This window comes from Archangium gephyra (assembly GCF_049060025.1).
In the GTDB taxonomy this organism is placed as follows: Bacteria; Myxococcota; Myxococcia; order Myxococcales; family Myxococcaceae; genus Archangium; species Archangium gephyra_A.
Genome location: NZ_JBMEQQ010000002.1, coordinates 4,743,882 through 4,801,405, shown reverse-complemented (window position 1 = coordinate 4,801,405; position 57,524 = coordinate 4,743,882). Strand labels below are relative to the sequence as shown.

Annotated in this window: 46 protein-coding genes and 4 pseudogenes (2 of these 50 cut by a window edge); 18 read left to right on the top strand and 32 right to left on the bottom strand. The window is 70.4% G+C overall.

From position 1 onward, the window contains the following. The 4 genes from bioF to ACN28I_RS20850 form a co-directional block, all read left to right on the top strand. On the top strand, positions 1-609 hold the 3' portion of the coding sequence (gene bioF / locus ACN28I_RS20865; protein ID WP_420943722.1) for an 8-amino-7-oxononanoate synthase. The gene continues 516 nt to the left of window position 1, outside the view; the window shows 609 of its 1,125 coding nt (coding positions 517-1,125); its start codon lies off the left edge, out of view; its stop codon occupies positions 607-609. Positions 610-629: 20 nt separating this feature from the next. Then, on the top strand, positions 630-1,373 hold the full coding sequence (bioD, locus tag ACN28I_RS20860) for a dethiobiotin synthase (protein ID WP_420943721.1): 744 nt from the start codon (positions 630-632) through the stop codon (positions 1,371-1,373). A gap of 103 nt (positions 1,374-1,476) precedes the next feature. Beyond that, positions 1,477-1,755 (top strand): hypothetical protein, encoded by a 279-nt coding sequence (locus ACN28I_RS20855; RefSeq protein WP_420943720.1) that lies wholly within the window; start codon positions 1,477-1,479, stop codon positions 1,753-1,755. Continuing rightward, complete coding sequence (locus ACN28I_RS20850; protein ID WP_420943719.1) at positions 1,752-2,924, top strand: pyridoxal phosphate-dependent aminotransferase; 1,173 nt, start codon at positions 1,752-1,754, stop codon at positions 2,922-2,924. Before ACN28I_RS20855 ends, ACN28I_RS20850 begins: the two co-directional genes overlap by 4 nt. Positions 2,925-2,936: 12 nt before the next feature. On the opposite strand, the gene ACN28I_RS20845 is transcribed toward ACN28I_RS20850, so the two are convergent. From ACN28I_RS20845 to ACN28I_RS20830, 4 genes are all read right to left on the bottom strand, one after another. Continuing rightward, positions 2,937-3,374, bottom strand: coding sequence for a citrate lyase holo-[acyl-carrier protein] synthase (locus ACN28I_RS20845; protein ID WP_420943718.1), 438 nt, complete (start codon positions 3,372-3,374; stop codon positions 2,937-2,939). A 194-nt stretch (positions 3,375-3,568) separates the two neighbouring features. Beyond that, positions 3,569-4,036: a response regulator gene (locus tag ACN28I_RS20840; protein ID WP_420943717.1), complete on the bottom strand. Its 468-nt coding sequence runs from the start codon at positions 4,034-4,036 to the stop codon at positions 3,569-3,571. Positions 4,037-4,212: 176 nt separating this feature from the next. Beyond that, positions 4,213-6,351, bottom strand: coding sequence for an OPT family oligopeptide transporter (locus ACN28I_RS20835; RefSeq protein ID WP_420943716.1), 2,139 nt, complete (start codon positions 6,349-6,351; stop codon positions 4,213-4,215). Between the two features lie 109 nt (positions 6,352-6,460). Next, a complete protein-coding gene (locus ACN28I_RS20830; protein ID WP_420943715.1) occupies positions 6,461-7,918 on the bottom strand; it encodes an NAD(P)/FAD-dependent oxidoreductase in 1,458 nt (485 codons plus the stop codon). Between the two features lie 256 nt (positions 7,919-8,174). On the opposite strand from ACN28I_RS20830, the gene ACN28I_RS20825 reads away from it, so the two are divergent. After that, on the top strand, positions 8,175-10,052 hold the full coding sequence (locus tag ACN28I_RS20825) for a methyl-accepting chemotaxis protein (RefSeq protein ID WP_420943714.1): 1,878 nt from the start codon (positions 8,175-8,177) through the stop codon (positions 10,050-10,052). Here the strand turns inward: ACN28I_RS20825 and ACN28I_RS20820 are convergent. Genes ACN28I_RS20820 through ACN28I_RS20805 form a run of 4 tightly spaced genes read right to left on the bottom strand, consistent with a single transcriptional unit; the run spans position 10,049 to position 22,351 of the window. Further along, entirely contained in the window at positions 10,049-10,738 is a 690-nt protein-coding gene (locus tag ACN28I_RS20820; RefSeq protein ID WP_420943713.1) for a 4'-phosphopantetheinyl transferase family protein, read from the bottom strand. The two genes, ACN28I_RS20825 and ACN28I_RS20820, sit on opposite strands and share 4 nt — an antisense overlap. Next, positions 10,725-16,115: an SDR family NAD(P)-dependent oxidoreductase gene (locus ACN28I_RS20815; protein ID WP_420943712.1), complete on the bottom strand. Its 5,391-nt coding sequence runs from the start codon at positions 16,113-16,115 to the stop codon at positions 10,725-10,727. The genes ACN28I_RS20820 and ACN28I_RS20815 overlap by 14 nt, the downstream gene beginning before the upstream one ends. After that, entirely contained in the window at positions 16,112-17,062 is a 951-nt protein-coding gene (locus ACN28I_RS20810) for a hypothetical protein (RefSeq protein WP_420943711.1), read from the bottom strand. The genes ACN28I_RS20815 and ACN28I_RS20810 overlap by 4 nt, the downstream gene beginning before the upstream one ends. A gap of 3 nt (positions 17,063-17,065) precedes the next feature. Next, positions 17,066-22,351 (bottom strand): beta-ketoacyl synthase N-terminal-like domain-containing protein, encoded by a 5,286-nt coding sequence (locus ACN28I_RS20805; RefSeq protein WP_420943710.1) that lies wholly within the window; start codon positions 22,349-22,351, stop codon positions 17,066-17,068. A 393-nt stretch (positions 22,352-22,744) separates the two neighbouring features. On the opposite strand from ACN28I_RS20805, the gene gspG reads away from it, so the two are divergent. Then, a complete protein-coding gene (gene gspG / locus ACN28I_RS20800; protein WP_420943709.1) occupies positions 22,745-23,176 on the top strand; it encodes a type II secretion system major pseudopilin GspG in 432 nt (143 codons plus the stop codon). A gap of 49 nt (positions 23,177-23,225) precedes the next feature. Here the strand turns inward: gspG and ACN28I_RS20795 are convergent, their stop codons facing one another. The 4 genes from ACN28I_RS20795 to ACN28I_RS20780 form a co-directional block, all read right to left on the bottom strand. Next, positions 23,226-24,101: an ABC transporter substrate-binding protein gene (locus ACN28I_RS20795; protein ID WP_420943708.1), complete on the bottom strand. Its 876-nt coding sequence runs from the start codon at positions 24,099-24,101 to the stop codon at positions 23,226-23,228. Continuing rightward, on the bottom strand, positions 24,098-24,625 hold the full coding sequence (locus ACN28I_RS20790; protein WP_420943707.1) for an ABC transporter substrate-binding protein: 528 nt from the start codon (positions 24,623-24,625) through the stop codon (positions 24,098-24,100). The genes ACN28I_RS20795 and ACN28I_RS20790 overlap by 4 nt, the downstream gene beginning before the upstream one ends. Beyond that, positions 24,625-25,443 carry a hypothetical protein gene (locus tag ACN28I_RS20785; protein WP_420943706.1) on the bottom strand — a complete coding sequence of 273 codons (819 nt, stop codon included), beginning with the start codon at positions 25,441-25,443 and terminating at the stop codon, positions 24,625-24,627. Before ACN28I_RS20785 ends, ACN28I_RS20790 begins: the two co-directional genes overlap by 1 nt. Before the next feature lie 117 nt (positions 25,444-25,560). Next, positions 25,561-27,354 carry a phosphoenolpyruvate carboxykinase (GTP) gene (locus tag ACN28I_RS20780; RefSeq protein WP_420943705.1) on the bottom strand — a complete coding sequence of 598 codons (1,794 nt, stop codon included), beginning with the start codon at positions 27,352-27,354 and terminating at the stop codon, positions 25,561-25,563. A 229-nt stretch (positions 27,355-27,583) separates the two neighbouring features. Here ACN28I_RS20780 and ACN28I_RS20775 point away from each other — a divergent pair, with 229 nt between their 5' ends. After that, complete coding sequence (locus ACN28I_RS20775) at positions 27,584-29,440, top strand: SLC13 family permease (protein ID WP_420943704.1); 1,857 nt, start codon at positions 27,584-27,586, stop codon at positions 29,438-29,440. Positions 29,441-29,443: 3 nt separating this feature from the next. Here ACN28I_RS20775 and ACN28I_RS20770 read toward each other — a convergent pair whose 3' ends face one another. The 4 genes from ACN28I_RS20770 to gluQRS are packed head-to-tail and all read right to left on the bottom strand — an operon-like array spanning position 29,444 to position 32,520. Beyond that, the gene (locus ACN28I_RS20770) at positions 29,444-30,067 is read right to left on the bottom strand and encodes a tRNA-(ms[2]io[6]A)-hydroxylase (RefSeq protein WP_420943703.1); all 624 of its coding nucleotides are present in this window, start codon (positions 30,065-30,067) and stop codon (positions 29,444-29,446) included. Positions 30,068-30,116: 49 nt separating this feature from the next. After that, entirely contained in the window at positions 30,117-30,953 is an 837-nt protein-coding gene (locus ACN28I_RS20765; RefSeq protein ID WP_420943702.1) for a GNAT family N-acetyltransferase, read from the bottom strand. A 47-nt stretch (positions 30,954-31,000) separates the two neighbouring features. After that, a complete protein-coding gene (locus tag ACN28I_RS20760) occupies positions 31,001-31,564 on the bottom strand; it encodes an AgmX/PglI C-terminal domain-containing protein (protein WP_420943701.1) in 564 nt (187 codons plus the stop codon). An 8-nt stretch (positions 31,565-31,572) separates the two neighbouring features. Next, a complete protein-coding gene (gluQRS, locus tag ACN28I_RS20755; protein WP_420943700.1) occupies positions 31,573-32,520 on the bottom strand; it encodes a tRNA glutamyl-Q(34) synthetase GluQRS in 948 nt (315 codons plus the stop codon). A 173-nt stretch (positions 32,521-32,693) separates the two neighbouring features. On the opposite strand from gluQRS, the gene ACN28I_RS20750 reads away from it, so the two are divergent. After that, a complete protein-coding gene (locus ACN28I_RS20750) occupies positions 32,694-33,557 on the top strand; it encodes a metallophosphoesterase family protein (protein ID WP_420948683.1) in 864 nt (287 codons plus the stop codon). Positions 33,558-33,573: 16 nt separating this feature from the next. Here the strand turns inward: ACN28I_RS20750 and ACN28I_RS20745 are convergent, their stop codons facing one another. From ACN28I_RS20745 to rlmN, 6 genes and pseudogenes are all read right to left on the bottom strand, one after another. Further along, on the bottom strand, positions 33,574-33,954 hold the full coding sequence (locus ACN28I_RS20745) for a hypothetical protein (protein WP_420943699.1): 381 nt from the start codon (positions 33,952-33,954) through the stop codon (positions 33,574-33,576). A gap of 130 nt (positions 33,955-34,084) precedes the next feature. Further along, complete coding sequence (locus ACN28I_RS20740) at positions 34,085-35,281, bottom strand: NAD(P)/FAD-dependent oxidoreductase (RefSeq protein WP_420943698.1); 1,197 nt, start codon at positions 35,279-35,281, stop codon at positions 34,085-34,087. Between the two features lie 47 nt (positions 35,282-35,328). Then, complete coding sequence (locus ACN28I_RS20735; protein ID WP_420948682.1) at positions 35,329-36,480, bottom strand: GAF domain-containing sensor histidine kinase; 1,152 nt, start codon at positions 36,478-36,480, stop codon at positions 35,329-35,331. A gap of 212 nt (positions 36,481-36,692) precedes the next feature. Then, a pseudogene (locus tag ACN28I_RS20730) lies at positions 36,693-37,061 on the bottom strand (PAS domain-containing protein); the annotation flags it as partial. An 801-nt stretch (positions 37,062-37,862) separates the two neighbouring features. Continuing rightward, positions 37,863-38,828, bottom strand: coding sequence for an ABC transporter substrate-binding protein (locus tag ACN28I_RS20725; protein ID WP_420943697.1), 966 nt, complete (start codon positions 38,826-38,828; stop codon positions 37,863-37,865). Between the two features lie 125 nt (positions 38,829-38,953). After that, positions 38,954-40,042: a 23S rRNA (adenine(2503)-C(2))-methyltransferase RlmN gene (rlmN, locus tag ACN28I_RS20720; RefSeq protein ID WP_420948681.1), complete on the bottom strand. Its 1,089-nt coding sequence runs from the start codon at positions 40,040-40,042 to the stop codon at positions 38,954-38,956. A gap of 214 nt (positions 40,043-40,256) precedes the next feature. Here rlmN and ACN28I_RS20715 point away from each other — a divergent pair. From ACN28I_RS20715 to ACN28I_RS20695, 5 genes and pseudogenes are all read left to right on the top strand, one after another. Beyond that, positions 40,257-40,556, top strand: a pseudogene (locus ACN28I_RS20715) (FAD/NAD(P)-binding protein); the annotation flags it as partial. A 76-nt stretch (positions 40,557-40,632) separates the two neighbouring features. Next, positions 40,633-41,685: an FAD/NAD(P)-binding protein gene (locus ACN28I_RS20710; protein ID WP_420943696.1), complete on the top strand. Its 1,053-nt coding sequence runs from the start codon at positions 40,633-40,635 to the stop codon at positions 41,683-41,685. A 17-nt stretch (positions 41,686-41,702) separates the two neighbouring features. Beyond that, positions 41,703-43,190, top strand: coding sequence for a glutamate--cysteine ligase (locus ACN28I_RS20705; RefSeq protein ID WP_420943695.1), 1,488 nt, complete (start codon positions 41,703-41,705; stop codon positions 43,188-43,190). 96 nt (positions 43,191-43,286) lie between these two features. Next, complete coding sequence (locus tag ACN28I_RS20700) at positions 43,287-44,402, top strand: diguanylate cyclase domain-containing protein (protein ID WP_420943694.1); 1,116 nt, start codon at positions 43,287-43,289, stop codon at positions 44,400-44,402. Positions 44,403-44,511: 109 nt separating this feature from the next. After that, positions 44,512-45,414: a dienelactone hydrolase family protein gene (locus tag ACN28I_RS20695; protein WP_420943693.1), complete on the top strand. Its 903-nt coding sequence runs from the start codon at positions 44,512-44,514 to the stop codon at positions 45,412-45,414. 3 nt (positions 45,415-45,417) lie between these two features. Here ACN28I_RS20695 and ACN28I_RS20690 read toward each other — a convergent pair whose 3' ends face one another. The 6 genes from ACN28I_RS20690 to ACN28I_RS20665 form a co-directional block, all read right to left on the bottom strand. After that, positions 45,418-46,035, bottom strand: coding sequence for an RDD family protein (locus tag ACN28I_RS20690; protein ID WP_420943692.1), 618 nt, complete (start codon positions 46,033-46,035; stop codon positions 45,418-45,420). Positions 46,036-46,039: 4 nt separating this feature from the next. Further along, a complete protein-coding gene (locus ACN28I_RS20685; RefSeq protein WP_420943691.1) occupies positions 46,040-46,816 on the bottom strand; it encodes a LytR/AlgR family response regulator transcription factor in 777 nt (258 codons plus the stop codon). Between the two features lie 230 nt (positions 46,817-47,046). Continuing rightward, a complete protein-coding gene (locus ACN28I_RS20680; protein WP_420948680.1) occupies positions 47,047-49,041 on the bottom strand; it encodes an alpha/beta fold hydrolase in 1,995 nt (664 codons plus the stop codon). Next, positions 48,944-50,527: a GMC family oxidoreductase N-terminal domain-containing protein gene (locus ACN28I_RS20675; protein ID WP_420943690.1), complete on the bottom strand. Its 1,584-nt coding sequence runs from the start codon at positions 50,525-50,527 to the stop codon at positions 48,944-48,946. Before ACN28I_RS20675 ends, ACN28I_RS20680 begins: the two co-directional genes overlap by 98 nt. Before the next feature lie 44 nt (positions 50,528-50,571). Further along, positions 50,572-50,694 carry a hypothetical protein gene (locus ACN28I_RS20670; RefSeq protein WP_420943689.1) on the bottom strand — a complete coding sequence of 41 codons (123 nt, stop codon included), beginning with the start codon at positions 50,692-50,694 and terminating at the stop codon, positions 50,572-50,574. Between the two features lie 111 nt (positions 50,695-50,805). Further along, the gene (locus ACN28I_RS20665; protein ID WP_420943688.1) at positions 50,806-51,297 is read right to left on the bottom strand and encodes a hypothetical protein; all 492 of its coding nucleotides are present in this window, start codon (positions 51,295-51,297) and stop codon (positions 50,806-50,808) included. A gap of 98 nt (positions 51,298-51,395) precedes the next feature. Between ACN28I_RS20665 and ACN28I_RS20660 the strand changes: the two genes are divergently transcribed. The 5 genes from ACN28I_RS20660 to ACN28I_RS20640 all read left to right on the top strand — a co-directional run bounded on the left by ACN28I_RS20660 (position 51,396) and on the right by ACN28I_RS20640 (position 54,739). Next, on the top strand, positions 51,396-52,064 hold the full coding sequence (locus ACN28I_RS20660; protein WP_420943687.1) for a hypothetical protein: 669 nt from the start codon (positions 51,396-51,398) through the stop codon (positions 52,062-52,064). Between the two features lie 14 nt (positions 52,065-52,078). Then, positions 52,079-52,594 (top strand): hypothetical protein, encoded by a 516-nt coding sequence (locus ACN28I_RS20655; RefSeq protein WP_420943686.1) that lies wholly within the window; start codon positions 52,079-52,081, stop codon positions 52,592-52,594. Positions 52,595-52,598: 4 nt separating this feature from the next. Continuing rightward, positions 52,599-53,705, top strand: a complete 1,107-nt coding sequence (locus ACN28I_RS20650; protein ID WP_420943685.1) for a hypothetical protein — start codon at positions 52,599-52,601, stop codon at positions 53,703-53,705. A gap of 18 nt (positions 53,706-53,723) precedes the next feature. Then, positions 53,724-53,990, top strand: coding sequence for a hypothetical protein (locus ACN28I_RS20645; RefSeq protein WP_420943684.1), 267 nt, complete (start codon positions 53,724-53,726; stop codon positions 53,988-53,990). A 146-nt stretch (positions 53,991-54,136) separates the two neighbouring features. Further along, complete coding sequence (locus ACN28I_RS20640; RefSeq protein WP_420943683.1) at positions 54,137-54,739, top strand: hypothetical protein; 603 nt, start codon at positions 54,137-54,139, stop codon at positions 54,737-54,739. 15 nt (positions 54,740-54,754) lie between these two features. Here ACN28I_RS20640 and pdeM read toward each other — a convergent pair whose 3' ends face one another. The 4 genes and pseudogenes from pdeM to ACN28I_RS20620 all read right to left on the bottom strand — a co-directional run. Beyond that, complete coding sequence (pdeM, locus tag ACN28I_RS20635; RefSeq protein WP_420943682.1) at positions 54,755-55,441, bottom strand: ligase-associated DNA damage response endonuclease PdeM; 687 nt, start codon at positions 55,439-55,441, stop codon at positions 54,755-54,757. Further along, positions 55,411-56,112, bottom strand: coding sequence for a hypothetical protein (locus ACN28I_RS20630; RefSeq protein ID WP_420943681.1), 702 nt, complete (start codon positions 56,110-56,112; stop codon positions 55,411-55,413). Before ACN28I_RS20630 ends, pdeM begins: the two co-directional genes overlap by 31 nt. A gap of 187 nt (positions 56,113-56,299) precedes the next feature. Next, positions 56,300-56,680, bottom strand: a pseudogene (locus ACN28I_RS20625) (hypothetical protein); the annotation flags it as partial. After that, positions 56,658-57,524 (bottom strand): annotated as a pseudogene (locus ACN28I_RS20620) (DEAD/DEAH box helicase); its annotated part runs 450 nt beyond the window's last position; the annotation flags it as partial. The pseudogenes ACN28I_RS20625 and ACN28I_RS20620, both read right to left, overlap by 23 nt.

The following is a 57,524-nucleotide window of genomic DNA, read 5'->3' as shown; positions in this document are numbered from 1 at the left end:
GACCATGCGCCCCTGCGGGAGATCGTCGACGTCTGCCGGACCCATGGGGCCGCGCTGCTCGTGGACGAGGCGCATGCCACCGGCGTGCTCGGCTCCCGCGGCGCCGGGCTGTGCGAGGAGCTGGGGCTCTCCGGGGCCGTGGATGTCCGCATGGGCACCTTGAGCAAGGCCTTCGGCGTGCTGGGCGCGTACATCTGCGCCTCCCGCCCCGTGGTGGAGCTCGTCCTCAACCGCGCCCGGCCCCTCGTCTTCTCCACGGCGCTGCCCGCCGCCCTCTGCGCCGCCGCCGGGGCCGCCGTGGACATCGTCGAGCACGACGAGGACCTGCGCGCCCGCCTGTGGCGCAACATCCGCCGCTTCTCCCAGGGCCTGCGCTCGCTCGGCTTCGCCGCCGAGCCCCGCAGCGCCATCTTCCCCGTCATCGTGGGCGAGCCCGGCCTCGCTGTTTCCGCGGCCAATGCCCTGCGCTCCAAGGGGTTGCTGGTGAAGGCCATCCGCCCTCCCACCGTCCCCGAGGGCACCAGCCGGCTTCGCTTCTGTCTCTCCGCCGCCCATACCGAGGGCCATGTGGACCTCGCCCTCGAGGGGCTGCGCTCGCTGCGACTCTGAATCTCCAAGTGGGAGGTCGTGTGGCAACCCGAGGTTCTCGACACCCTCACCCCGTCCCTCTCCCGGAGGGCGAGGGGAAATGGCCGCGGTTTTTCGTCACGGGGACGGATACCGGAGTGGGGAAGACGCAGGCCTCACGGGCCCTGCTCTCCCTGCTCGCCGATGCCGGGCTGTCTCCCCAGGGCTTCAAGCCCTACGAGAGCGGGTGTGCCTCGCTCTCCGCCCCCGCGGACGCGCTCTCCCTGCGCGAGGCCGCCCGGAGTGAGCTGCCCCTCGACGTCGTCTGCCCCCACCGCTTCCGCGCGCCCCTGGCTCCCGGCATCGCCGCGCGCCGCCTCGGCCGCGAGCCGGATTGGAACAAGACCCTCGCCGCCTGGGAGCGGGTGCGCCACGGGTCCGTCGTCGTCGAGGGTGCCGGTGGACTCTTCGTCCCCCTCGACTCCTCCCACGACGTCATCGATCTCATCTCCACCCTCGGGCTTCCCGTCCTGCTCGTCGCCCGCGCGGGCCTGGGCACGCTCAACCACACCGCCCTGTCCCTCGAGGCCCTCGCCGCGCGCAACATCCCTGTCGCGGCCGTGCTCCTCTCCCGCGGCACTCCCTCGCGCGACCCCTCCGAGCGCGACAATCCCGCTCTCATCTCCGAGCGCCATCACATCCAGGTCCTCGGTCCAGTTCCCTACCTGGAGGATCCGCGGCGCCGCCACGCGGCGTTCCGCAAGGCACTCGCGCCACTCGTGGCCAAACGCGCGCGAGGCCGGTAAATCGGCCTCCGCGGCGATCCAAACGCGCGTGCGAGTGCAAGTTTTCGTGTTGCACGGCCGCGAAATGGACGCATGTTTCGATCTGCGCGAGAACGCAACGCGAATGGCGGACATCATCGACCTCTCGCTCCTCGCCGATGCCAGGCGCTACCTCTCCAAGTTGCTCGATGCGCGCGGTATCTCCTACTTCCTCCAGAAGGATGGCCAGCGGCTGTTCCACATCGAGCCGGCCAAGGTCGAGCTCGTGGTCCGTACCGCCATCCGCTCGCGCGCCGACTCGCTGCCGACGCCCCACCCCAAGGCCGTCGAGCATTGCCGCAAGGAGGTCCGCCGCGAGCTGATCCGCCACGTGGCCTCCGCGATGCTGCAGACGGGGCTGTGAGCGGTTTCTCCGCCCGCACCGGCTTCCCCCGCACCTGGAACCCCCTGGCCCGGGCGCTCACCGAGCGCCGGCAGCGCGGGCTCCCCCTTCTGGATCTCACCGAGACCAACCCCACCCACGTGGGCCTGCCCGCGCCCGAGCCGGCCCTGCTGGCCACTCCCGGGGCTCTCGGCTACGAGCCCGAGCCCCAGGGGCTCCTCCCGGCCCGCGAGGCGGTGGCCGCGCACCTGGCCTCGCGCGGCGCCGACGTCTCGCCCGCACACCTCGTCCTCTCGGCGAGCACCAGCGAGTCCTACGGCTGGCTCTTCAAGCTGCTGTGCGAGCCCGGGGACAACGTCCTCATCCCCGCGCCCAGCTACCCCCTCTTCGAGTACCTCACGCGCCTGGAAGGCGTGGAGGCGCGTCCCTACCGGCTGCCCCGCGCGCACGGCTTCGGCCTGGACGTGGAGGCGGTGGCCGCCGCGCGGGACGCCCGCACCCGCGCCGTGCTGGTGGTGAACCCCGGCAACCCCACCGGCCACTACCTCCACGAGGGCGAGTTGGAGGCCCTGGGCCGGCTGTGCGCGGAGGCCGGGCTGGCGCTCCTCTCCGACGAGGTGTTCTCCGACTTCGCCTGGGACGAGGCGCCGGGCCGGGTGCCCACGGTGGCCGGGCGCGAGCTGCCCATGCTCACCTTCTCCCTCTCCGGCCTGTCCAAGGTGGCGGGGCTGCCCGGCCTCAAGCTGGGCTGGACGCACGTGGGCGGGCCCGGCGCGGCGCGTGAGGAGGCCCTGGCCCGGTTGGAGCTGGTGGCGGACACGTACCTGCCGGTGAATACGCCCGTGCAGCTCGCCCTGCCCGCGTTGCTGGCGCACGCGCCGCGCTTCCAACGGGCGCTGCTGGCCCGCGTGAAGGAGAACCGGCGCCGGCTGCTCCAGGCCCGTCCGAAGGACGCCCGCTGGGACGTGCTGCCCGCGCAGGGGGGATGGAGCACCGTGTTGCGCATTCCGCTGGAGCCCGGCGAGGAGGCCACGTGTCTGGCCCTGCTGGACGAGGGGGTGGCGGTGCAGCCGGGCTACTTCTACGACTTCAGCGGCGGCGCCTTCCTGGTGTTGTCCCTGTTGCCGCCACCGGAGGTCTTCTCCGCCGCGATGGAGCCGCTCGTGCGCGTGCTGGCCACGAGCGGATAGAGGCCAGTCCCGCTACCGGGTGGCCGGGCCGCCCACCACATCACGGGGCACCTTGCCCGTGGCACCGAGGCTCCCCGCCACGCCGTAGCACTCGAGGCCGAGCTGCCGGTCCCACGCGGCCTCGCCCTCGATGCGGCTGGCCCGGCGGCGTGCCAGCAGGGCGGGCAGCTCCGTGATGAAGAGGCCGTAGTAGCCCGCCGCGTCCTCGAGCATCGCCGAGGGCGCCACGCCCAGCTCCTGCTCCAGGCGCTCCAGCCCGGCGAGGAAGAGGTGCTGGCAGTCCTCGTTGGACGCGGTGCCCCGGGGCACATCCAGGGCGAGCTCGATGATCGAGCGGCCGGACATGTTCCGGGCGAGCTCCTGACGCGCCTTGGCGCGCTGCTCCCGTGCCTCCACGGCGCGCGCTTCCTCGGCGCGTACCGAGGCTCTCTTCACCAGGGCTGTGCTCATCGGCTCCTCCCCAGAGGCCCGGAATGGGCCCGTCTCCATCCTTTTAATGGAGACGCCTGACGCAGCTCCGTGATGCGCCTGACGAGAGATAAGGAGTGTACGCTCCGACTTCATGCTGGCGAGCAGCCGAGCGTCCTCCAGCCAGCAGAGTGCTGCCCCGGGAGGAGGGGCGGCGTGCGCCAGTGGACAGTCCCCTACGCGCTCTTCCGGACGGAGGCGGCGGAGGGCATCTCGTTGAGCAGCAGCCAGTACATGCCCAGTTGCCGCACCGCCTCGAAGAAGGCGGTGACGTCCACCGGCTTGTGGACGAAGCTGTTGACCCCGAGCTGGTAGCCCTCCACCAGATCCCGCTCCTCGTTGGAGGACGTGAGGATGACCACCGGCAGCGTACGCGTCTTCTCGTGGGCGCGGATGCGCCGCAGCACCTCCAGCCCGTCGATGCGCGGCAGGTGCAGGTCCAACAGCACCACCTGCGGCCAGATGGACGGGTCGCGATCCGCGTGCCGGCCCTGCATGAAGAGGTAGTCGAGCGCCTCGGCCCCATCCCGCACCACCACCACCGGGTTGTGCAGGTTGCTCCTGCGGAACGCCCGGAGCGTCATCAACTCGTCATCCGCGTTGTCCTCGACGAGCAGGACGACACGCTGGCTCAGCTCATACATGGGACTCTCCTCGGTGGGCCTCGGCCGGGCTGAGCCTCGGGGCTCTCCTGTCTTCTCAGGTTTGACTGAAAGACAGTTGGAATTCTACAGATTGATTGGATTCCGAGTCCAGTCCTGAAACGCGGAACGCCCGGCGGAAGGTCTCCCACCGGGCGTTCCGAAGCTCCTACCTGTGCCTACGCGGAGTCCCGGGAGGGGGCTACGCCTGCGAGGGCCTGCGCGAGATGCGGTACAGGATGAAGCCCATGAGGGCGAAGGCGAAGACGCCGATGAGCTGGTAGCCGCCCGGGCCCACCGCGCTCTGGAGGGCGTGCTCCACCGACAGCTTGGAGATGGCCTTGTTGACGCCCTCGTTCACCGAGAGCATGGCGACCACGACCCCGGCCAGCGCGCCGCCGGCCACCAGCCCCGTGGAGAAGAGGTTGCCGGGCCCGAGCTTCGGACTCCTCCACCTTCTCACCCTTGCGCTGCGCCATGTAGTCGGACAGGCCCTTGATGGCGCCGCCCACGAAGATGGGCGCGGTGGTGGACAGCGGCAGGTAGGCGCCCACCGCGAAGGACAGCGACTTGACGCCGCACAGCTCCATCGTGATGGACAGGAAGACACCCACCAGCACGAACTGCCAGTCCAGGTTGAAGGACAGCAGGCCCTTGATGAGCGTGGCCATCAGCGTGCCCTGCGGGGCGGGGAACGCCTCGGTGCCGATCATGTGCTGCACGCCCTGGGCCTGCATCTCGGCGGTGGGGGTGTCGAGCAGCTTCATGGTGAGGCCGATGACGACGGCCGCCGCCACCGAGCCAATCATCAGGCTGAGCTGCTGGGCCCTCGGGGTGGCGCCCACCAGGTAGCCCGTCTTCAGGTCCTGCGAGGTGGCGCCCGCGTTCGCCGCGGCGATGCACACCATGCCGCCCACGCACAGCGCCATGGGCTGGTACATGTCCCCCGTCCAGCCGATGCCCACGAAGATGAGGCAGGTGGCCATCAGCGTGGCGATCGTCATGCCGGAGATGGGGTTGGACGACGAGCCGATGATGCCCACGATGCGCGAGGCCACCGTCACGAAGAAGAAGCCGAACACCACGATGAGCACGCCCAGCAGCAGGCGGCCGAACACCGTGCCCGGCAGGAAGGGCAGGGCGGCCATCACCAGGATGAGGCCCACGCTGCCGAAGATGACGAAGGTGATGGGCAGGTCGCGCTCGGTGCGCTTCTGCGCGGCCGCCGTGGCGCCCTCCTTGAACGACGCCAGGCTCTCCTTGAAGGCCGCGACGATGGTGGGCAGCGTCTTGAGCAGCGTGATGAAGCCGCCCGCGGCCACCGCGCCCGCGCCGATCTGCCGGACGTAGGCCCAGTAGATGGCGGTGGCCATGTTCCCGAAGGTCCGCGTCGCGGGATCCCACGCGCCCGGGCCACCCGCCGTGGTGAGGCTCTGCAGGTTGCCCAGCTTCACGAGCTGCGCCGCGATGGCATCCGGCGGCACGAGCGTGGCCAGCAGCGGGATGAGGCCCAGCCACGCCATCACGCCACCGGCCACCAGCACGCCGGCGATCTTCGGGCCGACGATGTAGCCCACGCCCAGGTACTCGGGGGTGATGTCGCCATTGAGCGTGGCGGACGGGAAGAACTTGTTCGTCTGCTTCGTCACCAGCGCCGGCGTCTCGGCGATGAGCTTCACGATCTTCTGCAGCAGCGCGTACACGAAGGCGAAGCCCACGCCCTGGAAGGCGATCTTCGCCAGGTCTCCGCCCTTCTCCCCGGCGATGAGCACCGAGGCGCATGCCGTGCCCTCGGGGTAGGGCAGGTTGCCGTGCTCCTTCACGATGAGCGAGCGGCGCAGCGGCACCATCATCAGCGTGCCCAGCACCCCGCCCAGCAGCGCCAGCGTGAAGATGGTCCAGTACTCGAAGAAGCTGGAGCCCTGGCTGTCGGTGCTCAGGAAGAGGAAGCCGGGCAGGGTGAACACCACGCCCGCGGCGATGGACTCACCGGCCGAGCCGATGGTCTGCACCACGTTGTTCTCGAGGATCGTCGAGCCGCCCAGCTTCTTGAGCAGGGAGATGGCGAGCACCGCGATGGGGATGGAGGCCGAGACCGTCAGGCCCGCCTTCAGCGCGAGGTACACCGTGGCGGCGCCGAAGATGACACCGAAGAGCACGCCGATGCCGATGGCCTTGGGCGTGAACTCGGCGACGTCGGTGCGATCGGCGGTGATGTACGGCTGGAACTCCGCTGTCTTGAGGACTTCGTTCGGGGCGGAACCGGCCACAACGGCGACGTTCCGAGCCGCCTCGGACTTGGCTGCTTCAGGCTTCAATGGGGGCTCCCAGAAGGGGGACGACCTTGTCGGGAGGGTGTTCTACAACTCCCTCCCCGGTCCTCCAAATGGCCGCCAGGTGCCGGAGCCCAGGCAGGCGGGCATGACGCTATGCGGCGTCCCGCTCGCGGGGAGCCGCTGGGGGCGCCGGGGGCGTGCTCCTCCCGGGCGGCGGCGGCAGGGTGGTCAGGTTGGCCCGCTGCTCCCTCGGGACGAGCAGGCTCTTGAGGTTGTAGGCCATCAGCGCCGCGGCGAAGCCCGGCTGCAGCAGCCCCTCCATCCCCTTGCGCATGTGCAGCACCTCGTAGAACGCGTGGCAGGACTTCGCGTCCAGCGAGGTCAGGTCGATCATGTTCTGGACGGACCACTGCACGGCCTTCAGCCCGAAGGGCCGCTTGCCCCGGGCCTCCGGGTAGGCCAGGTCCATGGTGGTGGTCAGGAACCAGCACAGGCCGACGATCTTTCCGAGCTCCTTCTGGAAGCCCCGCGCCAGCCCCTGGCGGAGTCCGCCCGGCGAGGTGCGCGCCCGCGCCACGTGCTCGCCGAGCAGCCGGGCCCCCAGGCTGATGACCGTCATCCCCTGGCCGAAGACGGGGTTGAGGGAGCAGACGGTGTCGCCCAGGAGGACGAACCCCTCCGGGAAGCGCGCCATCGTCTCGTAGTGCATCCAGCGGCTCGTCGGAATCTTGTGCGAGACGGCCGGGGTCAGCGGCTTCGCGTGGCGGATGTACTCATGGATGTGAGGGGTGGGCAGCCCGCGGGCGAACTCCAGGAACCCGGCGTCGTCCGTGGGCGCATGGTCTCCGAAGTACCCGTTGAGGCTGACGATCCACCGGCCGCCTTCCACGTTGGCGATGAAGCCCGCACGCCGCGACTCGGGCGCGCGGCCGCTCACGGCGAGGATCTTCCACTCGTCGAAGCCCGCGGGGCGCTCGTAGAACCGGCTCGTGTACCCCAGCTCGATGCCCACCTGCTCCTCTTCCGGGCGGCCGTAACCCAGCGCCTCCAGCCACTGCGGCGCTCGCGAGCCCCGGCCGCTGGTGTCCACCACCAGCTCCCCCTCGAGGGTCTGCTCGCCCTCGGGCCCCGCCACCTTCACCCCGGTGACGCGGGTGCGCGAGGCGTCCATGAGGAGCTCCTCGACGCCGTATCCCTGCCGCAGCTCCACGTTGGGCAGCGCGGTGACCTGGCCGCGCACCTTCCACTCCAGGAAGGGACGGGAGACGAGGATCGTCTGGGGACCCCCCTCGTAGCGGACCTTCCAGCTCCCGGACTGGAACCAGGCGGCGTCCCGGGCCATGTCGATGAGGTCGCTCCCCTCCCGCACCAGCTCCCGCACCAGGGTGGGGAACAGCTCGTCCAGCGCCTTGAGCCCCGCCTCCAGCAGGGCGTGGATGTGGCGCGCCTGCGGAGCGCTCTTGCGCGCTTCCGGGCCCTCCGGCAGCCGATCCCTCTCCAGGATGATGACCTTCTCGAAATGCTCCGAGAGCACCCGCGCGCTCAAGAGCCCCGCCATGCTGCCGCCAATGACAATGGCCTGTCCGCGTCCGCGCTCATTCAACGGCACTCAAACCTCCTGGTGGGCGGGCTGATCGACTGTTTGCAGTAGAGCCAGGAGGATATGTGAGGCTGAACCCAACCGGTATGTCCTGAACGGAAGGGAAGGGTGGGAGCCGCCCCAACACGGTGGATGCCTCTCGGAGGATGCCACGGGATGGATGCCCATCCTCCTGCCGAGGGAGCGTCTTCACTCGAAGTATGGGTTGGGCAGTGCGGACGGAAAACGGCATTTCAAGCGAACGGTGCTAGGATGCCGCGCATCCATGAGCAACGCTGAGTTGAAGCGGCTGGTTCTCAAGTTCTTCCTGGAGCAGCAGGTTGCGATGCTGACTGCTCTGGGTCCCGTGGCGTATTTGATCACGCTCACCCTGGGTCTGCCTCCGGACCGGGCCTGGTTCGTCACCTGGGTCAACTTCGGCACGCTGACGCCGGTGTTCGGGGCCATCCTGCCCCTGGCATTCATCTGGTTCGAGCTGAAGAACGCGCTCGCGACGAAGCCGGATGAGATTCCCGGCGAGCGGCTGAAGCGCATCCTCAAGGCGCCCCGGCGCATCGAGTTCAGGATGTGGCTGGGCTACGGCGTGTCGTGCGTGCTGTGGGCCGGCTGGCCCACGGTCCTGTACGGGCTGGATCCCTGGGACGTGCCGCTCACGGTGGTCTCGTTCCTGGTGCTGGCGAGGGTGGTGGGCGTCCGCATGGCGCTGCGGCTGGATCGGCTGCTGCGCCCCTACGCGCTCGAGGAGTTCCACAAGTACCCGCAGGCGCGCGTCGAGGACAGCGGGCACGCGTGGCCCAAGATGCGCTGGTTCCTGCCCTACAGCTTCGCCCTCTTCGTGCTCGCCACGCTGACGGTGACGAGCATCATCGTCTACAAGAAGACCCAGTACGGCTTCGGTGAGCTGTTCACCAACCTGGCCCAGTTGGTGCCGCCGGCGGTGCTGACGCAGCTTCGCCTGGACGTCGCCAGCATCCTGGGCACCATCGTGGTGCCGGTGGTGTCCGTCGGCGGCTTCATGATCTTCGCGGCGGCCTGGTCCGCCTGGGAGCTGGCGCGCCACCAGAGCCAGGGCACCGAGGCCGTGCAGAAGTCCATCGAGTCGATCGCCTCGGGCCGGCCCTCGCTGCCCAACTGGGTGGCCACCGACGAGGTGGGTGACTTGTCCATCTCCACCGCGGCGGCCTTCGAGCGGCTGCGGACGTTCTCCTCCTCGCTGAGTGACTCGGCGCAGCTCCTGGGCAAGTCCGCGGAGTCGCTCAACAGCTCGCACAAGGATCAGACCGAGGCGCTCTCCATCCAGGCCGCGTCGCTGCAGGAGACGCAGGTCACCGCGCAGGAGATCAAGCAGACGTCCATCGTCGCCGCCCAGAAGGCGGAGGACGTGCTGCAGGCGGCCGAGCGCGCGGATCAGATCGGCCGCGCCGGTGAGGCCGCGCTGGAGCAGAGCCTCTCGGGCATGCACGACATCCAGAAGCAGGTGAGCGATATGGCCCAGAGCATCCGCTCCCTGGACGAGCGCGCCCGGCAGATCGCCAACATCACCACCACGGTGAAGGGTCTGGCGGACCGCTCCAACATGCTGGCGCTCAACGCCGCCATCGAGGCGGTGCGCTCGGGCGAGCACGGCAAGGGCTTCAGCGTGGTGGCCCGGGAGATCCGCAGCCTGGCGGATCAGTCCATCAAGGCCACCTACAGCGTGCAGAACATCCTCATGGACCTGAGCGAGGCCATCCGCACCACGGCGGACATGACCGAGGGCGGCTCCGTGAAGGTGCAGGGCAGCGTGCAGCAGCTCCGCTCCTTCGGGGACAACATCAAGCAGCTCTCCGGCATCGTGCGCGACAACGTGAGCTCCGTGCGGCAGATCTCCGCCGCCGTCACCCAGCAGAACCAGGGCATCGGGCAGATCTTCCAGGCGGTGAATGACCTGACGAAGATCATGGACAAGACGATGTCCAGCCTGCGCACCAGCGACGAGGCCGCGGACCAGATGCGCATGGTGGCCGAGCGCGTGAGCATCTTCGTGGGCGAGTACGACTGGCAGAGCCGCAAGCAGCGCGCCGATGCCGCCGCCGCCGCGGCCGCCGCCTCCGTCCGTCCCCCGCCGCTTCCGGGCTCGAACCGCGACGAGGGCTCGGCCTAACCGGCGAGGGCCAGCACCCCCCCGGCGCGCCACGCCACCAGGAGCGCGGCCAGTGCCGGGGGCGGCTCCCCCAACCCGGGGGGAAGTGCCCACGTCTCGAGCGTCACCCGCAGGGCGAGCTGGTCCCCGGCCACGTGGAGCAGCACCGGCCGCACCGCCACCTTCTGCAAGGGCGCGCGCAGTCCCACGCCCCACACCTTGAGCACCGCTTCCTTCAGCGTCCAGGCCGCGGTGGCCGGGTCCAGGTGCCCCTCGCACACGGGGAGGTAGCCCTCCAGCTCTCCCGGCGCGAAGGCCTCCTCCAGGAAGGCCCCGCCGGCCTCCACCCGCTGCTCCAGGTCCACGCCCAGCGGCCCGCCGCGCGCCACCGCCGCCACCGCCAGCCCCGCGCTATGGGAGATGGAGAGCGCCAGCCCGTGTCCGGGTGAGAAGAGGGGCCGCCCGGAGTCCGGCCCGTCCTCGCGCACCGTCACCTCCGCGCGTGCCCCGGGCTCCCACAGCGCCAGGGCCCGGTGCGCGGCGAGCCGGCCCGCCACGAACTCCCGCCGCCGCTTGTCCGTCCTGCACCGGGCGAGCCCCTCGCGCTCCAGGGGCGAGAGGGCGGAGTCCTCCTCCCGCCCCACCTCGCCCCAGCCGAGCACCACCTCGCGCCCGCCGGGCAGCCGCAGCCGCTCAGCCTTCCCCACTCCGGCGCTCTCCCCGGGTCAGCCGGCGGAACCACAGCCCCGTGCCTCCCAGCAGCAGGGCTCCGTCCTCGCCGCGCACCTCGAAGTCGTAGAGGACGTCGTCGCCCTCCACCTTCACCATCCGCGCCTTCACGTGCCCGGACTCGCCCAGCCGCCGCTGCCGCCCGCGCACCAGTTGCTCCACGCCCATGGGCACCGAGACGAGGTTGTTGTGGTGGCCGTCCCAGTTGGCCGCCACCTGGAAGGAGGCGTCGAGCAGGAGCGGATCCAACTGGAAGCGCGGCCTCGCCACGTGCGTGAAGATCTCCCGCTGCCGCGGGGCGCGGATGATGCCCTCCACCTCCGTCTCGCCGACGTACACCCACTCGGCGCGGCAGAAGAGCGGACCGAGGTACAGCGGCTCCTTGGCCAGGTGGAAGATGGAGCGCGCGCGCGAGCCCGGCAGCGCGTCCGGCAGCTTGCCGTTGCCCGGCTCCACGCGCGGCGGCGGCCCGAGCACGTAGATGCCCTGCTGGTGGATGCGGCGCTGCGTCTGGTCCGAGCGGCCGCCCAGCGCGAGGTCGCTGGAGGACTCGACGTAGAGCGTCACCTCATCGCCCTGCTGCTTGAGCACCCGGGCGGTGAGGGTGATGTGGACGGGCTTGCCCTTGGAGCCATGCGGGGCCTTGAAGAACTTGAGCGGCGTCTCGATGCGCAGGTTCTCCGCGCGCAACACCGCCAGGTCCGGCCGGAAGAGGGCGGCGGCCTCGCCGAGCATCTCGAAGCCGAAGGTGCCCGGCATGATGGGCACCGAGTCCAACTGGTGCTGGAGCACGAACGGGTCCGTGTTCAGGTCGAACGTCCGGGTGGCGACGAGGCCCTCTGCCCCGTGCTGCTCCACGCAGTCGATCATCGGGTAGTCGGAGGGGACGAGCAGGAAGCCGCGGTCGTCGTAGACGGTGCGGGCATCCGGGCCGTCGGCGGAGGCGCCGAGGAAGGGCCACTCGCGGAAGAGCCGCTCCTCGAAGATGGCCACCTCGCGCTCGGTGCGGCCGAGCAGCAGCTCGTTGATGAACCAGTACGAGCCCTCGGCGGGGGTGATGTAGGAGACGCCGGTGCCGCGCACCACGTCCGGGTTGCGGGCCGCGGCGCCCACGCTCTCCCACGCCGTCCAGTCGATGGTGACGCAGCGCATGTGCGGGCGCGCCCGGTGCGCGTACGCCATGGCGCACTTGCTCATCAAGTCGTTGGCGGCGCTGTAGTCCGTCTGGCCCTTGTTGCCGAAGCGGCCCGCGCCCGAGCCGAAGCACATCATCAGCTTCAGGTCATCGCGCCGCGTGGCCTCCAGCAGGTTGATGAGGCCGAGCACCTTCACTTCCATGGTGGCCGCGACGATGCCCGGCGTCTTGTCCGGCAGGCTCTTGGAGGCCTCGACCATGGCACCGTGGACGATGCCGTCGATGTGGCCGTGGTCCTCGCGCACCCGGTCCACCATGGCGCGCACGTCCGCGGCGTTGCGGAAGTCACACGTCTCGTACTCGATGGACAGGCCCTGGCCGGCGACCTCCTGGAGGTTGCGCCACAGCTCGCGCGCCCGCTCGTAGGGCTCGAAGGCCTCCTTGAACTTCACCGGCGTGAGGGTGGGGTCCGCCTTCTTGCGGCGGATCATCTCCTCCTTGCGGAACGTCTCGAAGTCGTTGTCGTCCAGCGCCAGGTAGGGCTCGTCGCCCGTAGGAGCCGGGGTGCGTCCGGTGACGATGACCTTGGGGCCCTTGTGGCCCATCCGCGCCACCGCCTTGGCCACCTCGAAGACGGCTCCGCGCCCGCCGCCCGAGAAGAGCAGCACCCAGCTCGGGTCCACCCGGCGCAGCACCTGGCTGCCTTCCTTGGGGAAGTCCGCCCGGCGCAGGCCCACCACGAAGCGGCGGCTGGCCATGTAGCCAATCTCCGTCCGGTCGCTGCCCTCCTCCAGCTCGCGGGCCACCGTCTCGGCCACCACCCAGTGCGAGGCGCGCGGCTCGAAGTCGATCGTCTTGATGATCGCGCCGGGCAGCTCCTGCTTCAGCCCCTTGAGGAAGCCGGACATGGAGCCGCCCATCACGTTGCCGCCATCCCCCACGAAGCCGAAGTCACCGCCCATGGAGGTGACGGCCACGTAGCAGGCGGTGCGCCCCCTGGCGTCCCGGAGGCGCTCGTACATGGCGCGCCCGGTGCCGTGCCAGCGCGCGGTGGTCTCCGCCATCCTCCGGCCGAAGCGCGCGCTGCCCAGGGTGAGGAAGTACTCCACGGGCCCGAAGGCGCCCAGGTCGATGACACCATCGGCTCCGCCCAGCTCCTCGCTGGCGCGGCGCACCCGGCGCTCCACTTCCATGGCATCGGTGATGCCCGCCACCGACACCGTGGCGATGCGCACGCCCTTGCCCACCAGCAGCCGGCTGAAGGCCGCCACCAGGCCCGGCTCGTCTCCCACGAGCAGCAGCTTCTTGCCCTGGAGCTGGTAGCGCTTCTCCGAGGAGAGGGACAGCGGCACCAGGTCCACGCGCCAGCGCTGCGCGGACAGCCCGCGGCTGGGGATGGGGTAGCTGGCGGTGACGCTCAGCGGATCCGCCGTCCACGGCTTGCGGTGGGCGTTGTCGTGCTCCTCGAGGATGACGTGGTAGTTCGTCCCGCCCAGGCCGAAGGCGCTCACCCCCGCGTAGCGCCGCCCCTCGCGGGGGACGGGCCACGGGCGCCCCTCCAGCGACAGGGAGATGGGCAGCCTGTCGAAGGGGATGTCCGCCTTGGGGAATTCACCGCCGTTCATGGGCGGCAGGAAGTGCTCGCTCACCGCGAAGGCCGTCTTGATGAGGCCCAGCAGGCCGGAGGCCGACGAGGTGTGGCCGATCTGCGACTTGAGCGTGCCCATGGGCACCGGGTTGTCGCGGCCGCGCGACTGATAGGCCTCGCCGTAGGCGTCCGCCTCCGTCTTGTCGCCCACCCTCGTGCCCGGGCCGTGCGCCTCGAGCAGGCCGATCTGGACCGGGAGCACGTGCGCGTCCTGCAGCGCGCGCTCCACCGCCCGCGCCTGCCCCTTGGGGTTGGGCGTGAGCAGCGTGGTGCCGCGCCCGTCACTGGAGAAGCCGATGCCGGAGATGACGGCGAGGATCTTGTCCTTCGACGCCTCCGCGTCCTCCAGCCGCTTGATGACCACCGCGCCCGCGCCCTTGGCCGGCACGAAACCATCCGCGCGATCGTCGAAGGGGAAGGTGCCTCGCGGGGAGAGGAAGCCGAGCACGGCCAGGGAGGCGGAGTACTCGGGCACCAGGTTGAAGGCCACGCCGCCGGCCACCACCACGTCGGCTTCCCGGTTGGCCAGCGACATCATCGCGGTGTGCACCGCCACGAGCGAGCTGGCGCAGGCCGCGTCCACCGTCAGCACGCCGCCGGTGAAGTCGTGGATGGCGGCCAGCCGCGCCGCCACGGGAAGGCTGGAGTAGTACTGGGCCGTGTTCTCGTCCAGCGGGGGCAGCTCGCCCACCACGCGCTGGCGGACCGCGTCGAGCAACGGGGCCACCTGCTCGCGGGACATGCCCTGGCCCTGGAGGGCCTCGGCCGCCATGGACAGGTAGCGCTCCAGGACGAAGCGCAGCTCGGTCTCGAATTCCCTGGCGCGCACCGGAAGCTGGCCCACCACCACCTGCACGCGCCGCCCGTTCCACCCTCCCGGCTCGTAGCCCGCCTGCCCGAGCGCCTCCTCCGCCGCCTTGACGAAGAGGGGGACGGCCGGATCCAACGCCGCGGCCTGGTTGGGCGGCAGCCGGAGCCAGCGCGCATCCGGCGACGGCAGGTCCACCGTGCCGGCCAGCCGGGGCACCATCTCCTTGGGACCCATGAGCGCGCCCAGCAGGTGCTGGGCATCGAAGCGCGAGGTGGGCAGATCTCCAATGGCATCCGCCTTGGAGATGATGTTGGTCCACAGCGCCTGCGAGTCCGGCGCGCCCGGGGCGATGGCGCCCATGCCGACGATGGCGTACTTCTGGTTGGGCGGGCGCACCGGGCGGATGTCCGCCCACGTCTCGTGGGACGGCGCGGGCCCGAGCAGCGCGTGGTAGGCGATGTTGCTCCACCCCAGCGAGCTGACGCCCACGTAGCTGCGCGGCGTCAGCTTCATCGGGCGGGTGAGGCACTCCAGCGCGCCCTCCGTCCCGTGACGGGGCGAGGTGAGGCCGGCCACGGGCGCGCGCACGCCCCCGTGCAGCGACAGCGCCGCGCGCATCACCGAGACGAGCCCGCTGGCCGCCTGCTGGAAGCCCACCTGGGGGGCCGCGCTGGAGAACGTCAGGGGCTCGGTGCGCGTGGCGTTGAGCGCGGCCTTCAGGCCGATGACCTCCTGGTCCTCCAGGCCCGGAACGCCGCACGCCTGCAGCTCCACGTGCCGCACCAGCTCCGCCTCGATGCCGGCCATGTCCAGACAGGCGCGCGCGGCCTTGTCCACCATGCGCGACAGCCGGGAGAGGCCCTGCTTGAGGTTCACCTCGGCGCTGACGCCGTGCAGGACGGCGTAGATGCGCTGCTTGTCCGCCAGCGCGTCGTCCAGGCGGCACAGCACCAGGGCCACGGCGCCCTCGCCGGGCAGGGTGCCCGCGGCACGGCCATCCAGCGCGAGCAGCTCCTGCCCGGCCAGCCAGCCGCGCGCGGAGAGCAGTCCGAAGGAGGAGGGGCTGAGCAGCGGGGCCACGGCGCCCACCACCGCCACGTCACAGTGGCCGAGCTGCAGCGAGAGCGAGGCGAACTTCAGCGCCGCCAGCGAGGAGGCCGTCCCCGCGTCCACCGCGAGGTGTCCGCCGCGCGTGTCCAGCAGGCCGGAGAGGCGGCCGGCCACGATGGTGGCCGTGGTGGGCACGGACTCGGGGGTGATGGGCGGAGCGTGTTGCGCGATGTAGCCATCCACGGCCTCCAGCAGCCGGGCGTGGTCGCCGCGGCCCTGGAGGATGGCGGCCAGGTGCTCGCGGAACTCCGGCGAGCGCACGCGCACCGTCTGGTCCACCTTCACGTCCACGCCCAGGCCGGTGGCGCCCAGGTAGATGGCGCAGCGGCCGCCGGGGCTCTTGTCGGGGCCATAGCCCGCGTCCTGCGTCGCCTGGAGCAGCGTCAGGTGGAGCAGCCGCTCCATGCGGTGCATCTTCTCCACCTGGTTGGGCGGCAGGCGGAACTGCTTCCAGTCCTTGCCCTCCTCCGGGGTGAAGCCACCCATCAGCGGATGGCTCAGGCCGAGCGCGGCCCGCCAGTCCTCGGGGGCCCGCGTCAGCGCGCGCATCCCCTCCAGGGACTGGTTCATGAAGCGCGACGGGGAGTCGGCGCCGGGCAGGCGGCACCCGAGCCCGATGATGGCCAGGGGAATGTGCGTGGAGGAGGTCATCGCGGTGAGAGGCTCTTGACGAATGACTGCCAGGCAAGACGGGGCAGGGTGGGAGCGGCGTCCTCGGTGGGCAGGGACGCCATGCCGATGCCGCGCAGCTCGAGCACGGGGATGCCGTCCTGGCCGAGGAGGTGCGCGTCGAAGGAGGCCAGCCCGCTGCTGGCGCCGGACAGGCGGGCGTCACACATGAGGCGCTCGTCGCGCCGGGGCATGCGGAACCAGGTGGCCTCGGAGATGGCCATCTCGCGCGAGCCCTCGCCGGAGAAGGCGTACCAGAGCCACTTCACCATGTGCAGCGCGCCCTCCATGGCGGCGGGCGCCACCTGGATGCGGCTGGCGGGCAACATCTTGGAGAGCACGCGCGGGTGGACGAGCCCGCCCTGGATGCGGCCCAGCTCGCACAGCCGGGCCCAGGAGATGACCTGCAGGGACTCGGGCACGTCCCCCTGTCCGCCCGCGGAGGTGTAGAGCTGCCGGCCGTTCTGGAGGCTCTCCGACTTGGGGGCCAGCATCTGCTGCTGCTGGGGCCAGGGCGCCGGCCCGTAGGCATGGGCGAACTGGAGGACGGCGCGGCAGACGGGGATGGGCTCCTCGGTGGCCTCCTCGTGCCCCGCGTTGGCGCCCGTGCTCACCGCCTCCACTGACAGGAAGACCGACACCTCCCCGTCCCCCTCGCGGCGGGCGCGCCCCACCAACCGCGCGGCGGACGAGGGCTGCGAGGAGCGCAGGAACCAGCGCACGTCCCTCATCCCCACCAGCACGCGGTCCGGGTACACGAGCGCGCCCACCTCGGCCAGGAACTCCAGCTCCATCGAGGCGGGCAGCGGCCGCATCGCCTCGTCGAGCTCCCGGGGCAGGTGCACGTCGCGCTTGGCGACGGCGCTCTCGCCGCGGAAGACCTCGGAGACGTCCTCCAGCAGCGGGTATTGGGAGGTGTCGGGCTGCACGGCCTAGCGACCCTTCACGATTTGCTGGGCGAGCTCGCTCAGCGAACGGACGGACTCCGTCTCCGGTGCGGCGGTGCCCAGGCGCGAGGACATCGCCTCGGCCAGCTTGCGCAGCTCCCCGTCCTTCGCGCCGGCCTGGCGGAGATCCATGGCCAGGAGCGTGTCGCGGACGGAGCGGGGGCCTCCCCCACCGGAGCGCTTCGCGGGCGGCTCGGCGGCGACGGAGACGGGCGCGGCGGCCCGGGCGGGAGCGGCGGCGGCGGACGGGGTGCCCGCTGCCTGCTGCTGCGCGCGCTCGACGATGTGCTCGATGACCTTGCGCAGGGTGTTGAAGTCACGCAGGGCGCGGCTGGGGTCGCGCGTGACGCCGAAGGCCTCGCGGGTGCGCGCGAAGATGTCCACCTGCTTGACGGTGTCGATGCCGAGGTCCGCCTCGAGATCGAGGTCGAGCTCCAGCATGTCCTCCGGGTAGCCCGTCTTCTCCACCACCTGGCGCATGAGGACGTCGCGCACCTGCTCGAAGAGGTCCAGCGAGGCGGCGATGGTGGAGGTCGGCATCCCCGGGGCGGCGGGGGCCGGAGCCGGGGCGGCGGGGGCCGGAGCCGCCGGAGCGGGCCGGGCCGCCACGGGGGCCGGAGCGGGCGCGGTGGCCGCGGCGGAGGCAGCACCCGTGGTGATGATGCGCTCGAGGATGTGCTCGATGACCTTCTGCAGCGTGTTGAAGTCACGCAGGGCGCGGTTGGGGTCGCGCGTGACGCCGAAGTGCTCGCGGGTGCGCGCGAAGATGTCCACCTGCTTGACGGTGTCGATGCCGAGATCCGCCTCGAGATCGAGGTTCATCTCCAGCATGTCTTCCGGGTAGCCCGTCTTCTCCACCACGATGTCCAGCAGCACGCGGCGGACCTCCGCCTCCAGTGCGATGGACTTCTGCACCGTGGTCACCTGCTGGGCGGCCGGGGAGGGCTCGGCCGGGGGCGCCTTCGTGGCGGCGGGGGCGCTGGCCACGGCGGCCTGGCCCGTGCGGAGCTGCTCCACGAGCGCGACGATGGCGTCGAACGTCCGCAGGTTCTCCGGCTGGGCCATGGAGGCGTCCACGCCGAACTCGCGGCCCAGGGCGATGGCCACCTTCAGGGCGGTGGCGGGCTCGAGGACTCCCTCGAGCGGGAGCTGCAGCAGCGCCTGCTCCACCTCGGCCACGGCGCTCGAGGCATCTTCCGAGAGCTGGCCGACGCCATTCACGAATGAGTATCCCACCACGCGCTTGAACTGTTCCATGTCACCTACCTTGGGATGAATCGATGCGATGGCGCCATGCTGCTGCCCCTTGAGGATCTCCCGGGTGAACTGGGTGAGAGACCACTTGGGGCCGGCCTCGATGAAGATGCGGGCGCCCTGATGGTGCGCCTCGCCGATGGCCTGCCGCAGACGCACGGGCTCGACGAACTGACTGGTCAGGAATGCCGGGTACTCGCGCAGCGGCCGGTCGCCGTACTCCGCCGCGTCGATGGTGGAGATGAGCCGCACCGACGGGGCGCGGAAGGCCAGCCCCCGCAGCACCTTGTCATAGGCGGGGCGCGCCGCGCCGATGAGCTCCGAGTGGTAGCCGTGGGAGACGGCGAGCACGGTGCACTCGATGCCGCGGGCGGTGCAGCGCTCCACCAGGCCGGGCAGGGCGTTGCGATCCGCGGACACGATGCAGGCGCGCGGCCCGTTGTCGGCCGCCAGCGTGGCGTAGCCGGGAAGGCCCTCGATGAGCGCGGGCACCTCCTCGGACGGGCACGCGAGCGCCGCCATCTGCCCGGGGTCCTCGGTGGGCATCTCCAGCACGGCCATGGTGCGCGAGTGGATGGCGCGCAGGCCCTCCTCGAGCGTGAGGCTGCCCGCGGCCACCAGCGCCGCCAGCTCGCCGGCGCTCTGGCCGATGAGCAGGTCCGCGTGGATGCCGTGGGCCACCAGCAACCGGTAGAGGGCCACGTTGACCAGGAAGACGGCCGCGTGGATGTCCTCGTCGTTCTGCCGGTAGTTCTTCGCGTCCTCCGTATAGAAGCTGCTCGTCAGCGTGCGCCCGGTGAGGAGCAGGTAGACGCGGTCCGCCTCCTCCAGCGTCCGGGCCACCACGGGGTAGGCGCGGGCGAGCGGGCGCAGCATGTTGGCGTACTGGCCGCCCTGGCCGGGGAAGGTGATGGCCACCTTCGCCCCGCGCAGGGGCGCCTCCGGGCCCGCGGCGAAGATGCCGGACTGGCCCAGGGGCTCCGGGTCCCCGCCCGCTTCCACCGTCTTGCGCAGGAACTCGCGCTTCTTGCGCAGCTCCTCGCGGGTGCGCGCGGTGATGGCCACGCGCCAGGGGCCCTCGGGCGTGTGGCGCGTGTCCTCCAGCGGGCCCTGCTGCTCGCACAGCGCGTGGAGCTGCTCCAGGCACGCGCCGATGTCCGCGCCCGCCACGGCGACGAGCTTCGGATCTCCCTCCGCCGGCTCGCCCTCCTTCTTCTCCGGACGCGAGGGCGGGCCCTTGTACTCCTCGAGGATGGCGTGGAAGTTGGAACCGCCGACGCCGAAGGAGCTGACGCCCGCGCGGCGCGGAGCCCCACCGGCGGGGGCGGGCCACTCGCGGTTGTCCGTCACCACCTCGACGCCCTGGGGAATCTTCGGGTTGCGCGGCTCGCTCTTGAGCGAGCGCGGGATGACGCGCGCCTGCATGGCCCGGGTGACCTTGATCATCCCGGCCGCGCCGGCCGCGGCGTTGAGGTGGCCGATGTTGGACTTCACCGAGCCGATGAGGATGGGACGGGTGCGGCCCTCGCCGTAGGCGTTGTGGGTGGACTTCGTCTCCACCACGTCTCCCAGCGCGGTGCCGGTGCCGTGGCACTCCACGTAGTCCACGCTCGCGGGAGGCACGTGGGCGGCGGACAGGGCGCGGCGCATGGCGAGCGTCTCGCCCATCTCGCTGGGGGGCAGCACGGAGCGGCCCTTGCCGTCACTGGAGCCGGCGATGGAGCGGATGACGGAGTGGATGCGATCCTTGTCGCGCTCGGCGTCCGACAGCCGCTTGACCACGAGGATGCCGGCGCCCTCGCCGGGGACGAAGCCGTCGGCCTGGGCGTTGAAGGGCTGGCTGCCCTTGGCGGACAGGGCGTTGAAGCGGCAGCCGGCGATGTAGAACTCGGGCGACATGTCGGCCCACACACCGCCGGTGAGTACCACGTCCGCCTCGCGGTGCTGCAGCAACTTCCAGGCGCCGTGGAGCGCGGCGAGCGAGCTGGCGCACGCCGAGTCCATCACCATGTGCGGCCCATGGAAGTCGTAGAGCGCGGAGATGCGGCCGGCGTTGAGGCTGCCCAGGTAGCCGGTGAGGCTGTCCTCGCTGATGGGCGGCAGGCCCGCCTTGTAGCGCTCCTCCGCGTTGCGGAGGATGGCGCCGCGCAGCTCCTCGGGCAGGCCGGACTTCTCCAGCGTCTCGCGCAAGTCCCGGGCGAACTCGGCCCAGCGCACGCGCGTGTCGGCGAGGAACTTGATGCCCTGGTACGGCAGGAAGCCCAGGGCCAGGGCCACCCGGTCCCGGTCCCACTTGTCCGGTGAGTACCCCGCGTCCTGGAGGGCCTGCTCGGTGCTCAGCAGCGTCACCACGTGCGAGGGGTCCAACGAGGCCCAGGCCGCCGGAGGAATCCGCATCTCCATCGTCGGCGTGGGCAGCTCATCCAACCAGCAGCCGAGCTTCGTGTACGTCCGGTCCTTGCGGTCCGCGTGGTGGTAGCGCTCCACCTTCCACCGGTCCTTGGGCACCTCGCGCGTGGCGTCGTGGCCCTCGAGCAGCCGCTTCCAGAGCGACTCGATATTGGGGGCGCCGGGGAACATGCCGCCCATGCCGACGATGGCCAGCGGCTCGGACTGGGGACGGCGGCGGGTGGACTTGCGCTCGCCGGGCTGCCAGGCCTCCAGCACCGCGTGGAAGTTGTTGCCGCCGAAGCTGAAGGAGCTGACGGCCGCGCGCGGCAGGGCGCCGGTGCGGAAGGCCTGCGCCTTGCGGGGGATGAAGAAGGGCGTGCGCTCCAGCTCCAGCTTCGGGTTGATGCGCTCCACGCCCGGCTGCGGGGGAATCAGCCCGTGGTGCAGCGAGAGCACGGCCTTGAGCAGTCCGGCCCCGCCCGCGCCCGCGCGCAGGTGGCCGATGTTGGCCTTCACCGAGCCGAGCGCGATGGAGCCCGGCGCACCGGCGTACACGCTGGCCAGGGCCTGCACCTCGCTGACGTCTCCCACCGGAGTCCCCGTGGCATGGCACTCCACGTACTGGATGGAGTCCGGCTCCACGCCCGCGTCCTCGACGGCGCGGCGCATGGCCATCGCCTGGCCCTCGCGCCGGGGCGCCACCAGCGACTTGCCCCGCCCATCCGAGGAGCCGCCCACGCCGCGCAGCACCGCGTAGATGGTTTCTCCGTCCCGCTCCGCGTCCTCCAGCCGCTTGAGGGCGAACAGCGTCACGCCCTCGCCCAGCAGGGTGCCGTCACACTCGTCCGAGAAGGGCCGCACGTGGCCCTTGTGCGACAGCCCGCCCAGCTTGGAGAAGGCGATGAACTCCAGCGGCGTGAGCATCTCGCTCGCGCCGCCGGCCACCGCCAGGTCGAACTCGCCGTCGCGCAGCCCGCGCACCGCCAGGTCCAACGCCGCCAGCGAGGACGAGTAGCCCGCGTCCACCGAGTAGTGCAGGCCCTTGAGATCGAACTGCATGTTGATGCGCCCGGCGGCCACGCTGGCCGAGGAGCCCACCACGTTGTCGTCGCTGCACTCCTTGAGGCGCGAGCGCACCCGCTGGGCGGTGACCTCGAGCACCTCCTGCTGCCGGGTGGCGGGCAGGGCGTGGAACTCGTCCGTGGCGCGCACCGCGTCCAGCATGTCCTCCAGGCGGATGTGCATGCCGCTGTCGCGCTGCCAGCCCAGGCTGGTGGCGCCGAGGATGATGCCGGTGGTGTCCCGGGGCAGCACCTTCACCTCGGAGAGCGCCTGGGTGCCCGCCTCGAGGATCAGCCACTGGAAGGGGTTGACCTGCTGGGCGTCGGCCGGCGTGACCTTGTACTTGCGCCAGTCGAAGACGAAGTCGTTGATGAAGCCGCCCAGCTCCGCATGGGCCCGGTCCGGCATCGTCCGGTCCGGGTGGAAGTAGAGCGAGTGGTCCCAGGCCCTCGAGGGTACCTTGGAGAGTGACACCCTGCCGGTGGACACGCTGGCCCAGAAGTCGGAAACGCGGAGGGCGTTTGGCAGGACGCAGCCCAATCCTACCACGGCGATGGCATCCATACAGGTTCTCTCTGTAGACCGGGTTGGACCCAGGAGGGGGCTCCTGGGCAGTGCCTCGGGGGGAAGCCAATCCTACCACGGGGCTCGTGCGGTGGCGGCGGATGTGACGGGCCCCTATTCCGCCTGGGTGCGAGCGTTCCCAGGAAGCGAGCCGCCTGGCCGCCTGGAGGGCAATCACCCGGGCTTTGTTAACGGGGAGCGCAGTCGCGTCCACTGCCATTGACGGCCTGTCAGGCCATTGTCCCGCCGCTGCGACACGCTGACGCGGCGGCGCCGCACGGCCCGTGTCGGCGGCTTGCCGTTCCCTCGGGGCGCCTCGCGTCACGGCGTTGGGCGCGGCGGTTGCACTACCGCCTGGTGGCCTGACGGAAGGCCCTACGCGAGGAGCACGACATGAGCCTGAAGAAGACGCGCAAGACGCAGCGCCGCCACCCGCGCGGCATGACCCTCATCGAGATCATGGTGGTGATCACCATCCTCGGTCTCATCATGGCCGCGGTGGGCGTGGCCGTCATTCCGCGGCTCGAGGAGGCCAAGCGCGACACGGCGCGGCTGGACATCGCCAACCTCCACAACGCGCTGAAGCTCTACTACGCGAAGAAGGGCAAGTACCCCGACACGGGCACCGGCCTGCGCGCGCTGGTGGACACGCAGGCGCTGGAGCAGATGCCGAAGGATCCGTGGGGCAACGAGTACGTGTATCTCAACGAGGGCGGCAAGCCCGTCATCACCGCCTACGGCGCGGACGGCTCGCCGGGGGGAGAGGGCGCGGATGCGGACGTGTCCTCGCGCGATCTCCAGAAGGACGCCGTGGCGAACAGGTAGCCCCGCACCTGATGTCGTGAGCACTCGCGAGCACTCCTCGCGAGCACTCCTACGGAGGCGGCTCGAGGTTGGACGAGACGGTCACGAAGCCCGAGCCCTCCACCTGCCACAGCTCCACGGGGGAGCGCGCCTCGCCGTTGGCATCGAAGTCCAGGGGGCCGCTGGCGCCCTCGACGTTGACGCTCCGGCCCGCGGCCAGCTCCGCCGCGAGGTAGGTGAAGTTGGAGTTGGTGAGCTGGGTGCCGTCCGCTCCGCTGGAGACGCGCGTGAGCGCCTCGGCCATCTTCGCTCCCGTCACCTCGTTGGAGATGTTCAGGGAGTAGGACGCACCCAGGGCCAGCAGGTACATGGCGTCGTAGGCATTGGAGGTGTAGGCGTACCCGGCCGGGTCCTTCTTGTACCGGTCGTTGAAGCGCGCGCTGAAGGTGCTGAAGGCCAGGCCCGCGCCCTGGGCCGGGGCGGTCCCGTAGAAGCCCTGGGCCTGGCTGTACGCCAGCGGGTCCGCCAGCACGGCCGCGTCCTTCACGCTGTCGGAGAAGAACCAGTGGTGGCCATTCTCCCGCCTGAGGTTGGTCCGGAGCGAGGCCTCCTTGAGGATGGCCGTCACGTCATCCGCGAAGCCAACCAGCACGGTGACGTCCGGGTCGTACAACATGTCGAGTGAATCCAGCACCTGCCTCACGTCGCCGTTCCTCGGATAGGCGTAGGTCCGGTTGGCCAGCCGCGCCTCGGTGAGCCGGCCGGAGATGATGTTGGAGAGGCCCTGTCCGTACAGGTCGTCCACGTAGAGGATGCCCACCTTGATGGGACTGCCGAAGCGGCTGTCGGTGCGCAGCAGGTGGGCGATGACGCTGCCCTGGATGGCATCCGAGGGCGAGGTGCGCCACAAGAGGCCCACCGGGCCGCCGTTGGTGTCCTCCTTCACCGTGCAGCCTCCGGCGACGAGGCGCTGTAGCTCATGGCGAGCACGCCCGCGGGGATCGTCACATCCGCCGCCGCGAGCGTCTGGGTGCTGCCGGCCGTCAGCACCGCCGCCACCTTCTTGTCATTCACCAGCCACTGGGCCTGCTTCTCCGCGACGTCCCGGTCACTCCCGGTGTCGCAGAAGTACAGGGCGATCTTCTTGCCGCCGAGGGTCCGCTGGTTGACCTCCTCCAGCGCGAGCAGCACGGCGTTGAAGGCCTGGAGGTCGGACTCGTCCTCGCTGGCGCCCGGCTCCGGGCTGGTATGGATGGGGAAGAGGCCGCCCATGCGGATGGCATCGGCGTCGGTGGAGCCGTAGGGCTCGGCCTGGCAGCCGGCGGGCAGCGGCAGGCAGACCTGCTGCACGCAGACCTGATCCCTCTGGCAGTCCTCGCTCGTCACGCACTCGTCGAGCCCGGCCGCCGTGGTGAGGCTGCACCCGGTGGCCAGCAAGGCCATCACTCCCGTCAAGAACAGCGCGCGCATCAGAAGCTCACCTCCACACCGGCGCCGGTGCCCTGGGGCGCCGACGTCAACCGGGCCTTGCCGGGTTTCGCCACGGGCTCCCTGGGGTAGAGGAGGATGGCCGCCACCGCGCCCACCACGCCCACCCCGAAGCCGATGTCCGCGATCAGCGCGTTGCTCCGGGTCGCGTCCCTGGCCGCCAGCTTCGCGTCCAGCTCCCGGGCCGCGCCGAACTGGGTGCGCGAGCCATGGGCCTGCAGTCCGAAGAAGGTCCCCATGCCCACGCCCGCCAGCGCCACCCCGCCCAGGGCGAAGGCCGTCACCTGCATGCGCTTGCGCGAGACCTGGGTCTCCTCGCGCGCCACCTTCAGGCGCTGCTGGTTGGCCTCGTCGGCGCGCCGGGCCGCCACCCGCTCCGCCTCCGCCCGCCGCTGGGCCGCTTCGGCCTCGGCCCGCAGCCGCTTGCGCTCGGCTTCCGACGCCGCCGCCGCCTTCTGCTCCTTCTCCTTCTGCAGCCGCAGCCGGTCGATGGCCGAGCGCGAGCGCTTGCGAAGCTGCGCGTTCTCCCCGTCCGTCAGGTACTTCTCGTAATAGGAGATGGCCTCCGTCTCCCGGCCGGCCTGATCGTACGCGCGGGCGATGTTGTAGATGATGCGCGAGTCGTCCAGCGACTCGCTCGCCTTCTCCAGCAGCGCCGCGGCTTCCAGGTACTTCTTCTGGTCGTACAGCCGCTCGGCCTGCTTGATGAGCTCCTTGGGGTTGCGCGAGCCGCCCCGCTGGGCATGGGCGGGTGCGGGCGCGAGCAGGAGGGCCGCCAACAAAACCAGGACCAATCGCATGGTCGCGGAGCCTACCCCTGAACTCCCCGCCGGGCGAAGGGGGCGAAAACAGCAGGGCCGTCCCACCTGGTGGCGGGACGGCCCCGGAAGACGGCGGGCCCTACCCGGGCCGGTGGCTCAGCTCCCCAGGCGGGAGATGAGCAGCTTGCGCTGCAGCGTGAGCGCCTCGGGGGCCTTGAGGCCCAGGGACTCGAAGAAGGGCTCCTGGCTCTTGAGCTCGGTCTTCCACTCGTCCTCCTTGATGGAGGTGACCTCGGCGACGGCCTCCTGGGACATGTCCAGGCCCTTGAGGTTGAGGCCCTGGTCGGAGCGCGGCACCCAGCCCAGCAGCGTCTCCTCGGTGGGGACGCGGCCGTGCACGCGGTTCACGATCCACTCGAGCACGCGCATGTTCTCGCCGAAGCCCGGCCAGATGAACTTGCCGTTCTTGTCCTGGCGGAACCAGTTGACCTGGAAGATCTTCGGCGGGTGGGTGATCTTCTTCTGCATGTCCAGCCAGTGCTGGAGGTAGTCACCCATGTGGTAGCCGCAGAAGGGCAGCATGGCCATGGGATCGCGGCGCACCACGCCCACCTTGCCGGTGGCGGCGGCGGTGGTCTCGCTGCCCATGGTGGCGCCCAGGAACACGCCGTGGGTCCAGTTGAAGGCCTGGAGCACGAGCGGGACGGTGTTGGAGCGGCGGCCGCCGAAGATGAGGGCGGAGATGGGAACGCCCTGGGGGTCGTTCGCCTTGGGGCTCAGCACGGGGTTGTTGGAGGCGGGCGCGGTGAAGCGGCTGTTGGGGTGCGCGGCCTTCTCCGTGCTGCCCTTCTTCCAGGGGCGGCCCTGCCAGTCGGTGAGCTCCTCGGGGACCTCGCCGTCCATGCCCTCCCACCACACGTCGCCGTCGGCCGTCATGGCCACGTTGGTGAAGATGGTGTCCTTGGCGACGGAGGCCATCGCGTTGGGGTTGCTCTTGTAGTTGGTGCCGGGGGCCACGCCGAAGTAGCCGGCCTCGGGGTTGATGGCCCACAGGCGGCCATCCTGGCCCACGCGCATCCAGGCGATGTCGTCGCCCACGGTCTCGATCTTCCAGCCCTCGTACTCCTTGGGCGGAATCATCATGGCGAAGTTCGTCTTGCCGCACGCGGACGGGAAGGCGGCCGCCACGTAGGTGGTCTCCCCCTTGGGGCTGGTGACACCCAGAATGAGCATGTGCTCGGCGAGCCAACCCTCGTGCTGGCCGAGGTAGCTGCCGATGCGCAGCGCGAGGCATTTCTTGCCCAGCAGCACGTTGCCGCCATATCCGCTGCCGATGCTCCAGATGGTGTTGTCCTGGGGGAAGTGGCAGATGAAGCGGCGGTCCGGGTTGAGATCTCCGGTGCTGTGCAGGCCGCGGTTGAAGTCGTTGGAGTCGCCGAGCATGTCCAGCGCGGCCTTCCCCATGCGGGTCATGATCCGCATGTTGAGGGCGACGTAGACGCTGTCGGTGAGCTCCACGCCAATCTTGGCGTAGGGGCTGCCCAGCGGGCCCATGACGTAGGGAATCACGTACATGGTGCGGCCCTTCATGGCGCCGGTGAAGAGGTGGGTGAGCTTGGTGTAGGCCGCCTCGGGCTCCATCCAGTTGTTGGTGGGGCCGGCGTCCTCCTTGTTGGTGGTGCAGATGAACGTGAGGTGCTCCACACGCGCCACGTCATTGGGGTTGGAGCGGTGCAGATAGCAGCCCGGACGCTTCTGCTGGTTGAGGGGGATGAGGATGCCCTCCTTCACCGCCAGGTCGGTGAAGCGCTTCTTCTCCTCCTCCGAACCATCACACCAGACGATGCTGTCCGGCTGGGTCATCTGCGCCATCTTCGCTACCCAGGCCAGCAGCTCCGCGTTCTTCGTGGGAGCAGTGCCCTGGAGCGCCGCGGTTTGGGTCGAGGCCATTCGCTTGTCTCCTCAGTTGGTGGGCGAACCTTCCCGGGAGCCCCTTGTAAAAGCAACAACGCCCGGGGGTGAATCCCGTCCCGGTGCTGCCACCTTCCTTCAATTTCACTTATTGAACCTCCACTATTCAGTAGCAGACGTTCGAGCGGAGGGGGCTCTCGTCTAGCGGACGTTCCGTGTGGAAGGGGTCTCACCTCCGGGCACATGAGGCCCCAGGTTGGGGGCGTCCATGACCATCGCCATCGTGCTGGGCATCGTGTTGGTTGCCCTGGTGCTCTTCTCCATAGATGTCGTGCCCATCGAGGTGAGTTCGCTGGTGGTGGTGTGCCTGCTGGCGATCACCGGGGTGCTGACGCCCGAGCAGGCCTTCGAGGGGTTCAGCAACGACACGGTCATCTTCATCTTCACCCTGCTGGCGATGACGGAGGGCCTGGCCAGCACGGGGGTGGTGCACCTGGTGGGGCAGCGGCTGGCCTTCTTCGCGCGCTACGGGCACCAGACGTTCGTGCTGGCGATGATGGTGGTGGTGGCGGTGTTCTCCTCCATCGTCTCCAACACGGTGACGACGGCGGCCTTCCTGCCGGTGGCCATCGGCGCGGCGCACCGCGCCAAGGTGCCCAAGAGCAAGGTGCTGCTGCCGCTGGCGTACGCCTCCATGTTGGGGGGAATGGTGTTCCTGTACGGCACCTCCACCAACCTGGTGGCCTCGGCGGCCTTCCCGCGCTTCGGGCTGGAGCCCATCGGGGTGGCGGAGCTGTCGCCGGTGGGGTTTCCGGTGGCGGTGCTGGGCATCCTGATGGTGGTGCTGCTGGGGCCGGTGCTGCTGCCGGCGCGGGTGGGCAAGGGCACGGTGGCCGACTGGTCCCTGCGCGACTACCTCACCGAGGCGGAGCTGCCGCCGGACTCGCGCTACGTGGGCAAGGCGCTGGGGGAAATCACCGAGGGCCTGGGGCTGCGCGTCATCGGGCTGGTGCGGGAGGGGCAGTCGCTGCCGGCCGTCCCGACGTACCGGCTGGTGGGCGACGAGCGGCTCATCATCGAGGGCAACCGCGAGGACATCCTGCGGGTGAAGGACCTGAAGGGCATCGAAATCCGCCCGGACATGCGGTTGTCGGACACGGACTTGAGGCCCCAGGACACGCTGCTGGTGGAGGCGACGGTGCCCACGGGCAGCCCGCTCATCAGCCGCAGCCTGAAGGAGACGCTGTTCCTGGAGCGCTACGGCCTGGTGGCGCTGGCCCTGCACCGCAAGCCCGCCATCCAGCGGTTGACGAAGCTGCAACTGCTGGGGCGGCTCTTCGGTGGGCAGTCGCTGTCCTCGCTGCCCTTGTCGGCCGGTGACGTGCTGCTGCTGCGCGGCCCGAGGGACAAGGTCCAGGAGCTGTCGGACGGCGTCAACCTGCTCATCCTGGGGGACGTGGCGTACCAGCCGCCGCGCTACACCAAGTCGCTGCTGGCGGTGGTGCTCTTCCTGGGCGCGCTCGCGCTGGGCACCTTCAAGCTGATGCCGCTGTCGGTGGCGGGGCTGGCGGGCATGCTGGCGATGATCGCCACCGGGTGCGTGGACGCGCGGCGGGCCTTCCGCGTGGACTGGCGCGTGGTGCTGCTCATCGGCTCCATGCTGGCGCTCGGCGTGGCCATGGAGGAGAGCGGGGCGGGCAAGTTCCTGGGCAACCACGCGGCGCGGCTCGGCGAGTACGGAGGCCCGCGCCTGGTGATGCTCCTGATGATGACGCTCACCATCATCCTGTCGGCCCCCATGAGCAACCAGGCGGCGGCCCTGGTGATTCTCCCGGTGGCGGTGGGCGCCGCCTTGAAGCTGGGCGTGGACCCGCGGCCCTTCGCCATTGGCGTGACGCTGGCGGCGAGCTGCTCCTTCATCACCCCGCTCGAGCCGAGCTGCGTGCTGGTGTACGGCCCCGGCCACTACCGCTTCACCGACTTCTTCCGGCTCGGCACGCCCCTGACGGCCGTGCTGCTCGCCTTCCTCGTGGCGGTGGTGCCCCTGGTGTGGCCCTTCCACAAGGCCGGGCCCGAGCCCGCCCGAGCCCGGGAGCCGGTGAGCGAGCGCGTGGTGCCACCGTAGGGGTCAGTGGATGGCGGCGCGCAGGCCGATGCGGCTCAGCACCTCGGCCTCGAGGACGAGCAGCTCGTCCAGCCGCGTGCGCACCGTGGCCTCGTCTCCGCCCGCCGCGGTGACGGCCAGCCGGAAGAAGAGGGACTGGTGCCCATCCTCGGACTGCGCCAGCTCTCCGTAGAAGCGGCGCAGCATGGGATCTTCCAGCCCCTCGGCCAGCAGCGAGAGGCGCTCGCACGAGCGGGCCTCGATGACGGCGGCCACCAGCAGCCGGTCCACCCGGCGCCCATCCGCGGAGGTGCGGACGAACTTCTGCAGTCCCTGGGCGTACGGGTCACCCGCGTCGCGCCCCAGCGTCAGGCCCCGGGCCGCCATCAGGTCCAACACCCGGGCCAGGTGCGCGCTCTCCTCGCGAGCCAGCCGCGCCATCTGCGCCGGCAGGCCGGGCAGATCCGGGTACACCTGGAGCAGCGAGAGGGCATTGGCCGCCGCCTTCTTCTCGCAGTGGGCATGGTCCACGAGCACCTCGTCGAAGCGCTCAAGGGCCAGGGGCAGCCAGCGCGGATCCGTGGGGACCCGGAGGATGACGGGGCCCTCTCCGGACAGGGGACGGCGCTCAGGGGTGGGACGGGACATGGTGCACTCCGGCGGGGGGCGCGGAGTGTAACCGCCCCGCTCGCGGACGCTACTCCGCCAGCACCAGGCGCTGGGTGCGGCCAGCCAGGTAGCCCACCTTGCGGGCGATCCGCGCCAGCGACTCGTCCTTCTCCTCCACCCGGAGCGTGAGCCTCGGCAACGACGACAGCAGGAAGCGGGAGATCTGCCCCAGGCACAGCGTGGCGTGGCCCTTCCCCCGCTGCGAGGGCACCGTGTACAGGTTCTCCAGCTCGGCCCCGAACTGCGAGCGGCTGCCGATGTCCACCTTGAACACCATCTCGCCGTTCTCTTCCAGCACGTAGGTGCGCCTGGCCCTCACGCGCTGCGCCACCCGCGCCTCGAAGTGCGGATCCTCCGCCAGCGCGTCCCGGCCGTAGATCTCCTGCACCGCCCCGCGGGCCAGCGGCAGCAGGCGCGGCACATCCTCATCGCGCGCCAGCCGCAGCAGCGGGTTGGTGAACGGCCCCATGTCATCGGCCGACACCGCGAAGAGCCGGTAGTTCTTCGACAGCCGCGGCTTGCCCGGACACAGGCTGCGCACCAGCGCGTCCACCGCCGGCTTCTCGCCCACCGAGGCCTTGAGCCTCACGCGCTCGGCCAGCGCGTCCGCGATCACTCCCGTGGCCGTGCCGTCGCTCGCCGAGGGCACCATCAGTCCGCCCCCGCCTCCCACGAAGAGCGCCGCCGTCAGCGTCTTTCCATCGAAGCGTCCCCAATACGAGAAGCTGCTGCGGTGGTCCGCTGGCGCGATGCCGAACTCCTGCAGCAATCCCAGCAGGTAGAGGTTCTGCGCGGGATCCTTGGCGAGCAGCGCCCGCAGCGCATCGCTGTCCGAAGGGGCGAGTTGTTGGACCGTGATGGGCATGGGGGGGTGAGGGCCGCCGTACTAGACCATACGACCCGCCAGGGTTTTCAAGGGGCTCCGCGCTTCCTGGGCCGGAAGTGGAACGGATGGGTCAGCGTGAGCGGCGCTTTCCCAGGTGGGGCGGAAAATTGTGCGTCCGCGAAAGCGTCCAGCAGGCAGGCGACCACGAACGGATCCCGCACGGTGCTCTCCACCACCTCGCTGTCCTGGAAGCTGCCCCGCTCCCCGCGCGCCTCCAGGGTGAAGCGCAGCCTCACTGTCTGTGGACCCGGGTGGCGCACCGAGGCGTCGAGGAGGCACGTGCGCACCAGCGGCTGCACGGACTGGAGGGCCCCGCGCACCTCCTCCTCGCTCCAGGTGCCCGGAGGCAGCTCGAGCACCGGCTCGTCCTCGGGCGGTGGTGGCGGCGGCGGCGGGGCGGCGGGAGGTGTCCGCTCCACGGGCACCTCGGGTGGCGGGGCGGGGGAGGGCGGCTCGGGCGGAGGCGAGGCGGGGACGTCCACGGCCTCGGTGACGGTGGGCGCGGGTGTGTCCCGCGTGAGCCAGAGCGCCAGCGCGCTCAGGGCCACGAAAGGGATGACCACCCAGAGAAAGACCGCTCTGCCCCGCATGTGCACCTTCAACCCTCGAGGCCCAGGGCCTCCTTCAACAGCGCCTCCCGCGCGACGACGGGCGAGCGGGGGAGCAGCTCGGGCCGGAAGCGCCGCACCAGCTCCCGCAGCGTCACCGGCGTGCCATCCCCCAGCCCGCTCCACGCCGCGAGCAGCCCCAGCACCCGCTCCACGGAGAGGCCCCGCTCGCGCAGCTCGGCGACCGCGAAGGCGCCCTCCCGCTTGGCCAGCCGCTTGCCGTCCTCGCCGAGCACCAGGGGCACGTGCCAGAAGCGTGGTGGCGTCAGGCCGAGCGCCTCGTGGATTTGAAGCTGCCGGGGCGTGGACGTCAGCAGGTCATCTCCCCGGAGCACGTCGGTGATGCGGCTGGCCGCGTCGTCCACCACCACCGCGAGCTGGTAGCTGGCCACTCCGTCGTTGCGGCGCACCACGAAGTCCCCCACCAGCGTGGCCACGTCCTGGCAGGTGCGGCCATGCAGCCCGTCCTCGAAGCACCACTCGCCGGGGGCCGCCCGGAAGCGCAGGGCGGGCACGCGCGTCCGGGCGCGCTCGGCCAGGGTCTCCGGTGGCAGGGTGGCGCACGTGCCGGGGTAGCGGGGCCCTTCCTCGCTCAGGCCGTGCGGGGCACTCGCGGCCCGGGCGATCTCCGCGCGCGTGCAGAAGCACGGGTAGACGCGGCCCGTGCGCTCCAGCTCCTCCAGCGCCTCCCGGTAGACGTCATCGCGCTGGCTCTGCACCAGGGGCGTCTCGTCCCAGTCCAGGCCCAGCCACTCCAGGTCCCGGTACAGGTCGTCGAGGAACTGGGGCTTGCAGCGCGCGCGGTCGAGGTCCTCGATGCGCAGCAGGAACTGGCCGCCGGCCGCGCGGGCCTGGAGCCAGCCGAGCAGCGCGCTGCGGGCATTGCCGAGGTGGATGCGGCCGGTGGGGCTGGGGGCGAAGCGTCCGCGGAAGCTCATGGAGATCGCTGGCAGACTAACGCGCCCGGGATGGGCTGGCTGCTTCCTCCTTGGCCTCCGGGCCGGACATGCGCAGCTTTCCCGTGGCCAAGGAAGCCGCGGACGGTTACTCCCCGGCCCTGGACGGGGCGGGAGGGCCCGCCCGCCTGCCCGGTGTGCCCTGGATGACCGTGATGCGCTTCCTCCACTGCTCCGATGTCCACATCACCGCCGACTACTTTTCCCTGCCCTTCATGAGGCTCGGCTGGCGGCGGTGGGTCGCCATGGCCGAGCTGTCCGTGGGCGGGCGCAAGAAGGCCTATGCGCGGGCTCCCGAGACGCTCGCCACCATCGCCAGTGACGCGGAGCAGCACGGGGTGGACCACTTCATCCTCTCCGGCGACATCACCGCGTATGCGCTGGAGCCGGAGTTCCAGCTCGCCCGCGAGTCGCTCGGCGTGCTGGCGGAGGATCCGGGCCGTTGCACCGTCATTCCCGGCAACCACGACGTCTTCACCCCGGGAAGCCACCGCACGGGCCGTTTCGCGCGGCACTTCGGCCACCTGCTGGAGAGCGACCTGCCCGAGTACCGCCGCGAGGGGGCCTTCCCCTTCGTGCGGTTGGTGGGAAAGGAGGCCGCGGTGGTGGGCCTGCTGTCGGCACGGGTGCCCTCCCTGCCGGGCATTGCTCATGGCCGCATCGGCCCGGCGCAGCTGGACGGGCTCGCGGCGCTGGTGAAGGACCCGCGGCTCGCCGGCCGGGCCGTGCTGGTGGCGGTGCACCACGCTCCGCTCACCCACCATGGCCGAGCCGACAGCTACTTCCACGGGCTGAGGGACGCGGAGGCGCTCTTCCGGCTGATTCCGGGTCCGCGCTACGCGGTGCTCCACGGCCACATCCACAAGCGCTACCACCACCCGTCCACCGCCGAGCGCCCGCACATCTTCAGCGCGGGCTCCTCCACCCAGTTGGGGCGCGAGGGCTACTGGGTCATCGAGGTGAAGGACGGCCAGGTGGTGGGCGGACAGAAGCACGTGCCCGGCGGGGCGGTGCACTGAGGGCCCGCTCCCTCCGTCAGGCCTGCAGGCGAGGGGCCGAGTAACGCCGCACGAAGTGGATCCACCGGCGCTCGTCCACCTCCACCTGCCACTCGCTGTTGGGCGTCAGCGGCAGGCGCTGCTTGAGGAAGGCCTCCAGGTGATCCGCGGCCTTCACCGGCGTGAGGCCGGGAGCGCGGAATGCGACGCGCAGGAAGACCTCGAGCGAAGGCGCCACCTCCAGCACCGTGTAGATGCGCAGCGAGCCCACGCGCCGCTGGTAGCGCTCGTCCTGCGGTACAGGGGTGGCTGCCTGCTCGTCTGGCTGCAACGTCATCCAGTTGGACGGCTCGAGGGCGAACTCGAGCAACTCCGTGCTCGCGTCTTCCAGCGTTGCGTGCTCGTGAATGGAAAGCATGCCCACCTCCCTGTGCGACCGTCCGTGCCAGGAAGAATGTGCCCACGTGCCAAGGGCGTGCAAGGGGGCGGCACCCCCTTCGCGGTGCGTCATGGCCAGACGTCATCCATGTGTCAGTGCTGTGTGCTACTCAGCCACCGCGTGCCACTTCCGCGACGAACCTCCAGGAGATATGCGTGGCCTCGCCCGCGAGGATGTCGCTGAGCTCGGCACGCACGGACGGGCTGCGGTTGGCCGTGCGGAAGACGCGGTCCAGCAGCCAGGGCCGCTCGAAGGCCCACATCAACCGGCGGTTGAGGTGGAAGGCGGTGCGGAAGCGTTGCTCCCAGCGCCGCGCGTAGCCGCCGAGCCCCCGCGCCGAGAAGTCTCCCGCCGCCACGGCCTCGGCCACCGCCTCGGCGGCGAAGGCGCCCGACTCCAGCGCGAACTCGATGCCCTCGCCCGTGAGCGGGTTGACGAAGCCGGCCGCGTCTCCCAGCAGCAGCGCCCGATCGAACTGGGTGTGCCGCGAGAAGGAGCCGTAAGGCAGGTGGTGGCCCTTCACCTTGCCCACGCGCCGGGCGCCGGCCAGCTCCGCCGCCACGCGCGGACTCGCGCAGAACTTCTCCATCAGCGCGGGCAGCTTCGTCTCGGACGTGTCGAGCTGGTCCGCCCGCATGCCCAGGCCCACGTTGGCCCGGCCGTCCGGCAGGGGGAAGATCCACCCATAGGCGGGCAGCAGCTCCTTCTCCCAGAAGAAGGCGAAGCTGCGCGGGTGGGACAGGCGGACGTTCTCGTAGTAGGCGCGGACCGCGAAGGCCCCCTCGTTGCGCGGGAAGTCGGGAGCCCCGAGCGCGCGCCGCACCACCGACGGGGAGCCATCACACCCGAGCACCAGGTCCGCGCGCAGCGGCTCTCCCTCCCGGCAGCGCAGGAGGACGCCGTTGCCGTCGCGCTCGAGCCCGTCCACGAGGACGCCCTCGCGCAGCTCGGCACCGGCCTGGACCGCGCGCTGGACGAGCCGCTCATCGAGCACCTGGCGGGTGATGACGCTGGCCTTGCCGCCGAAGAGGCGCGCGGGGATGGGCTCCTCCAGGACGACGCCCCCGGGGGAGAGCGCGTAGACGGAGTCCACCGGCGCGGCCTCGGTGCTCGTGGGCAGCGTGCCGAGCCCCAGGCGCTCCAACATCCACAGCGTCCGGGGCGTGCAACCATCCCCGCAGATCTTGTCCCGGGGGAAGCGGTTGCGCTCGAGCAGCGTCACCCGGGCACCCTGCTGCGCGAGGAACGTGGCCGCGGAGGAGCCGGCCGGTCCCGCGCCGACGATGGCGACGTGGAGGGATTTCATCGCGCGCGTTGTAGCGCCCGGGCCCCGGCCCCGCCAGCTTCCAGCGCTCAGGGTCCGGGGGCCTCGGAGGCCGGTGCGGGACGGGCCGTTCCCTGGGTGTGGCTCTCCAGTCCCTCGCGTGTGTCCCGGGCCGGTTCGAGGGGCAGCTCCAGGGTGAAGACGGCGCCGGCTCCCGGCTGGCTCTCCACGTGGATGTCGCCTCCGGACGCGCGGGCGATCGCCCGGGAGATGTAGAGGCCCAGCCCCAGCCCGCCGTACTGCCGCGTGGACACGGCCCGCTCGAAGCGCCCGAAGATGCGCTCGAGATCCTCGGGGGCGATGCCGATGCCGTGGTCGCGGATGCTCCAGCGCGCGCGGCCTCCGGAGGTGGAGACGTGGAGCTCCACCGGGTGGCCCACGCCGTACTTGAGCGCGTTGGTGATGAGGTTGGTGAGCACCTGCTCCAGGCGCATCCGGTCCCACAGGCCGGTGGTGGGGCCCTCGGTGGTGACGCGCAGCGTGCAGCCGGCGGCGCGGGCCTGCTCGGAGAAGCGCTCGGCCAGGTCCCGCGTCAGCTCCACCAGGTCCACCAGTTCCAGCCGCAGGCGGAGCCGTCCGGAGGTGAGGCGGGAGACGTCGAGCAGATCATCGACGAGCTGGGACAGGCGCCTCACCTGGGCGAGCGCCTTGTCCACCTTGGCCGTGAGGCGGCCGGTGTCCACGCCGTCGTCCCGGGTGGCCAGTGCGCGTTGGAGGGTCTGCAGGTGCAGGCGCAGGGGCGTGAGCGGGGTGTGCAGCTCGTGGGAGGCCACGGAGAGGAAGTCCTCGCGCAGGCGCACCGCCTCCTGGGACTGGCGGTAGAGCCGGGCGTTGTCCATGGCCACCGAGGTGCGCCGGGCCAGCTCCCGGGCGAGTGCCAGCTCATGCGGGCCGTAGTGGAAGCCCGGGGCGTCCGAGACCAGCAGCAGCGCCGCCAGCGTCTGCCCCCGCACGGAGATGGGGAGGGCGAGGGCGGTGCGGGCCCCGAGCTTCCCCAGCAGCTCGAGGTAGCGCGCGTGGGAGTCCCCGGGCTGGCGCAGGGCCGCCAGGGCCTCGTCCGCGAGGAGTGTCCCGCCGGTGCCCAGCACCTGCACGGTGGGCTGGGGCGAGCTCCAATCCGGCGGGACGAGCCCGCCAGTTCCGTCAGCAGCGCCTGCCGGTCCGCGTCCTGGTGCACCCACGCCTCGCGGTGGAGCTGGCCCGCGTCGTCCATCCGGTCCACGAGGCACCACTGGCCCAGTTGGGGAATGGCCAGCCGCGCCACCCGCGCCAGGGTGCCCTTCTCGTCGAGCAGCTCCGCCAGTTGCGTGCTGGCCTCGATGAGGAAGTGCTGGGCCTCCTCGGCCCGCTTGCGCGCGGTGATGTCCACGAACGTCGACACGATGCCCACCGTCCTGCCGCCCCGGCGCATGGGGTACGACCAGCGCTCCACCGGGAAGAAGGTGCCGTCCTGGCGCCAGATGACGTCGGTGTCTCCATGGTCCTCGGTCCCGTCGCGCAGGGCGTGGAGGATGGGGCACTCGCTCCGGGGGTAGGGCGAGCCATCCGCGTAGGAGTGGTGCCAGAGCTGGTGCGCATCCTGGCCCAGCAGCTCTCCGGCCTCCGTGTAGCCGAGCATCCGCACCGCGGAGCGGTTGACGAAGGTGCTGCGGCCCTCGAGGTCCAACCCGAAGATGCCCTCCGCGGCCGAGTCGAGCAGCAGCCGGATATGGGACTCGCGCTCCTCGAGCTGGGACTGGGTGCTGCGCAGGCGCTCGGCCATCTCGTCGAAGGCACGCCCCACCAGGGAGAAGCTCGTCGCGCCCGGTGAGCCCGCTGCGGGCCTCCCAGTCGCGGGCGGCGAAGCGCTGGGCGGTGGTGACCAGCCGGGCCACCCGGCGCGTGAGGACGAAGTGGAAGAAGAGCCAGAGCAGCCCCGCGAGCCCCGCGAGCAGGACACTGCGCTGCACCACGCTCGCGAGCACCTGTTTGCGCGCCTGGTTGTTGAGGACGGAGAGATCCTTGCGCACCACCAGCGTCCACACCCGCTCGGAGGTGGGCTCCCCAGGGGCTCCAGGCGCGAGCACGGGGTACACGGCCACGAGGGACTGGCCATCCAGGGTGACCTGGATGCTCGCGGCGAGGTTCTCGCGGGCCCGCCGCATGCGCGGCTCCATCTCCGGGGTGAAGAGCTTGGGGTGGAGCGCCTGGGCCCGCTGGCCTATCTCCACACGCCGGGTCGAGGCGGCCACCCGGCCGGTCTCGTCGAGGAGCAGTGCGGCCTTGATGTGCGGATCCGTCCCGAGGCTGGCGACCTCCTCCCGGACGTGCTCGGGCTCGCGCAGGTGCAGGAGGATCTCCAGGAGATCCTGCTGCTCGCTCATGCGGTGGGTGAGCTCCTGGTGGGTGTACTCCTCCACCTGTTGGCGGGCCAGACGCGTGTTCTGCCGCAGGTCGTAGAGGCCCAAGGTGAGGGCGAAGAGCAGCAGCACCGCCGGGATGGTGATGCGCAGGGGCGGAAGAGGGGGCGGCCCCCGCCAGAGGCCCGGCCGGGCCCCGGTCCCCTGTCCCCGGGTGCGGTTCATCACCGGCCCTCCTCGAGCGCCTCGAGGGGCCGCGCGTCCAGCAGTTGCTCGGGCCGCACTGGCGCTCGCAGCAGCCCCGACTTCAACATGAACCGCTGCTGGCTGTGCGCCGAGTCGAGGAGAGGCGAGGAGGGCTCCCGCAGCAGGGCGCGGTTCTCCCGCGGGGAGGGGTGCCGGATCTCTTCCAACTGGGAGGCGAGCCTGGCGGGGCTCGTGTCGAGGCGGGGGCTCATCCGGCTCACCGCGTCCTCCGGATGCGCCTGCAGGTAGCGCAAGGCCCGGAACCATCCCTGGATCAGGTAGCGCACCTGCTCCGGCCGCTGTTCGAGCACGTCCTCGCGCACCGCCAGCACGTTCACGATCTCCCCCGGAATGTGGCTGCTGTCGAAGAGCCGGTGGGCTCCCCCCGCCAGCAACTTGCTCACGAAAGGTTCGAAGGTGACCACGGCGTCCACCTGGCCCGACGCATAGGCGCGCTCGTGCTGGTCCACGGGGATGCGGAGGATCTCGATGTCCGATTCGTGGAGCCCCGCCTTCGCCAGCGCCCGGCTCAGCAGGTAATGGCTCACCGACAGCGCTTCCACCGCCACCCGCTTGCCCCGGAGATCCTCGAGCCGCCGCACCTCCGGCCGCGCGAGGATCGCATCCGCCCCATATGAGTAGTCCAGGACGAGCACCACGCGGGGCTCGAAGCCCTGCTGCTGGAGCTGGAGGGCCATGTCGAGCGAGACGTCCGCCGCGTCGATGCTGCCGTTGCGGAAGTCGCGGTTGACCTCGCTCAGGGAGGAGTACTCGACCAGGCGGATGGAATCGTCGTCCAGGTGACCGAGATCCCTCGCGAGGAAGAGGGGCTCGCCTCCCGGCCAGAGAAAGGTGCCGACGCGCAGGGGTGGGGCTTCCTCGCGCGTGCAGGCGGGCACGGCGAGCAGCCACAACAGCCCGAGCATCCTGACGAGGCTTCGCACGGAGTCTCCTCCTGAAGCTCCTCGTCCAACGCTTGGGACGCGGGGGACGCGCCGCAAGGCTCCCTGAGCGGGCGCGCCAGGAAGCGGAGTCCCGGCCGGAGGCTCATGTCCGGGGGGCCGCGGTTTCAGGAAGCCGTGGGCTGCGGGGCGCGGCGCGGGCGCTCCACGGCGGCCTTGAGCTGGCCGCAGCCGGCGTCGATGTCGATGCCGCGGCGCTGGCGCACGGTGCTGGGCAGGCCGTACCCGGCGAGGATGTCCTGGAAGGCGCGCACGGCGTCCGGGCCGCTGGGGCGCTGGGCGTAGCCCACCGTGGGGTTGAGGGGGATGACGTTGACGTGCGCGTCCATCCCCTGGAGGAGCTGGCCCAGGGCGTGGGCCTGCTCGGGCGTGTCGTTCTGCCCGGCGATGAGCGCCCACTCATAGAAGATGCGGCGCTTGCGCTTCTCCGAGTAGTAGCGGCAGGCGTCCATCAACTCGGCGAGCGGCCACTTGCGGGCCGCGGGCACCAGTGCGCCGCGCTCCGCCTCGGTGGCGCCGTGCAGGCTGACGGCGAGCTGCACCGGCCGGTCCTCGTCCGCGAGCCGGCGGATGCCGGGCACCACGCCCACGGTGCTCAGGGTGATGAAGCGCGGCGCCAGCGCCAGCCCCGAGCGCTCCACGAGGATGTCCACCGCCTCCATGGTGGCCTCGTAGTTGTGGAGGGGCTCGCCCATGCCCATGAGCACCACGTTGCGCAGCGACTCGTTCGTCTCACGGAGGATGCGGGTGACGTGCAGCACCTGGCCGACGATTTCCCCGGGCGTCAGGTGGCGCACGAAGCCCATCTGCCCGGTGGCGCAGAAGACGCAGCCCATGGCGCAGCCGGCCTGGGTGCTGAGGCACACCGTGGCCCGGTCCTTGAAGCGCATGAGGACCGTTTCCACCGTCTGCCCGTCGCGCATCCGCAGCAGCAGCTTGCGGGTGAAGCCGTCGGAGCTGAAGACCTCGTGGTGGGTGGTGGGCCGCTCCAGGCGGGTGCGCTCGCGCAGGGCCTGGACCAGGTCCGGCCGCAGCCCGGTGAGGGCGTCGAAGGACTCCACCTGCTGGCGGTAGAGGGCCTCCCAGAGCAGGTCCCGGTGATAGGCGCTGTAGCCCCAGCCGGCGAGCAGCTCGCCCAGGGCGGCGCGAGGCAGGTCGTACAGGTTGACCAGGGGGGTGGGGGGCGTGGGCTGCATCGTCACGGAGCGATAACACACCTGGGCGGCCGGCTCATGGGAGGCGGGCGGCCGGGCAGGGCCCGGAGCGTCCCCTCCTTTATAGGGAGCCCCGGGAATCAATCATTTTGACCACCTATGAGGCCCCCCGGTCCCAAGAATCGTGCACGCCTGCCTGGAGCGTAGACAGTCAAGGGGGGATGTAGGAGTGCCCTCCGAGGTTTAGAGTCTCGGGGTGCGAATCGAGGAGCCGTGGGACGTACTGGTTGTTGGGGGAGGGGCCAGCGGTACGCTGGTGGTGGCACAGCTCTTGAGGAATGCCGCGGGTCCCCTCCGGGTGGCCTTATTGGAGCGCACGGAGCGTGTGGGTCCCGGCCTCGCCTATTCCACCGGCAGCGCCAGTCATCTGCTCAATGTCCCCGCGGCGAGGATGAGCGCCTTTCCGGAGGACCCCGAGCACTTCCTGCGGTGGATGCGCCGCCTCGAGCCGGCCACGGCCCCCGGTGACTTCGTCCAGCGGCGGCGTTACGGCCAGTACCTGGAGGCGGTGCTGCACGAGGCGCGGGAGGGCGCGGCCCCGGGGGTGGGGCTGGAGGCTCCTCCAGGGCGAGGTGCTGTCCCTGTCCCAGGCGGGGGAGCGCGCGAGGGTGGTGCTGTCCCGGGGCAGGGTGCTGGAGGCGCGCACGGTGGTGCTGGCGGTGGGCAACGCGCTGCCGGCGGACCTGCCGGTGGCGGATGGGGGCCTGTACGCGAGTCCCCGCTATGTCCGCTCGCCCTGGACCGAGGGGGCGCTGCGTCGCGTCCAGCCCCACCACTCGGTGCTGCTCATCGGCACGGGCCTGACGATGGTGGACACGGTGCTGTCGCTGGCCGAGCGCCACCACGAGGGGCGCATCCACGCCATCTCCCGGCACGGGTTGCTGCCGCAGGTGCATCGTCCCGGCGTGGTGGCGGGCCCGCCCATGGCGCCGGCCGAGCCCCAACGCGTCCGCTCCCTCCTGCGCACGCTGCGCCACCAGGTCCGGAGCGCGGAGGAGGGGGGAGACTGGCGCGCCGTGATGGACTCGATGCGGCCGCTGACGGCCTCGTTGTGGCGCGGCCTGCCGGAGCCCGAGCGGCGCCGCTTCCTGCGCCACCTGCGCGCCTACTGGGACGTGCACCGCCACCGGATGGCGCCCGCGGTGAATGACATCCTCCAGCAGTTGCAGAGCAGCGGCGTGCTGCGCATCCACGCGGCGCGCGTGCGCAACTTCCAGCTCGCGGACGAGGGGTGGGTGCTGGCGCGTGTCCGGCCCCGGGGCTTCTCGCGCGAGGCCACGTTCCGCGTCCAGCACGTCATCAACTGCACCGGGCCGGATGCCTCCATCGGCCGGGGGCACCCGCTGCTGCGCGGGCTGCTGGAGTCCGGGCTCGTCCGCTCGGACGCGCTGGGGCTCGGCCTGGCCACGGACGCGGAGGGCGCGCTGCTCGACGCCGGGGGCCGCGTCTCCCGCCAGCTCTTCACCCTGGGCCCCCTGCGCCGGGGGGACCTGTGGGAGAGCACGGCCATCCCGGAGATTCGCACCCAGGCGCTGTCCCTGTCGCGGCGGCTCCTGGAGCAGCTCGCCTCCCGCTCCGACACACCCGCCACCGTTGCCGCTTCTCAATCCACCTCGTTTCCCTAGGGCACCACCGCTGCCATATGGGCCTTCAAATCCAGAAAGAGACGTTCGAGCCCGAGGAGTATGAGCGCTTCAGCCAGCGTCTGGCGGACAGCCTGGACGCCCTGCGGCAGGTGCTGGCCCGCCCGGGTTTCGGCGTGGGGCCGCGCACCATCGGCGCGGAGCTGGAGATGTTCCTGGTGGACGCCGCGGGCTACCCGCTGCCGGTGAACCGGCAGGTGCTGGGCCAGACGGTGGATCCGCGGGTGACGGTGGAGATCGACCGCTTCAACCTCGAGTGCAACCTGCGGCCGGGGCCGCTGGCGGGGCGGCCCTTCACGGCGATGCGCGAGGAGTTCGAGAGCGCGCTGGCCAAGGTGCGGCGCGCGGCGGCCACGCAGGGGGCGCGCGTGGCGGTGACGGGCATCCTCCCCACGCTGCGCGAGAAGGACCTGGGCATGGGGGCGATGACGGCGATGCCGCGCTACCGGGCGCTGTCGGCGGCCATCCGCCGCGGGCGCAAGGAGGAGCCCCTGCGCGTCGTCATCGGCGGTGAGGACTCGCTCACCCTGGAGTGGGACGACGTGACGCTGGAGGGCGCCAACACCTCCTTGCAGTACCACCTGCGCGTGGACCCGGCGGACTTCGCGCGCATGTACAACGCGGCGCAACTGGCGACGCCGGCGGTGCTCGCGGTGAGCAGCAACTCGCCCTTCCTGCTGGGGCGGCGGCTGTGGGACGAGACGCGCGTGGCGCTCTTCCGCCAGGCGGTGGATGACCGGGGCGAGCCCCAGTCCGAGGCGCCGCGGCACGGGCGCGTCACCTTCGGCCACGGCTGGGTGCGCGAGGGGCCGCTGGAGCTCTTCGCCGAGTCGGTGGCGCTCTACCCTCCGCTGCTGCCGGTGCTGGGGGCGGAGTCTCCGCTGGAGTGTCTGGCGCGCGGCGGCCTGCCCCGGCTGGACGAGCTGCGGCTGCACCAGGGCACCGTGTGGAGCTGGAACCGCGCCATCTACGACCCGAGCGGCGGCGGCCACGTCCGCATCGAGCTGCGCGCGCTGCCGGCGGGCCCCACGGTGGTGGACATGCTGGCCAACGGCGCGCTCCTGCTGGGCCTCACGTTGGGGCTGAGCGAGGAGGTGGACGCGCTGCTGCCGGGCATTCCCTTCCCCTGTGCCCGGGGCAACTTCATTCGCGCGGCGAAGGAGGGCCTGGACGCGATGCTGCTGTGGCCCGAGCGCCATGCGCCCTCGCCGCGGCTGGTGCCCGCCGGAGAATTGGTGGAGCGGCTGCTGCCCGTGGCCCGGGCGGGCCTCGTCGGCGCTGGAGTGGTCGCCGAGGAGGCGGACGCCCTGCTCTCCCTTGTGCGGGCCCGGATTCGCGCTGGGTGTACCGGGGCACGCTGGCAACGGAAGATGTTGGCCCGGTTGGAAGCCCACATGCCCCGGCAGGATGCTCTGGCGGCCCTGCTGGAACGTTACATGCTCCTGGCTGCGTCCGGCAGGCCGGTCCACGAGTGGCCACTGGAGTGAAGTGGAGGAAGTCCCTCTTCGAGACTTGCGGCCTGCCCCCTTCCTTTGCGACGCTCACGCCATCTTCCATGCCCCTCGTTGCGTTGGTCTGCCCTGGTGAGTGAGCCTGTTGCTGCGAAGGTCCTCGTCGTCGAGGACAACCGGACGATGCTGGCCTTGATGCAGTACTACCTGAGCAAGGACTTCACGGTCTTCCTTGCCCGGTCCGCTGAAGAAGCGCTTGAAGTCCTCCAGCGGGAACAACTGCACGCGGTCGTATCGGATCAAAACCTTGGTGACGGGCTGATGGGGGTCGACCTCCTCAAGCGCGTCGCCGAGCTACAACCCCATGCCGCGCGCATTCTGGTGACGGCGTCCCAGAAGCTGGAGGACGCGCAGAAGGCCATCAATGAAGCGCGGGTGAACCACTTCCTCACGAAGCCGTTCACAGAACAGGAGTTGAAGAACACCGTGGGCCAGGCGGTCCACAACGCCGCCCTGCTGTCCATCCGCGACAAGATGGTGCAGGAGCTCAAGGACCAGCTCGGACTGGGCCGCGGCGGCGCTGGCAAGCCGGCGGTGAGCAAGCCGGCCGGGCCGGGCGGGCCGGCCGCGACGCCTCGTCCCAAGATGGCGGAGCCCCAGAAGGCCGATGCCAAGAGCGCCACCTCCCAGTCGCTCATCCCCGAGAGCGAGCGGCTGGCGTTCCGTGACGGGCTGACGGGCCTCTACAACCACCGCTACTTCCAGGAGGCCCTGAGCGCGGGCCTGCTGAGTGCGCGGCGGCGGGAGCAGAAGCTGGCGTTGGTGCTCATCGACATCGATGGCTTCCGCCGCTTCAACCTCTCGCGGGGTTACGCCGAGGGCGACAAGCTGCTGCGCCGGGTGGCGCAGATGGTGACGGACATGATGGAGGATCCCGTCACCCATGCCCGGAGCGACAACTCGTCGGAGATCGCCGCCCGGTACGACTGGGACGTGTTCGGCGTCATCCTCTGCAATGCCGACGTGGAGCGGGCGCGCACCTACGCCGAGAAGCTCCGCAAGGCGGTGGAGGAGCTGGACATCCCGGAGGGCACCGGCAGCGACGTGGGCGAGGTGACGGTGACGGCCGCCGTGGCCGTCTTCCCGGACCAGGCCCGCAACGAGCAGGAGCTCATCTCCGCCGCGGAGAAGGCCCTGCGCTCCTCCAAGGCGAGTGCGCCCAACCGCGTGGTGTTGGCTCCCCGCTAGTTGGTTCCGCCCACGTGTCGGTGGGCGGACGGTGAACGGCAGGACCGGCGGCGTGCCGGTCCCCTCCCTGGGATGGTGGGCCCACCCCCATCCCCGGGAGAGTCGAGCCATGAAGAAGTCCGTCGTGAGTCCGTGGATTGCCAGTCTGTCGCTCGCGGCCGTGCTGAGCGGGTGTCCTCAACAGCCCGAGCCACCAGTGGAGGACCCGGTCCGGACACCGGTGGCCCGCCATTCCTACGTGTCCTTCGCGGCACTCGGGACGCCCACGCCGCTGCAGGTGGCGGGGCGGCTGAGCGTCCCCACCAGCGCGCAGGGCAGGGTGCCCGCGGTGGTGATTGCCCACGGTTCGGGCGGAGTGGACACCCGGGGCAGCTTCCACGCGCAGGCGCTGCACGAGGCGGGCATCGCCACGCTGGAGATCGACATGTGGGCCGCCCGGGGTCTGTCCGGAGGCGCGGAGGGGCGGCCGAGGGCCGTGGCCGAGACGCTGCCCGATGCCTGGGGGGCGCTGAAGTACCTGTCCGCGCACCCATCCATCGATGCTTCGCGCATCGGCATCACGGGGTTCTCGTGGGGCGGGTTGATGGCCATGCTGAGCGCCACCCGGAAGTACGCCGTGGGCGCCGAGCCGGGACAGCGCTTCGTGGCGCACGCGCCCTTCTATCCGGTGTGCTGGGCCTACAACCGCGTCCCCAGCTACGAGTTCGGTGAGCTCACCGGCTCCCCCATCTTCATCCAGGCGGGCGATGCCGATCAGTATGACGATCCGGACTCGTGCCAGCGGCTGGTGGACAGCCTGTCGCCGGCGGATCGCGCCAACGTGTCGCTGACCGTCTACCCGGGGGCCACGCACGGGTGGGATCGGCTGGAGCCGGCCATCCGGATCACGGATCCGTACTCGCACACGGGCCGGGGAGGGGAGGTGGACATCGCCCCCTCGCCGGAGACGGCGGAGACGTCGCGGCGGGCCATGGTGGACTTCTTCCGGAGGAACTTCGGCCTGACGCCTTGAGCCTCAGCGCAGGTGCCCGTTCACCACGATGACCTGGGTGTCGGCGATGTGATCATGCAGGCACCGGCGCCCGGCGGTGAAGATGAGGAGCGCGTTGACGAGGCCGAAGAGACCCAGGGTGGGCAGGAGGAGGACGGCCGGCACCATGTTGCGCAGGAGGAGGTGCCGGCCGAGGTCGATGGGGCTTCCATCGGAGCGCACCACCTGGATGCCCAGCAGGCGCTTGCCCAGGCTCTGCCCCGTCGTGACGAGCAGGTGGAGCTGCCAGGCCATCATTCCCAGGGTTCCCAACATCCCCACGGGCATGAGGAGGAGGATGAGGGGGGCGGACTTGTCCTCTGCGAGGCCCCTGCTCAGCAGGCCCCAGATGAGGAACGAGCCGAGCAGGGGAAGGGCCGAGGCCAGACGATCCACGAGCATGGCGGCGAGACGGGAGCCGCGAGATGCCAGATGCAGCTCCGGAGTGCAGCGCACGCAGTAGTCGCGGCGCGTGTCGGCCTGCTGCTGGCACGAGCCGCAGGCATAGCTGCCGCACCGGGCGCAGATGATGACGGCCGGGCGCTCGGGGTGCGCGGCGCAGAGCGCGCTCGGGGTGGGGATGAAGGGCTCGTTGGCGTTCAAGGTCTCACGCTCCGGATTCGTCCTCGGTGCCGCGGCGCAGGCCGAGCATCCGGCGCAGCTCGCGGGCGGACTGGCGGCTGACCTCCACGGTGTGACCGCGGGCGGTGCGGGCGAGGTACCCGCCCGTCTCCAGTGGCTCCAGACGGGTGACGTGGGCGAGGTTGACGAGGGCGCGGCGGTGCACGCGGTAGAAGCCCTCGGTGGGCAGCCGGTCCACGAGCTCCTGGAGGGAGAAGTCGGTGAGGTAGTCGCCCTGGGCGGTGAAGACGGTGACGAGCTCGTCCTCGAGGGTGGCGTGGGAGATGGTGCCGGGGTCCACCAGGACGATGCCCTGGCGGGTGGGGATGGGGAGGCGGGCCAGGGGCCGCGCGAGCTGCTCGATGGCGGTGCCCTTGGCGGGCTCCGGGGCCTTGGAGGCGAGCCGGACGCGCACGCGCTCCAGGGCCTTCTGGAGACGCGAGGCCTCGACGGGCTTGAGGACGTAGTCCACGGCCCCGTGCTCGAAGGCCTCCACGGCATGGTCGGCGTGGGCGGTGACGAGGATGACGTGGGGGCCGCCCGCGGGCAGCAGGGCGAGCGCGTCCATGCCGCTGAGCCCGGGCATGTGGATGTCGAGCAGCACCACGTCCACGCCGCCAGCGCGGACGGCGTCGAGCACGGCCTCGCCATCGGAGGCCTCGCCACACACGTTGATGTCGGGGAAGGCCGTCAGCAGGCGCGAGAGACGCTTGCGAGCGACGAGCTCGTCATCGGCGATGAGGACGGACAGGGGAGGGCTCACGGGGCCCGAGTCTAATCCCTTCAGGCAGGTCCGCGAAGGTGTGCTCCCCCGGACAAGCGCTGACAACCGTGGCCATTTCCCCTCGCCCTCCGGGAGAGGGACGGGGTGAGGGTATCGGGTGAACCCGGGTTGAACCCCTGTCCCCACTTCGGGCCACGGGTTGAAGAACGGGCCCGGATACCCTCACCCCCGCCCTCTCCCGAGGGGAGAGGGAGCAAGGAGGCGGGAACTCAGGCCGCCGCCACGGCCTTCTTCGCTGCCACGGTGGGCACAGGCACCCCCACCTCCTTCTTTCCGGGCACCTGGGTCTGCTCCAGGTGCTCGAGGATGTGGCCGAAGACATCCCGGGCGGCGTTCTTGCCGAAGATGCAATCGATGTGGCCGTACTCCGGGATGAGGACGCGGGAGTAGAGCGCCGAGCCGTTGACTGTGCTCAGGGCCTGCACGGTCTTCTCCGTGCTCTCCGGCAGGAAGCACTGGTTGCGGGTGCCGTGGATGAAGCGGATGGGGATGGCCATGCGATCCAGGTGGGGCAGGTAGACGTTGTCACCGTTGGCGTCCACCACGCGGCCCTGGTTCACCATGAGCGCCAGACCCTCGAACGCCGTGATGGTGGCCGCGCCGAACAGCTCGTGCATGTACTGGTGGGTCATCGCGTTGAGCTGCTCGTGCCGGTAGAGCAGCGAGTACATGAAGCTGACGCGGTGGCACACCGCGCTGTCGCAGTGCTCGTCCTTGCCCACGGGGTAGGCGGCGAGGAGCTTGTCGTAGACGCGCTCCAGGGCGCCCTCGCCCTGGATGGCGTTGGTGGAGAGCGACTTGACGCCCATCAGGTTCAGGAGCTGGGGCAGGTGCAGCCCCGACTTGATCGACACCATCGGGGGGGTCACCACGTGGGTGGAGATCTGCGAGCAGACGGCGGAGCGCACGCCCTGGAGGCCCGCGAGCATGGCCATGGTGAAGGTGGTGGAGCCGTAGCAGTGCGCCACCACCTGGATGTCCTGAGCGCCGGTCAGCTCGCGCACGCGGGCCACGGCCGCCGGCCAGTCCTGGGTGGCCACGTCATCGGCGGTGTACTGCGCCTCCGACGCGGGCAGCAGGGTGCTGGAGCGGTAGTCCAGCAGCCACACGTCGTACCCGTGGGCGCAGAGGTACTCGAGCAGGTTGGTGTCGATGGTGTCCGTGGAGAAGATGCGGCTGGACACGCCCAGGCCGTGCGCGAGCATCACGGGCCCCTTGCTCCCGGCCTGGTAGCGCGACAGCAGCAGGTCCACGCCGTCCGAGGTCTTGAAGCCGAAGAGCTGGGGCGCGGGGGCACGCAGCGGACGGCGCTTGCGCGGCGGGGCATTCGGGTCGATGAAGTCCAGCTCCCCGAGGAGCCCTCCGTAGTAGTCGTACAGGATGCCGGTGAAGTACTGGCCGAACTCCAGCGACAGCTTGATGCGCTCCTCGGCGTTCTTCGCGTTGAAGACGTCCATGGTGGTGAGCTGGCGCATGAAGTCCTCGGGGGCGATCTTCAGCACGCCCCGGCCCACCACCGGGCCCGACTCATCCTGGCCCTCGTAGAGGGTGATGAAGAGCGTGGTGGTGTCGTGCCACATGTCCGCGATGGGCCGCTCGGTGATGACCTTGAAGCCCTTGAAGAAGAAGGTGCGGCCATCATCCGCGGTCAACCGCATCTGGTACTTCATCAGCCGGGTGTCGGCGGCGGTGGGGTCCTGGACGAACAGGTTGAACACGCCCTGGGTGGCGGTGAGCGGCTTGCCGGAGAGCGCTGGCGCCTTCACCGTGCCCACCATCCGCGCGGCGTGGTCCGGCTCCTTCATCATCTTCTCGACGTCCTCCGCGATGATGGTGAGGGTGAACTCGAAGGGCGAGCCCAGGAGCTCGCCGCGCGTGGCCGCCGCCACATAGTTCTCGTCCTGGGCGGGGGAGAAGAAGCCCTTCATCTTCTCGGTGAAGCGGATGCCCGCCTTGCGCTGCTGGGGATCCACGGGAATGGGACCCTTCTTCGCGTAGTCGATCGTCCAGCCGTGCTGCGCGGCGATCCGCATGCTGCAACGCTCGGACAGCGCGGAGATGGTGAGCAGCGGGTTGACGCCCAGCGAGGTGGGGACGACGGCGCCGTCACACACGTACAGCCCCTCGTGCGTCTGCTCCCCGGTGGCGGAGGCGAAGACCTTGTTCTCGTGGTTGACCACACCCTGCTCGGCGCTGTCGGCCATGTTGCAGCCGCCCAGCGGGTGCACGGTGATGAGGCTCTTGCCGAGCAGCTCGCTCCAGATGGGATCCCGCGTGTAGATGCCGCTGAGCGCCTGGGTGGTCTGGACCAGCCGCTTGTCCACCTTCTCGAAGATGGGCCGCGAGCCCACCCCCGGCCAGTCGACGCGCAGCCGGTCCTCCTCCAGCTTCAGGGCGCCGCTGCTGCCCTGGCCCTCGTGCCCCATCACCAGATAGGTCTGCGTGTGCTTGACCGCGCCGTGGTAGGCGCCGTGAACCGCGCTGTCGAGCTTGCGCAGCTCCTGCTCCACCGCCTGGCCCGGGGCGGTGTTGGTCCCCGTGAGCCTCGGCGGCCGCGCTCAACATCGCGGGAATGACCGGAGCCAGCGCACCGGGGATGGCGCCTTCCTCGATGATGATGTCGTCCTCGAGCTTCTCCTGGTTGCGGATGTCGATGATGCCGGTGATGGTGGGACCCACGGGCCCCACCTCGCTCGGGGGCCGGATGCCGAACCCGATGCCGTGGATGGCCGTCTGGTTGTTGTAGGCGAAGCCCAGCACGTCACCGTTTCCGCTGAAGCCCTGGCCCAGCCGGTCCGACACCGGCAACCCCTTCTCCTTGGAGCGCAGGAGGATTTCGGTGGAACCCAGCGCGCCCGCCGCCAGCACCACGAGGTCCGCGGACACGGTCAGCAGCGGGGCGTCGAACTTCTCCCGGCCGGTGTCCAGCACCTGGAAGTGGACGAGCCATTTGCCGTGGGCGCTCCGCTCGAGGTAGCGGACGCTGGTCTCGCAGAAGATCTCCGCGCCGTGCCGCCGGGCATCCGGCAGGTAGTTCATCAGCACCGTGTTCTTCGCACCGACGTTGCAGCCGGAGCAGCAGTCGCCGCAGTTGTTGCAGGCCTTCTGGAACACGCCCGCGGCGTTCACCCCGTCCTCGAAGGTGACGTTGATGGCGGTGCGGTAGAACTTCTGCCCCATGGCCTCGGCGGCCTTTTGCATCGCCTCCAGCTTCTTCAGCTTGGGGTAGGAGTCCGGGTAGGGCCGGGGCCGCAGCATGTCCTCGGCGAGCGTGTACCCGGCGTTGAGCGCCTCCAGCTTCTCGTCGCGGAGCGCCTGGGGCCAGCGGGGATCCTCGAAGACGCGGGGCTCGGCGCGAATGGAGACGTTGGCGTTGATGAGCGATGTGCCGCCCAGGCCGCAGCCCACCAGCACGTTCATGTCCGGGTTGCAGTGGAGATCGAACAGGCCCGTGCGCGAGCCCACATGGCCGGCGGGCAGATCCATCTGCATTTCCTCGAGGGCCTCCGGCGTGGTGTCCGGAAACTCGCCGGGCTGGCGCTCACGGCCGCGCTCCAGCACGCAGACACTCTGGCCAGCGCGAGACAGGCGGGACGCCGTGATGGCGCCGCCGTAGCCCGAGCCGATGACGACGACGGTGTAGTGGGGCCGGATGTCCTCGATCGGCGAGGCGAGGCGATTCGTGTTCATGAAAGGAATCCTGGAGGAGTCGAAGAGGTGGAGCCGGAGGGGGCTCAGGCGGCGGGGAGCGTGCGCCGCTCCGGAGCTCGCATGGGGATGCTCTTGGGCACCGTGAGCCGCTGGGGAGCCACCTGGTAGATGTCGCTGAAGAAGACGATTCTCGGCCTTGGCGGCATGGACCCCCCCTGTGTCACCGGGCTGCGCTGGACCCGCGGAATGAATCGGCATGGTACTGCAGGTGCGGTCGATGACGTAGGACGGGCCACCCACGGCTCTTGTGAATCCCGTTACATGCCGCCACGGGTCCGTAGGAGGATGTCCACCACGCCCTCCAGGACGGGCTCCAGCGCGCTCCGCCGCACGCGTGCCGAGACCAGGAAGCGAAGCTGGATCGACTGGGGGGCAGGCAGGCGTCGAGAGCCATTCAGGGACACGGGGCAGGGCAGGCCACGGCTGTGCTCGCGAAAGTGCTGCTCGGCCCCGGTGTCCGCGAGGGAGGGATCCACGTCCTCGATGATGATTCCGTGGATTTCCTCGGACGGCTCGGAGAGATGAACGAGCGGGATGCGCTGCTCCGTGGCGAGGCGCGCGAAGAAGCCGTCCAGCGCGGGGCGTGCGCGCTCGAGCCACCGGGCATAGGGCGCGGACTCCTCCTGGAAGTGGCGGCCGATCTCGGTCCCGTCACCGCCAGGAGGCAGTGCGTAGGACACCCTGACGCCGCTGCCGACGAAGAGGGCGTAGTACTCGCTGTCGAGCTGTGCTCCTGCCTCTCCGCTCATGGGCTTGTCTCCCGGGGGACGGTGAAGACGCCGAGCATGCTTCAGGTGGGGCGGGGGAGTGCAAGAGTATCGAGGTTGCATTCCAGGGAGGGAGCCGGATGAGGAAAGCAGCCGAGGTGGTGAAGGAGATCAGCGAGGCACTCCGGGAGGTGGACGAGCAACTCCGCCACCACCCCTACCCCGAGGCGTTGGAGCGGGGCGAGGTGACGGTGGAGGCGCTGCGGGCCTTTCCCGGAACGCAGTACCACGTCGCCACGAGTGATCTCCGCGCGATGGCGATGATGGTGCAGCGGTTCGGCCATACGTCCGCGCGCGGCTTTCTCAACGGCATCCTGCAGGGGGAGTTCGCCGCATTGGAGAGCCTGCGGGTGCTGGCCGGCCGGTTGGGGATGACGCGGGAAGAGCTGGAGCGGTACGAAGTCACGCCCGAGGGCTTCGCCTACGCCACGAACATGACCTGGATGGCGGCCAACGTGTCGGTGGCGGAGTTCGCGGTGGGCATCCTGGTCAACTTCCCCGCGTGGGGGCTCACGTGCGGCCGGATGAGCCGGGCGCTGCGCGCGCGCTACGGCTTCACGGAGCAAGAAACCCTGTTCCTGGATGGCTTCGCCAACCTGCCGCCACTCGAAGGCGCCGTCCTCCCGCTCATCCAGGAAGGGCTGGACCAGGGCGTGGAACCACGGCTGCTCCATCGGGCAGCGCGCTTCTTCCAGGCCTACGAGAAGATGTTCTGGGACGCGATGATGGTGGCGGCCCGGGCCCGATGAAGGGAGCACCTGGAATGACCGGACATCTCCTCTCGAGGTGGCGATTCAGGGCGGGGTTTCTCTGCGCGCTATTGCTGGGAGTGGGTGGGCTGAGCGGGTGCGGCACAGGGCGCAATTCCGTCATCGGTCGAATCACTCCGGAGCATTTCGAGTTCACGACGGTCGTCGAGGAGGAACCAGGAGAGCCGAGTGGATGGCGCGCGGTCTGCATCCACGCCCGCATCACTCAGGGCGACTCCAGGGCGACGACCGCGTGCAAGTTCGAGGTGGGCCTGCCTCTGTGCAACCGCCAGCAAGGACGGATCTCGTTGGAGGACGCCCAGGACGCAGCCGCGGAGATGGCGAACCGTGCCGCCTACCGGGTACTGTCCGAAGCCCATCCGGGAACCATGCTCGCCACGCTGTGCGGGGACTTCAAGGAACTCTATGGAGTGCTGCTCGATGAGAAGTTCAAGGGAGCGAAAGTAGGCGAGTGCAAGACCCGTGGCGTGAAGGTCGTCCACTTCGACGCGCCCTACCATTGTGATTGATGGGATGAAGACGACACACGAGACCTACAAGGCCCTCGCGGCGCCTCTCCTCATTGATGCCGTCGGCCCCGGTGGCATGAAGCGCCCCATTCATGCCTTCCCCAAGGTGCTCGGGGACAAGATTCTGGTCGTCAGCGGGTTGGAGGCATTCAGGCTGCATCTGCCGCACTTCCTCGGGCAGCGTCGTGGTGAAGACCTGGCGGATCCTGATTTTGGCAGCTCGCTTCATGCGCTGCTAGACACGGAGGATGAGCCGCATGCGTCCGAGCTCGTTCGACGTGTGGCGCACGACGAGATTCCTCGGAGATTCGGCAAGTATCTCGACGCACTCCATGCTTTCAACGTCACTGTGCACCGGCAAACCCGAACCATGGTCGTCGCCATGGAACTGAAGCCGCACGGAGCAGAGAGGGTGTCATGGAGCTTCGAGCTTCACTTCCCACCAGGAGAGAAGCAGGAGCGCCGTTCCTCCCATCCGCTCCCAGGTTTGCAAGCGATGAACGATCCCAGGGCCGAGGAGTTGATCCGCCTCGCCCGTCGTTTCTACCCGGCGGGCTTTCCGTCCTGGGAAGACGACCACGATGAGCCCGTGCTGGCCTATCAAAGGACGCCTGAGCATCAACGATGGGAAGCGGCGTGGGAAACCGCCCTGCGATGGAAGCAGTGGGCGCCCCTCATGGAGGCTCTCCGAGCCGCCCTTCCCGATATCAAGATGGGCAGCCTGACGCCTGCGTACCATACGGCCTGCAGGTTCTGCTGTTTGTACTTGGAGCAGTCCCTTCCGGATGGGAGCCAACTCGTCACCCGCGTAGCAGGTGCAATCAGCGTCCTCGCGCCTCTGTACCTCGTCTACACCACGACGCAACTCCGCCGGTCTGACGCGACCTCTACCCAGCCGCAACTCTCCTTCGGGGTCGATCCAAGCCGCGGAACCAGACCCTACGAGGACAAGATGGCTCACCACATCGAGCAGGTGTTTGGTTACCAGCCGTTCCCTCTCGACATGGCCGATGTGCCATTACCTGACCTCCGTGTCGGCGAAGTCCACGGGCACCCTACGCTCCTCAGCGCTCTCCTTGCGGATCGGAACGGTTTGGTGAACCTGCCTTGAGCACAATGAAGTGCGAGGGTGCTGCTTCATGCAACCAACCGCAGTGACATGACGCTCTCCCAGGGCACAAGGGCTGTCTGGGTGGAGTGGACTTGTGCTCCTGTTGCTTCTACGGAAAGTCGCCAGCGCGTAGGTATCAACCGGCCGGACCTGCAGTTCGACTATAACGGCCGCCGCTATCAGGTGGAGTACGACACGCCCACGTCGGGCCGTGGCACTGGCCACCAGTTGCGCATCAAGTCCAACGACCCGGACGCAGAAACCATCCTCCTCATTGTGCCCTGACAGGCGAGGTTCACCCTATGGCCGAAAACATGAAGGGACTGTTCCTGGATGACCGCTGGGCGCCGGTCACTTCGGAACTGGGATTCCTGGAGACCGATGCGGAGCATGCCGCTCGCGCCTTTGCGGCATGGCAGGCAGGACTGCTGGTGTCCCGTGGCATTGCCGTGGAGGCGCGCTCGGTTTCAGGCACGCTGGAGCAGACCCTCTCCTCTCTGCTTCCCCTGACCACTCCGGAGGTACGGCGGCACCTCTTCATCCCGACGCGCAGCCCGTGGACGGCGTACGTCGAGAATGCGCGGGGAGGAACCGATGCCACGAGCGCCATGCGCTACATGGCCCGGACGCTGGGCTGCCGGTGCTTGCGTGTGGTCGCCGTGCCCCACACCTACCGCAATCGCAAAGGTCGGTATGGTGCCGTGATGCTCTCGGTGTACGGCCCTCATGATACGGAGTGGCTCAACCACGTGCGGTCCCTGGGGGCATCCAATGACGGAGGCCACTGGGTGTTCGATCAGTTCGGCGAGCCCTTCTCCTTCGAGAAGGTGGAGCAGTACCAGGCCCGCCGGGTGAGGGATCGCTTCACCTTCGAGATGCTCAAGGAGTACCTGCATCATCTCGGGCTGTCGCCCTTCGATGAGAACTTCTACCTACCAGAGAGCGCACCCGCCTGGCTGGTGGAGAAGACAGGCCTGGTCGTCTCCCGTCATGAGGAATTCACCCTGGAGCAGGCCCGGGCGGAAGTTCTCTGAGCGCGGTCTTGGAGGTTATCGGCTCCTGGCCCCGCGTGAGGAGCGTGGAGATGGCACCTCCACCACGGAGTCCCCGGCGATGGCGAAGAGGCGCTCGCCTGCTCGGGGGCGGATGTCCATGCCCCCGGTGAAGGCGCTGAAGGCGGGCAGCACGCCCACTCCCGCTCCGAGGTGGAAGCACGGCAGGCGCAGCCGGTCCGCCCCACTATTGAGGCGCACGGTAGGGTGAATGTGGCCCGCCCAGACGTAGTGCCCCCTCGCTGGTTCCGGATGGTGTGAGAAGCGGAAGGGGCCTTCATCGAGATGTGGTTCGAGCAACTCCATGCGCCACGCTGCGGGCAGTGTGTCCAGGTGCCGGTCGTGGTTGCCGCGCACCAGCACCATCTCCACATCATGGCCCGTGCGCCAGTCGGCCACGCGTTGCACCACCTCGGGTGTGAGACCCCGGCGCGAGTGGACGAGGTCCCCCACCAACAGCAGCCTGCGTGCCTCGGTGGCGCGCAGGGCGGCCGAGAGCCTCGCGAGGTCGTCCTCCAGCACCTCGGGAGGCAGGGGAATGCCGTGCTGGTGGAAGCTCTCCGGCTTGCCCCAGTGCAGGTCCGCCACCGCGAGCACTCCGCCCCCGGGCCAGTACAGGGCGCGCTCGGGGCGCAGCTCCACGTCGGTGCCGCCTAGGCGGACAGGGAGTCCTCTCGCAGCCATTTCTCCTTCATCCGCTCCACCCGCTCCTGCAGCGACTCGTTGGACAGGGTGGCGCCCATACGCTCGACGACGAGCGGAAAGCCCAGCGGCGTGGGCCGTGGGACGTGAATGCACTCCACCGGCGAGCGTTCCAGGCGCTCCAGCGTGCTCACCAGCCGCACCTGCTCGAAGTGTTGCTCCAGCACCTCGCGCCGCGCCTGGGCCAGCAACAGGTGGTCCGGCTCGTAGCGGGCGAAGACGTCATAGAGGAGGCCCGCGCTGGCCTGCACCTGGCGGGTGGACTTGCGCGCTCCGGGCAGCCCCGGCAGCACCAGCCCGGCCACGCGCGCCACGTCGCGGAACTGCCGCCGCGCCAGCTCGCCGAGGTTGACGCTCTCCAGGATGTCCTCCACCAGCCGCTCGCGGGTGAAGAGCGCGGGCCGCAGCGCCTCCTCGAAAGGGAAGGGCGAGGGCGTGAGCAGCTCCAGGCCGTAGTCGTTCACCGCGAGGCTGAAGGTGGCCTTCTGCAGCCGCGTGAGGCGCAGGGCCAGCAGCGCGGCGAGGCCCTCGTGCACCAACCGGCCCTCGAAAGGGTAGAGGAAGAGGTGGTGGCCCTCGCGGGTCTGGCACAGCTCGGCGAGGCAGCCGTCGCGCGAGGGCAGCCGGGACAGGCGGGCCTGGGCCTCCAGCACGGGGCGGGCCGCTTCGAGCCTCGGCGCTGTCGTAGTGCCCCTGGCGGACGGCGTGGAAGGCCCGGCGCATGGCCGCGGCGAGCGAGCCGGAGAGGGGCAGCCGTCCGCCGCTCCAGCGGGGCGTGGCCGAGGCGCGCTCCTTCGCGGCCCGCACGTAGGCGGTGAGGTCCTTCATGAGGCGGAACTCGAGCCGCTTGCCGGCGAAGAGGAAGGTGTCGCCCGGGCGCAGGCGGCTCACGAAGGACTCCTCCACGGTGCCGAGCCGGGCACCCTTCAAGTAGCGCAGCTCCACGGAGGCGTTGGAGGCGATGGTGCCCACGTTGAGGCGGTGGAGCCGGGCCACACGCGTATCCGCCACCACGTACCGGTCCTCCAGCCGCTGGACGCGGCGGAACTGCGGGTAGGCGCGCAGGGTGGGGCCGCCCTCCGTCACCAGCACGAGGGTACGGTCGAAGTCCTCCTCGGAGAAGCTCCTGGTAGGCCAGCGTGTCACGCACCTCGGCGAGCAGGGTGTCGCGCGTGAAGCCGCCGCCGAGCGCGCAGGTGACGAGGTGCTGGGCGAGCACATCCAACGGCTGGCGGAGGGGCGCGCGGGGCTCCACCTCGCACTGGGCGAGCGCCTCGCGGGCGGCGCTCATCTCCACGAGCTCGAGGGCGTGGGTGGGGACGAAGAGGAGGTGCGCGGTGGCGCCGGGGCGGTGGGCGCTGCGGCCGGCGCGCTGGAGGGTGCGGGCGATGCCCTTGGGGCTGCCCACCTGTACCACGCGCTCCACGGGGCCGAAGTCCACCCCCAGGTCCAGCGAGGAGGTGGCGACGACGAGGCGCACGCTGCCGTCCTTGAGCCCCTGCTCCACGCGCTCGCGCGCCTCACGGTCGATGGAGCCGTGGTGGAGGGCGAGCACGTCCTCCCACTCGGGGTGGAGGAAGCGGAGGCCCTCGTACCAGCGCTCGGCCTGGGAGCGGGTGTTGGTGAAGAGGAGGGTGGAGCGGGCGGGGTCGAGCCAGTCCGCGACCTTGCGCAGCATGGAGAAGCCGAGGTGTCCGGCCCAGGGGAAGGCATCGACGGAGTCGGGCAGGAGCGTCTCGACGCGGACGGGGCGGGCGAGCCCGGCGCGGATGAAGGCGGGCGTGGCGTGGGGGCCCACGGCGGCGCGGGCGGCCTCGTCGAGGTTGGCGAGGGTGGCCGAGAGGGCCCAGGTACGCAGGGCGGGCGCGAAGCGGCGCAACCGGGCCAGGGCGAGCTCCACCTGGGTGCCGCGCTTGGAGCCGAGCAGCTCGTGCCACTCGTCGACGATGACGCAGCGCAGGGAGGCGAAGAGCTCGTGCGCGCGCTCGTTGCACAAGAGGAGGGAGAGGGACTCGGGGGTGGTGATGAGGACTTCGGGGAGGCGCTCGCGCTGGCGGCGGCGGAC

Coding starts and splice junctions, on each gene's coding strand:
- ACN28I_RS20855 (WP_420943720.1), top strand. CDS start 1,477: ATGGCGGACATCATCGACCTCTCGCTCCTCGCCGATGCCAGGCGCTAC.
- ACN28I_RS20845 (WP_420943718.1), bottom strand. CDS start 3,374: ATGAGCACAGCCCTGGTGAAGAGAGCCTCGGTACGCGCCGAGGAAGCG.
- ACN28I_RS20840 (WP_420943717.1), bottom strand. CDS start 4,036: ATGTATGAGCTGAGCCAGCGTGTCGTCCTGCTCGTCGAGGACAACGCG.
- ACN28I_RS20825 (WP_420943714.1), top strand. CDS start 8,175: ATGAGCAACGCTGAGTTGAAGCGGCTGGTTCTCAAGTTCTTCCTGGAG.
- ACN28I_RS20815 (WP_420943712.1), bottom strand. CDS start 16,115: ATGACCTCCTCCACGCACATTCCCCTGGCCATCATCGGGCTCGGGTGC.
- ACN28I_RS20805 (WP_420943710.1), bottom strand. CDS start 22,351: ATGGATGCCATCGCCGTGGTAGGATTGGGCTGCGTCCTGCCAAACGCC.
- gspG (WP_420943709.1), top strand. CDS start 22,745: ATGAGCCTGAAGAAGACGCGCAAGACGCAGCGCCGCCACCCGCGCGGC.
- ACN28I_RS20790 (WP_420943707.1), bottom strand. CDS start 24,625: ATGCGCGCGCTGTTCTTGACGGGAGTGATGGCCTTGCTGGCCACCGGG.
- ACN28I_RS20785 (WP_420943706.1), bottom strand. CDS start 25,443: ATGCGATTGGTCCTGGTTTTGTTGGCGGCCCTCCTGCTCGCGCCCGCA.
- ACN28I_RS20780 (WP_420943705.1), bottom strand. CDS start 27,354: ATGGCCTCGACCCAAACCGCGGCGCTCCAGGGCACTGCTCCCACGAAG.
- ACN28I_RS20775 (WP_420943704.1), top strand. CDS start 27,584: ATGACCATCGCCATCGTGCTGGGCATCGTGTTGGTTGCCCTGGTGCTC.
- ACN28I_RS20770 (WP_420943703.1), bottom strand. CDS start 30,067: ATGTCCCGTCCCACCCCTGAGCGCCGTCCCCTGTCCGGAGAGGGCCCC.
- ACN28I_RS20765 (WP_420943702.1), bottom strand. CDS start 30,953: ATGCCCATCACGGTCCAACAACTCGCCCCTTCGGACAGCGATGCGCTG.
- ACN28I_RS20760 (WP_420943701.1), bottom strand. CDS start 31,564: ATGCGGGGCAGAGCGGTCTTTCTCTGGGTGGTCATCCCTTTCGTGGCC.
- gluQRS (WP_420943700.1), bottom strand. CDS start 32,520: ATGAGCTTCCGCGGACGCTTCGCCCCCAGCCCCACCGGCCGCATCCAC.
- ACN28I_RS20750 (WP_420948683.1), top strand. CDS start 32,694: ATGCGCTTCCTCCACTGCTCCGATGTCCACATCACCGCCGACTACTTT.
- ACN28I_RS20745 (WP_420943699.1), bottom strand. CDS start 33,954: ATGCTTTCCATTCACGAGCACGCAACGCTGGAAGACGCGAGCACGGAG.
- ACN28I_RS20740 (WP_420943698.1), bottom strand. CDS start 35,281: ATGAAATCCCTCCACGTCGCCATCGTCGGCGCGGGACCGGCCGGCTCC.
- rlmN (WP_420948681.1), bottom strand. CDS start 40,042: ATGCAGCCCACGCCCCCCACCCCCCTGGTCAACCTGTACGACCTGCCT.
- ACN28I_RS20705 (WP_420943695.1), top strand. CDS start 41,703: ATGGGCCTTCAAATCCAGAAAGAGACGTTCGAGCCCGAGGAGTATGAG.
- ACN28I_RS20695 (WP_420943693.1), top strand. CDS start 44,512: ATGAAGAAGTCCGTCGTGAGTCCGTGGATTGCCAGTCTGTCGCTCGCG.
- ACN28I_RS20680 (WP_420948680.1), bottom strand. CDS start 49,041: ATGGCCGACAGCGCCGAGCAGGGTGTGGTCAACCACGAGAACAAGGTC.
- ACN28I_RS20675 (WP_420943690.1), bottom strand. CDS start 50,527: ATGAACACGAATCGCCTCGCCTCGCCGATCGAGGACATCCGGCCCCAC.
- ACN28I_RS20670 (WP_420943689.1), bottom strand. CDS start 50,694: ATGCCGCCAAGGCCGAGAATCGTCTTCTTCAGCGACATCTACCAGGTG.
- ACN28I_RS20665 (WP_420943688.1), bottom strand. CDS start 51,297: ATGAGCGGAGAGGCAGGAGCACAGCTCGACAGCGAGTACTACGCCCTC.
- ACN28I_RS20660 (WP_420943687.1), top strand. CDS start 51,396: ATGAGGAAAGCAGCCGAGGTGGTGAAGGAGATCAGCGAGGCACTCCGG.
- ACN28I_RS20655 (WP_420943686.1), top strand. CDS start 52,079: ATGACCGGACATCTCCTCTCGAGGTGGCGATTCAGGGCGGGGTTTCTC.
- ACN28I_RS20650 (WP_420943685.1), top strand. CDS start 52,599: ATGAAGACGACACACGAGACCTACAAGGCCCTCGCGGCGCCTCTCCTC.
- pdeM (WP_420943682.1), bottom strand. CDS start 55,441: ATGGCTGCGAGAGGACTCCCTGTCCGCCTAGGCGGCACCGACGTGGAG.